The 57,671-nt window shown below is 48.7% G+C and carries 44 protein-coding genes and 2 tRNA genes (1 of these 46 running past the window's edge); 18 read left to right on the plus strand and 28 right to left on the minus strand.

The window, feature by feature from the left end; genetic code table 11:
• Nucleotides 1-179 precede the first annotated feature (179 nt).
• On the minus strand, nt 180-1,145 hold the full coding sequence (locus tag ABFZ84_RS00005) for an alpha/beta hydrolase (RefSeq protein ID WP_369311493.1): 966 nt from the start codon (nt 1,143-1,145) through the stop codon (nt 180-182).
• A 255-nt stretch (nt 1,146-1,400) separates the two neighbouring features.
• Between ABFZ84_RS00005 and argE the strand changes: the two genes are divergently transcribed.
• Both argE and ABFZ84_RS00015 read left to right on the plus strand, forming a co-directional pair.
• Nucleotides 1,401-2,603, plus strand: coding sequence for an acetylornithine deacetylase (gene argE, locus ABFZ84_RS00010; RefSeq protein WP_369311495.1), 1,203 nt, complete (start codon nt 1,401-1,403; stop codon nt 2,601-2,603).
• 8 nt (nt 2,604-2,611) lie between these two features.
• The gene (locus ABFZ84_RS00015; RefSeq protein WP_369311497.1) at nt 2,612-3,358 is read left to right on the plus strand and encodes a GntR family transcriptional regulator; all 747 of its coding nucleotides are present in this window, start codon (nt 2,612-2,614) and stop codon (nt 3,356-3,358) included.
• Here ABFZ84_RS00015 and ABFZ84_RS00020 read toward each other — a convergent pair.
• The 4 genes from ABFZ84_RS00020 to ABFZ84_RS00035 all read right to left on the minus strand — a co-directional run bounded on the left by ABFZ84_RS00020 (nt 3,355) and on the right by ABFZ84_RS00035 (nt 11,239).
• Nucleotides 3,355-4,650, minus strand: a complete 1,296-nt coding sequence (locus ABFZ84_RS00020) for a spinster family MFS transporter (protein ID WP_369311500.1) — start codon at nt 4,648-4,650, stop codon at nt 3,355-3,357. The two genes, ABFZ84_RS00015 and ABFZ84_RS00020, sit on opposite strands and share 4 nt — an antisense overlap.
• Entirely contained in the window at nt 4,634-6,628 is a 1,995-nt protein-coding gene (locus ABFZ84_RS00025; protein WP_369311502.1) for a S9 family peptidase, read from the minus strand. Before ABFZ84_RS00025 ends, ABFZ84_RS00020 begins: the two co-directional genes overlap by 17 nt.
• A 48-nt stretch (nt 6,629-6,676) precedes the next feature.
• Entirely contained in the window at nt 6,677-9,049 is a 2,373-nt protein-coding gene (locus ABFZ84_RS00030; protein ID WP_369311504.1) for a penicillin acylase family protein, read from the minus strand.
• A gap of 84 nt (nt 9,050-9,133) precedes the next feature.
• A complete protein-coding gene (locus tag ABFZ84_RS00035; protein ID WP_369311506.1) occupies nt 9,134-11,239 on the minus strand; it encodes a TonB-dependent receptor in 2,106 nt (701 codons plus the stop codon).
• Between the two features lie 118 nt (nt 11,240-11,357).
• Between ABFZ84_RS00035 and ABFZ84_RS00040 the strand changes: the two genes are divergently transcribed.
• From ABFZ84_RS00040 to ABFZ84_RS00080, 9 genes are all read left to right on the plus strand, one after another.
• Nucleotides 11,358-11,801 carry an acyl-CoA thioesterase gene (locus ABFZ84_RS00040; protein WP_369311508.1) on the plus strand — a complete coding sequence of 148 codons (444 nt, stop codon included), beginning with the start codon at nt 11,358-11,360 and terminating at the stop codon, nt 11,799-11,801.
• Between the two features lie 15 nt (nt 11,802-11,816).
• The gene (locus tag ABFZ84_RS00045; protein WP_369311510.1) at nt 11,817-12,575 is read left to right on the plus strand and encodes an SDR family oxidoreductase; all 759 of its coding nucleotides are present in this window, start codon (nt 11,817-11,819) and stop codon (nt 12,573-12,575) included.
• 2 nt (nt 12,576-12,577) lie between these two features.
• Nucleotides 12,578-13,474, plus strand: coding sequence for a BKACE family enzyme (locus ABFZ84_RS00050; protein WP_369311512.1), 897 nt, complete (start codon nt 12,578-12,580; stop codon nt 13,472-13,474).
• Nucleotides 13,475-13,494: 20 nt separating this feature from the next.
• Entirely contained in the window at nt 13,495-14,445 is a 951-nt protein-coding gene (locus ABFZ84_RS00055) for an ornithine cyclodeaminase family protein (RefSeq protein ID WP_369311514.1), read from the plus strand.
• Nucleotides 14,429-15,661, plus strand: coding sequence for an aconitase X (locus ABFZ84_RS00060; RefSeq protein ID WP_369311516.1), 1,233 nt, complete (start codon nt 14,429-14,431; stop codon nt 15,659-15,661). The genes ABFZ84_RS00055 and ABFZ84_RS00060 overlap by 17 nt, the downstream gene beginning before the upstream one ends.
• On the plus strand, nt 15,655-16,086 hold the full coding sequence (locus ABFZ84_RS00065) for an aconitase X swivel domain-containing protein (protein ID WP_369311518.1): 432 nt from the start codon (nt 15,655-15,657) through the stop codon (nt 16,084-16,086). Before ABFZ84_RS00060 ends, ABFZ84_RS00065 begins: the two co-directional genes overlap by 7 nt.
• Nucleotides 16,087-16,219: 133 nt before the next feature.
• Complete coding sequence (locus tag ABFZ84_RS00070) at nt 16,220-17,284, plus strand: alpha/beta hydrolase (protein WP_369311520.1); 1,065 nt, start codon at nt 16,220-16,222, stop codon at nt 17,282-17,284.
• Nucleotides 17,285-18,667: a peptide MFS transporter gene (locus ABFZ84_RS00075; RefSeq protein ID WP_369311522.1), complete on the plus strand. Its 1,383-nt coding sequence runs from the start codon at nt 17,285-17,287 to the stop codon at nt 18,665-18,667. It begins immediately after the preceding gene.
• Between the two features lie 19 nt (nt 18,668-18,686).
• Nucleotides 18,687-19,226: a GNAT family N-acetyltransferase gene (locus tag ABFZ84_RS00080; RefSeq protein ID WP_369311524.1), complete on the plus strand. Its 540-nt coding sequence runs from the start codon at nt 18,687-18,689 to the stop codon at nt 19,224-19,226.
• Nucleotides 19,227-19,589: 363 nt separating this feature from the next.
• Here the strand turns inward: ABFZ84_RS00080 and ABFZ84_RS00085 are convergent, their stop codons facing one another.
• From ABFZ84_RS00085 to ABFZ84_RS00140, 12 genes are all read right to left on the minus strand, one after another.
• On the minus strand, nt 19,590-21,167 hold the full coding sequence (locus ABFZ84_RS00085) for an N-acyl-D-amino-acid deacylase family protein (protein WP_369311526.1): 1,578 nt from the start codon (nt 21,165-21,167) through the stop codon (nt 19,590-19,592).
• Between the two features lie 6 nt (nt 21,168-21,173).
• A complete protein-coding gene (locus ABFZ84_RS00090; protein ID WP_369311528.1) occupies nt 21,174-22,202 on the minus strand; it encodes a D-cysteine desulfhydrase family protein in 1,029 nt (342 codons plus the stop codon).
• 17 nt (nt 22,203-22,219) lie between these two features.
• The gene (locus ABFZ84_RS00095; protein WP_369311530.1) at nt 22,220-23,653 is read right to left on the minus strand and encodes an alanine/glycine:cation symporter family protein; all 1,434 of its coding nucleotides are present in this window, start codon (nt 23,651-23,653) and stop codon (nt 22,220-22,222) included.
• Nucleotides 23,650-24,849, minus strand: a complete 1,200-nt coding sequence (locus tag ABFZ84_RS00100; RefSeq protein WP_369311532.1) for a serine hydrolase domain-containing protein — start codon at nt 24,847-24,849, stop codon at nt 23,650-23,652. The genes ABFZ84_RS00095 and ABFZ84_RS00100 overlap by 4 nt, the downstream gene beginning before the upstream one ends.
• A gap of 14 nt (nt 24,850-24,863) precedes the next feature.
• Nucleotides 24,864-25,991 (minus strand): membrane dipeptidase, encoded by a 1,128-nt coding sequence (locus ABFZ84_RS00105; RefSeq protein WP_369311534.1) that lies wholly within the window; start codon nt 25,989-25,991, stop codon nt 24,864-24,866.
• An 87-nt stretch (nt 25,992-26,078) separates the two neighbouring features.
• Entirely contained in the window at nt 26,079-29,018 is a 2,940-nt protein-coding gene (locus ABFZ84_RS00110) for a TonB-dependent receptor plug domain-containing protein (protein WP_369311537.1), read from the minus strand.
• A gap of 470 nt (nt 29,019-29,488) precedes the next feature.
• Nucleotides 29,489-30,178: a GntR family transcriptional regulator gene (locus tag ABFZ84_RS00115; protein WP_369311539.1), complete on the minus strand. Its 690-nt coding sequence runs from the start codon at nt 30,176-30,178 to the stop codon at nt 29,489-29,491.
• A gap of 731 nt (nt 30,179-30,909) precedes the next feature.
• Entirely contained in the window at nt 30,910-31,338 is a 429-nt protein-coding gene (locus tag ABFZ84_RS00120; protein WP_369311541.1) for a hypothetical protein, read from the minus strand.
• A complete protein-coding gene (locus ABFZ84_RS00125; protein WP_369311543.1) occupies nt 31,335-33,923 on the minus strand; it encodes an AAA family ATPase in 2,589 nt (862 codons plus the stop codon). The genes ABFZ84_RS00120 and ABFZ84_RS00125 overlap by 4 nt, the downstream gene beginning before the upstream one ends.
• 3 nt (nt 33,924-33,926) lie before the next feature.
• On the minus strand, nt 33,927-35,051 hold the full coding sequence (locus tag ABFZ84_RS00130; protein ID WP_369311545.1) for a metallophosphoesterase family protein: 1,125 nt from the start codon (nt 35,049-35,051) through the stop codon (nt 33,927-33,929).
• A 91-nt stretch (nt 35,052-35,142) separates the two neighbouring features.
• Complete coding sequence (locus ABFZ84_RS00135; RefSeq protein ID WP_369311547.1) at nt 35,143-37,245, minus strand: ATP-dependent nuclease; 2,103 nt, start codon at nt 37,243-37,245, stop codon at nt 35,143-35,145.
• A 289-nt stretch (nt 37,246-37,534) separates the two neighbouring features.
• Nucleotides 37,535-41,626 (minus strand): helix-turn-helix transcriptional regulator, encoded by a 4,092-nt coding sequence (locus ABFZ84_RS00140; protein ID WP_369311549.1) that lies wholly within the window; start codon nt 41,624-41,626, stop codon nt 37,535-37,537.
• 444 nt (nt 41,627-42,070) lie between these two features.
• On the opposite strand from ABFZ84_RS00140, the gene ABFZ84_RS00145 reads away from it, so the two are divergent.
• From ABFZ84_RS00145 to ABFZ84_RS00155, 3 genes are read left to right on the plus strand one after another with little or no spacing between them, the layout of a single operon-like run.
• Entirely contained in the window at nt 42,071-42,331 is a 261-nt protein-coding gene (locus tag ABFZ84_RS00145; RefSeq protein WP_369311551.1) for a DUF3489 domain-containing protein, read from the plus strand.
• Nucleotides 42,328-42,798, plus strand: coding sequence for a DUF2924 domain-containing protein (locus tag ABFZ84_RS00150; protein WP_369311553.1), 471 nt, complete (start codon nt 42,328-42,330; stop codon nt 42,796-42,798). Before ABFZ84_RS00145 ends, ABFZ84_RS00150 begins: the two co-directional genes overlap by 4 nt.
• The gene (locus ABFZ84_RS00155) at nt 42,795-44,438 is read left to right on the plus strand and encodes a recombinase family protein (RefSeq protein WP_369311555.1); all 1,644 of its coding nucleotides are present in this window, start codon (nt 42,795-42,797) and stop codon (nt 44,436-44,438) included. The genes ABFZ84_RS00150 and ABFZ84_RS00155 overlap by 4 nt, the downstream gene beginning before the upstream one ends.
• Before the next feature lie 278 nt (nt 44,439-44,716).
• On the opposite strand, the gene ABFZ84_RS00160 is transcribed toward ABFZ84_RS00155, so the two are convergent.
• The 9 genes from ABFZ84_RS00160 to ABFZ84_RS00200 form a co-directional block, all read right to left on the minus strand.
• Nucleotides 44,717-44,792, minus strand: a tRNA-Val gene (locus ABFZ84_RS00160).
• A 142-nt stretch (nt 44,793-44,934) separates the two neighbouring features.
• A complete protein-coding gene (locus ABFZ84_RS00165) occupies nt 44,935-45,207 on the minus strand; it encodes an HU family DNA-binding protein (RefSeq protein WP_369311557.1) in 273 nt (90 codons plus the stop codon).
• Between the two features lie 165 nt (nt 45,208-45,372).
• Nucleotides 45,373-45,687, minus strand: a complete 315-nt coding sequence (locus ABFZ84_RS00170) for a chorismate mutase (RefSeq protein WP_369311559.1) — start codon at nt 45,685-45,687, stop codon at nt 45,373-45,375.
• Nucleotides 45,688-45,776: 89 nt separating this feature from the next.
• The gene (lon, locus tag ABFZ84_RS00175; RefSeq protein ID WP_407067095.1) at nt 45,777-48,191 is read right to left on the minus strand and encodes an endopeptidase La; all 2,415 of its coding nucleotides are present in this window, start codon (nt 48,189-48,191) and stop codon (nt 45,777-45,779) included.
• Between the two features lie 271 nt (nt 48,192-48,462).
• Nucleotides 48,463-49,746: an ATP-dependent Clp protease ATP-binding subunit ClpX gene (gene clpX, locus ABFZ84_RS00180; RefSeq protein WP_369311563.1), complete on the minus strand. Its 1,284-nt coding sequence runs from the start codon at nt 49,744-49,746 to the stop codon at nt 48,463-48,465.
• A gap of 203 nt (nt 49,747-49,949) precedes the next feature.
• On the minus strand, nt 49,950-50,582 hold the full coding sequence (locus ABFZ84_RS00185) for an ATP-dependent Clp protease proteolytic subunit (protein WP_369311565.1): 633 nt from the start codon (nt 50,580-50,582) through the stop codon (nt 49,950-49,952).
• Nucleotides 50,583-50,875: 293 nt separating this feature from the next.
• A complete protein-coding gene (gene tig, locus ABFZ84_RS00190) occupies nt 50,876-52,243 on the minus strand; it encodes a trigger factor (RefSeq protein ID WP_369311567.1) in 1,368 nt (455 codons plus the stop codon).
• Between the two features lie 101 nt (nt 52,244-52,344).
• Nucleotides 52,345-52,429, minus strand: a tRNA-Leu gene (locus tag ABFZ84_RS00195).
• 218 nt (nt 52,430-52,647) lie between these two features.
• The gene (locus ABFZ84_RS00200; protein ID WP_369311569.1) at nt 52,648-54,180 is read right to left on the minus strand and encodes an NAD(P)H-hydrate dehydratase; all 1,533 of its coding nucleotides are present in this window, start codon (nt 54,178-54,180) and stop codon (nt 52,648-52,650) included.
• An 83-nt stretch (nt 54,181-54,263) separates the two neighbouring features.
• Here ABFZ84_RS00200 and ABFZ84_RS00205 point away from each other — a divergent pair, with 83 nt between their 5' ends.
• Entirely contained in the window at nt 54,264-54,602 is a 339-nt protein-coding gene (locus tag ABFZ84_RS00205) for a P-II family nitrogen regulator (protein WP_369311571.1), read from the plus strand.
• Nucleotides 54,602-55,282, plus strand: a complete 681-nt coding sequence (locus tag ABFZ84_RS00210; protein WP_369311573.1) for a 2OG-Fe(II) oxygenase — start codon at nt 54,602-54,604, stop codon at nt 55,280-55,282. Before ABFZ84_RS00205 ends, ABFZ84_RS00210 begins: the two co-directional genes overlap by 1 nt.
• On the opposite strand, the gene ABFZ84_RS00215 is transcribed toward ABFZ84_RS00210, so the two are convergent.
• A complete protein-coding gene (locus ABFZ84_RS00215) occupies nt 55,279-55,998 on the minus strand; it encodes an SOS response-associated peptidase (protein WP_369311575.1) in 720 nt (239 codons plus the stop codon). The genes ABFZ84_RS00210 and ABFZ84_RS00215 overlap by 4 nt on opposite strands.
• Between ABFZ84_RS00215 and ABFZ84_RS00220 the strand changes: the two genes are divergently transcribed.
• The gene (locus tag ABFZ84_RS00220) at nt 55,997-56,434 is read left to right on the plus strand and encodes an NUDIX hydrolase (RefSeq protein WP_369311577.1); all 438 of its coding nucleotides are present in this window, start codon (nt 55,997-55,999) and stop codon (nt 56,432-56,434) included. The two genes, ABFZ84_RS00215 and ABFZ84_RS00220, sit on opposite strands and share 2 nt — an antisense overlap.
• A gap of 33 nt (nt 56,435-56,467) precedes the next feature.
• Nucleotides 56,468-56,887 carry a TIGR02301 family protein gene (locus ABFZ84_RS00225; protein WP_369311579.1) on the plus strand — a complete coding sequence of 140 codons (420 nt, stop codon included), beginning with the start codon at nt 56,468-56,470 and terminating at the stop codon, nt 56,885-56,887.
• A gap of 31 nt (nt 56,888-56,918) precedes the next feature.
• On the opposite strand, the gene ABFZ84_RS00230 is transcribed toward ABFZ84_RS00225, so the two are convergent.
• Nucleotides 56,919-57,671, minus strand: partial view of a dihydroorotase gene (locus ABFZ84_RS00230; RefSeq protein WP_369311581.1) — the 3' portion only. 594 nt of this gene lie beyond the right edge of the window; the window shows 753 of its 1,347 coding nt (coding positions 595-1,347); its start codon lies beyond the right edge, outside the window; the stop codon is at nt 56,919-56,921.

The following is a 57,671-nucleotide window of genomic DNA, read 5'->3' on the forward strand; positions in this document are numbered from 1 at the left end:
AATCCGGAAGCTGATGAAAGACGATATCCGGCGCGATACAGAGATTGTCGAGAGAATCAGTCGGGTGATTACGGATTAAAGGTCAATGTGCATACAGAGAAAATGTCTTCTATGCACGACACAAATACATACCCCAAGGCAGATTCCCGATTTGAATAGCGTTCGCAACCGGCAGGTTTTTAGTCGTCACGAGGCCATAAAAATCTGTGAAGTGCGTTCTGGCTTACACGGTTAGCCTTTTCTGCGATATGGGCTTCGCGCATTAAGTCGAAACCATGAATCGCCCCAGGCCAAACATGCATCTCCACAGGAACACCTGCATGCATCAAACGCCTCCCATACTCTAAATTTTCTTCCACAAATAGGTCTAACGCCCCAACAGAAAGAAAGGTTGGCGGTAATCCCTCTAGATTGGTAGCCCTTGCAGGCGCAGCGTAACACGAAATATTGGCCTGCCCTGGCTCAGTACCCAGCAACGCTTTCCATGCGAAGTAATTGTTCGGCTTGTGCCAAAGAAATTCGCCTACAAAGGGATTCAAATCATCTCGCAAACATGTTCTATCATCAAGCGCTGGATATATTAGGTGTTGAAAAGAAAGATTGAAAGCGGTTTGATCACGGATCATTAAGGCTAACGCAGCCGCAAGACCACCGCCGGCACTTTCGCCTAGAAGACCGATGCGAGATTTATCAACACCAATTTCATTCGCATTATTAAAAACCCAACAAAGCCCCGAAAAACAGTCTTCGATCGCGCCGGGAAAAATTGTTTCAGGCGCTAACCTATATTCAACTGAAATCAAAATGCAGTTTAGCGTTTCCACTAATTTTCGGTGCAAAGTTTCTAGTTGGGCTGCTGATCCAGCGACAAAACCACCGCCATGAATGTGAAAAATAGTCGGCAGTGACTGACCTGCATTCACAGGAGAATACACATACAATTCGATGGGCGGCTTATCTTTTTTTTCTTGTACAAATTTTTTATGAAGAACTACTGTACCGCTATCTACATCCGCATAAGGAAGACGCCGCGACCTTCTTTCGGCTAGGTTTTCTTTAGTAATAGTTACGGTTGGAAAAATATCCAGCAGCGGCAATAGCTGCGGGTCAATAAGGTGACGACTACGAGATTTTCGAGAGGACATCTTCTTTATCTTATGTTCATAACTCTAACGAACGGATAGCCAGGCTAATTGAGAACATTAGTTCCATAATTACCTCATCTAGAAGCTTCTCGAGATATCAACTGAATAAATTTTCAGTTGATCTTTCATTGCTATAATACAACATGTATACATATATAATTCAAACAACTCAACCCGCGAAGCTATATGCGTGCGAATTCAGCATCAATACTAATTTGGCATTCGGCTTTGTAAGTAACACTGGAGCATCTACTCTTGTTTCCCTCGATACCCACGGACGACACTCATGCCTCAACAGAGACTATAGCGCGCGATGCAATCTCAATTCTCAGAAGGCTGGTCGGGTTTGACACCACATCCTCTGAATCTAATTTGTCTTTGATCGCATATGTTGAGGAATACCTTTCGCACTATGAAGTTGCCGTAAAACGAATAGCCAGTAGCGACGGCACCAAGGCCAATTTGCTAGCAACAATAGGTCCCAGAAATGCAGGTGGGATCATTTTGTCTGGCCATACAGATGTTGTCCCAGTGATCGGTCAAACGTGGAGTTCTAATCCATTCGAACTAACCGAACGAGATGGCAAACTTTTTGGTCGCGGCACGAGTGACATGAAAAGTTTTCTTGCCTTATCACTTGCATGCATACCTCAATTAAAGAAACATACCCTCTCCCGACCAATAACGCTTGCATTTTCCTATGACGAAGAAATCGGCTGTTTTGGTGCACCAGATTTAATTCGGGCATTGGTGGATGACGGGCTTGGAAACTCAACGGTCATTGTCGGTGAACCGACGAATATGACAATCGTGAATAGCCATAAAGGAATGGCAATATTTGAAGTTGTTGTAATCGGAATAGAGGCCCATTCTAGCCTAGCGCACGAAGGTATTTCAGCAAATATGGCAGCAATCGAAATCCTCAGCGTTTTGTCGAAAATTGCGCGCGATGAACGTAGCAATCATAATGACACCCGTTTTAATCCGCCGTGGTCAACATTAACGGTGGGCACGATTTCTGGCGGAACCGCATCGAATATTTTAGCCCGCGAATGCCGGTTTACTTTTGATTTACGCCGCCTTCCTCACCGGGACATTAACGTAGTGCTCAAGCCATTCTGGGAAACCATTGATAACGTTCGAAATAGGCTAAAATCCATAAATGAGCAGGCCGATGTCATTGTAAAGGAAATTGCTTCCATTCCGCCACTGCGACAAGAACCCGAAGGGGGTGCCGAGTCATTAGCAACGATGATAAGCGGTGCTAACAGCTATGGCCTTGCCGTATCATATGGCGCCGAGGCAGGACAATTTCAGAACGCGGGTCTATCTACGGTCATTTGCGGGCCCGGCTCAATATCGCAAGCGCACAAGCCAGACGAATTCATCGAAATTAATCAGATTGAGGAAGGGGCCCGATTCATGGCACGTATGATTGAATATGTGGTCAAACATTGAAAGCGGTCATGGCGAAACAAGCTAGAAAACGAGTAAAACAAGCCCCTAAACCTAAAAAAATCGAGGATGGGGTAAGGCAATCAAGTGGACAAAAAGTCTATATGATTTTGCGTGAGCGTATTCTGAGTTTGGAATTATCGCCAAGTGCAGAGTTAGATGAAGTACAACTCAGCCAACATTTTGGCGTCTCCAGAACGCCCGTTCGAGAAGCCTTGATCCGTCTCGCGGCAGATGGTCTTGTAGTCCTTGCGCAAAATCGTGGTGCACGAGTCGCACCAATTGACCTTGATCAAGTACCGCAAATTCTCGAAGCGCTTGAGCTATTCCAACGAATCACAACGCGTTGGGCCGCGCTGAGACATCGCCCCGAACACCTTATCGCCTTAGAAAGTGCCAACCAGGAATTCGCAGACGCTTGCGCCACAGAAGACCCCCGCGCAATCGTTGAAGCTAATTGGAAGTTCCATGACGCAATAAACCAGGCATGCGGAAATCGTTATTTTGCGGATGATTGCTCAAAAATGTTGCGTAGTGTGATGCGTTTATCATTGCTCGCGTTTCTCCAAGAAGATGCAAAGTTAGCGAGCTACGATGAACTCGCAGGACAGCATGACGATATGATTGAGGCCATTCGAGAAAAAAATGTCGATCTGTCTGAGCAGCTAATTTATCAACACTCCGATGAGTTTCGCCAACGAATTCAAACCTATGTCTCTGGCGTGTCTACCAAAGACATTTCCCTCGCGCCACGCTAATCTTCCATGTCCTTACGAATTGTCTGCCCTGCACTATAAAACAATCCAGCCGCTACGGAAGTCAGTAACATGATAATCAAGAGGGCATAGCGCAGCCCTTCTTGTCCATACGTTTTGCTAAACATATCGCTAAGCGCTCCGGTCACAACCGGCCCCAAACCAAACCCAATCAAATTACCGAAAAACAACACCAACGCGATCGAAGTCGCACGTCTTTTTGTTCCGCAAACAGCATGAACCGCAGAAAAGGCCGCAGGCAAAGACGCGTACAACAGCAGCCCACCAAAAAAACTGACGATTAAAAAGACAAAAAGATCATTGACCAGAAACATGAGTGCGTTGGGTAAAGTGGCCAAAGCAAATCCTGCCGCAGGAAACCACGCAACCCACCGAGCATCGCGTTTTGAAAGAACATCACATATCGATCCCCCTGCAAGACTTCCAATTAAAACAGCGATCCCAGATGTAATTCCAAAATAAAACCCTGATTGTTCAATTGGACTACCAATAACCCGAACAAGATATGACGGAACAAACAAAAGCGACCCATAAGCTGCAAAGGCATAGACCGTATGGGCGACTAAGAGTTTAATGTATGCTGGTTTCGCCATTAAACACCGAATAGAGATTCTAAACGATTCTGACTTTTGTGCGATATTTTGATTTCCACCCGCTTTGCGGGGTTCTTTCAAAATTAAAAACACCGCCGCCGCAATTAGCAAACCGGGCAAGCCAAAAGCGATAAGCGTCCCCCGCCAACCATAAGCAACAACAATTTGTGATCCGACGGAGAGCCCAATCAAATATCCCGCCGTCCCTGAAGTCGTAAAGATACCAATAGCGCGCGCCCGGCTGGCCCGAGGAAAATAATCGACAATCAAGGATTGGGCTGGCGGCGTTCCCCCCGCCTCCCCGATACTCACACCGATTCGGGCAAGCAGAAGGTGCCAATACCCCGCCGCCGCTGCGCAGAGCATCGTCATGCCGCTCCATATGGTAATTGATATACTGATCAACAAAGGCCGATCCCCATGATCCGCCAATCGTGCAATCGGAATGCCCAGAATTGAATAGAATATCGCAAAAGATAGTCCGCTAAGCAAACCAAGCTGAGTGTCAGTGACATCAAATTCCTGCTTAATTGGTTCTAGGAGAATGGAAATAACCACTCTATCCATTGAACTCGATGTTCCCACGAGAAATAAGATGAAGAGGAATGTCCATCGCTGCGTTGACGAATAAAAACGCCACCGTTCGCTTGCGGGGACAGGTGCATTAAGCGTTTTCTCCATGTCGTCCCTCCCATCGCTGGAACCATTTCAACACTCGGATTGCCTGGTCCATTTGCGCTTCTAAACGCGCCGCCGCATGGCCTTCTTCTGGGTAGGTCGCAAGCTCTGAAGGGATATCGTTAAGAACAAGAGCACGGTGAAACTGATACGCTTGACTAGCCGGCGTGGTATTATCCTGCCCACCTGCGATAAGCAACGTAGGTGTTGCTGTCTTGTTTGCATAGCGCAGAGGGCTCCTTTGATCGAAAGCGCCGTCGATTTCATAAGGATCCCCATGCGTGTAGATTGGTAAAAACTCTGGGTGATGTGCGGTAAAATAAAAAGAACGCATATCCGTTAGGGGTGCCATAGCACACGCCGCAGTAAAGCAGTTGGTTTGCGTAACCAGCCAGCTCGTCATATATCCACCGTAACTGCTGCCCAAAACAAACAGTTTTTTTCCGTCTACATCATAGTTGGAAGTGACATAATCAACTCCAGCAAGTATGTCCTTATGATCTAAGCCACCCCAGTCACCGATAACATGAGAGGCAAAGCTCAACCCCCGGCCAGAACTTCCCCGTGGATTAGGAAACAACACGGCATACCCCGCTCTAACGAGGCATGCCGCTAATGGATTATCAAAGGTCCAACTATCGCGGAATAAATGCGATGGCCCCCCATGAATAAAAGTAACAAGCGGTGCTTTCTTTACGTTTTTTGGCAAAACCAGAAAGCCCTGAATGTCTAGCCCATCGACGCCGCGCCACCATACTGACTTTGCGGGTGCAATGTCGTTGAGAAGTGCCCTGCTACCATCATGAGCGAGATCAATGATGGTCTCCTTTCCGCCCTCATGATCCATACGTAATAGTTTGGCGTAAGTATCAAAAGAATGTGCAGGAATTAAAAAATTACCATTAATGCCGGGCCATGCGGCGGGCACTTTTCGTCCTGCGGTTCCCGTTGACGACCAAATGATTGATGTTTTTTCGGTCAATCGATTAAATGTTCCGATCACGGTTTCAGGCATACGCATACCGGCAAAGAATACCTGGTCATTTGACAGCCAGCAAACGCTTGATACTTCGGTATCAATTTTCGGCGTGTGGACTTGGCCTGTATCACGGCTAAAAATGACGAGCGATCCCAAAGCCACAGTTCGGTGAAAACGGCCTTGAATAATAGCTATATGTTTACCATCTGGTGAAGCGCTGATTTGCGCCAACTCTAGATCTGGCATTGCTATTCGTGCGAAGGGTCCGCCCGTAACCGGCCCAATTCCAATTTCCGAATCATACCAGCCGCCCTCGGTCGGACGAGATGACATAATAGCAGCGATTTCATTTTCGCCACACCATGTCGCCTCCCAAATATTCTGCCCATCGGTACCAAGCTTAACAACCACATCTTCATCAATGCGCCAAATTCGTGCGCGGCGCCACATGCCATCGTATGATCCTGTTTCGACGTCTGGCATCCAAGATTCACGTTCAGTGCTATCCCGCGCGCCGACCCGCGCTGTCGCAGCTGAACCGGCAGCATCCGCGCCAGCATCAGCAGTTAAAATTAAAATACTTTTTCCATCCCTCGACCATTCAAAATCCTCGACAACCTCTCCGTCAAAGATCGGTCCTGCGATTGGCTCGGCTACTCTATCGGTCACACTAACAAAAAGTTGGAAGTTACCGCTAACTCGCCCCCTGTCGGAAAGAAAGGCCAGTCTGCTACCATTGGGTGCCCATTGTGGATCCGCGTCACTAAACGTATCATTGCTTAGCATACGGAGGGTACCACCCTTTTCGACAAAACCAATGCGGGATATGGGGAACCCACCATGGGCTTCGTAAACTGGCCCCGAAAATGCAACAATACCGTTTCTAGGGTTTTCAGTGGCCGAAACAACCGCAGAAATGCGCCCCTCACCCGGACGGTATAAATCAGCAAAATATTGCGCCACCATTTTTTTAATGGTATCGCTTGATTTTTTTGCCATCATCAGGACTTTCCTTCAAACTTTGTTTTTTCAATCGACGCAATAAGGATATTATTGTTCTGGCCGGTATATTATTTTTTTCTCAGCGACGTTCTCAACCGCTTCACGAGAAAAAGCGAGTTGTCCATATTCCCCATTGGCCCACAGATGAAATAAATCAGCATAATGCGCATTATTGGGATCACCCGACTGACCAGGCATATTGATAAATTTCGACTTATCCCAATCGCCAACATCAATAACGAGCCGCACCGACGGACCATGAACGGCATCAAAACTATCGCCGCGATATAGGGCCATTGCCGGAGTTGAGGCTGATCCTCCAAATGGAATCCGATCAATATTCATTCTCTTTGCTAAGGACGGATCGGCTAAACCTGACAAACGATGCTTGAGATTAACACCGTGTAAACGCCCCCACTGCCACTCAGACATATCATCGCCAAACCTCGCACGCAGATCCCTGAGCGTTTTTGTTAAGCTCTCATGGAGGACCTCAGCTATTAACTCTTGGGGGGCGGATCCCAACAACGGATCCTCCTTCTCCAACATATGAAGCACCGCATCCGGCGAACCCGCGCCGAGATACTTATGCGTTCCTTCTGGAACCACGCGCTTTATGAGCGTGGGCCCTAAATGTCGGTTCAACCAAACTTCATAAATTGTGGCGGAAACACTATTCACAGTTAAGTTTAGGTCCCAATCTCGTAATAACCGAAGAGCTTCGCGTTCCCGTGTGTCATCTGGCTCCAACCTGTTGGTCAATGCAATCAACCGGCGCGCCATTAAGCTATGTGTATCCACCTGTAGATGCATTGAATCTTCAATAGAAGACTTAGGATTATTGCTAATAACGGAATTGATACGATCCACGCGACTACGATCAAACCATTCAGATGCGATTGCACTGTCTACTTCAAAATCTTCAGAAACATTTCGTTCGTTGGCGTTGGCAAACCAACCGGAAGCCGGATTCCGCGCGTGAGGAAGGTTCGTTTGTTTTCTAAAACCTTGCCACTCATAACGACCATCGCCCGGGACCGGCAAAAGACCATTCCAGTTCTTTCGCAAGGGGATAAGTCCGGCCGCTGTCCAGCCAATCTCCCCCTCTTTGTTTGCCCATATAAGATTAAGAGGCGGCGTTCCCCAATGCTTAGCTGCAACAATGAAATCTTGCCAATGATCGGCCGCTGTCAACCAAGACGCCGCCGCATAACCGGCCGCACCCGGTTCAAACCAAACACTGCGTAAAGCATATGCACGGTTATTCTGTTTATCAAAATAAAGCACCGGGCCGTGCCGAGTAAAGGCAAGCTCCACAACGACAGGCGCGCTATTTTTGACGGGAATTTCTTCACGCACGATCCGCAGGTCGTCCCATCCCCCTTTATAGCGATAACGTGTCGGATTATCCGGATCTAATTTGTAATAATATATGTCTTCTTGATCAGCGTTGAAAATCGTCAATCCAAATGCCGATTTTCCATTATGGCCAAGCGAAATTCCGGGCAATGCTGGCTCACCAGCTCCGATAAACGAAACATCTGGCGCATTTACATGAACAAGGTACCTTAAACTCGGCACACTGAAGGCACGATGAGGATCATTCGCGAGAATTGGTCGGCCCGTTTTCGTTCTTGACGGAGCAATAACCCACTGATTTGAGCCGTCTGGTGCTACTTCCGGCTCGTCCATCGCTGTATGTGAGAATTTAGGATAACTTGTTGCAAGTTGATAATCTTCCAATACCCCTTGCGGAATAGTACAAGGGTTAAAACCATCAGGAAGGATATAGGCGCGATCCGGGTATAGACGACGACGCAATCTCTCAGCCACTTCCCCGTCTTCACAAAGGGTTCGCGCTCTTTTAATTTCATTACTTGCGTTCGAAATCAAAGTGTTGCTTCGAATACGAACCACTTCGTTCGCGCGCCAGTATTCGGGCTGCGTTCCAGTCAACTGAAACTCGATCGGCAAAGGTTCTTTGTTTGCTTGTATATTTTCAATATATGCATTTATGCCGGCGACAAAAGCATCAAAACGTTGACGCGTGCCTGGCGCGTAACGTTTCCATTCTGCGTCCAAATCACCGCGATACAAAAATAAACGCGCTGCTCGATCTCGCTTCACGTAATCGGGACCGAAACTTGCAGAAAGCCGCCCCAATCCGCGCTTTCGCCATAAATCAATCTGCCACAACCGATCCCGTGCAGCATTGTAGCCCTGCATAAAATATGCGTCACGCTCATTTTGAGCGTAAATATGGGCTACCCCCCACTGATCTACAAATAGTTCAGCGGGCTCATCCAAGCCCGCCAACACCTGCTCCTCGGTGGGTAACGGTAGATCTTCCGCTAAAACAGAACCACTGATCGTTGTAAGAAACCAAACAAGAAAAGTGGTGACATAATGATTTATTTGCATGAACGACTTTCTTGCGCATCCCCCCTCTAGGAGCGATGCGCATTCCGCATATTGGCGGGTTACCCTCCCCGAACACTTTCCACTCTAGAGATGGAACTCAAATTGCACACCGATAGTACGCGGTCGCAAACGGAAATGCCTACTTCCATCTGTTGGAGGCTGGATGACACCATTCCAATCTGAAATATTTTCAGCATACAAGGACAATGTCCAATTATCGGGCGAAATTATTGAAGCACGTGCACGAGCAATAAGCGGATCATCACTCACAAAAAGCGCCGAAGCACCACCAGCCAAAAGTCGAGAGGTGATCTCCGAACGATAATTCACAGATCCTGATAGTTGGGCTTCGTACCCCCCTCCAATCGAAGTTGTGTAGTCTAAAAATCCGCCGACCGTATATTCGGGTGAGAACGCCAAACGAGAACCTTCATCATAAATGGTAACCGGGCCACTCGCGGTTTGGGTAATGATGGAATCTTGTAGCGTTAGGTCATTCCAACTAAATGTCCCACCAATATTAAACCCTTCCGCCGGATGTGCTGTGAGGCCGAGGTCAACACCAAAACCAGATGCAGACGGACCATTGACAGTTGCTGCGAATATTACACCGCTTAAATCCACATTCAAATTCTGATGAATGTCTTTCCAGTCGATATAATAGGCCGCCATATTGAAACTAAGCGCGCCATCAAGAAGCGAACCCTTCGTCCCGATCTCATAATTCGATAGTCGATCTGCCTCAACAGGCGCAATGCCTGGCGCACTACGAATTATGGACGGGCTTTGATTGAATCCACTTCGGAAACCTTGCGAATATGACGCATAGAGTGTGAGATCGTCGTTAGGCAACCAATTAACTACCACACGTGGTGTCAACGCATCAAACTTCTCCGTACGCATTGCTAATATTTGAGTTGGGTCTCCGGAAGAAGGTGTGCGTTCTATTTGCGATACCTTATCATGAAAATACCGTAGACCGCCCGTCAACTCCACCTGACCATCAAACATAACCCTCGTAAGCTCTCCGAAGACCGCATAAGATCGCGAGGCATCACGATTATTGATTGGTGCCGGAATGAATGCAGGCAGTGTTTGATATAATACATCGCTAGCGTCCCTATAGAACGCCCCTGCCGACCACCGCCAATTACTTTCATTAGTTGAATTAACAAGAAGTTCTTCAGTAAAAACGGACGATCCGAAATCTGAATACAACGTAATACCGTCACCAAAAGCGGTGTAATCGCGTTGACTGGAATTGGAAAATTCCAAATAGCTCGTCGCACTACTGATCGAAACTCCTGGAAGTTCGTAACCAATATTCATGCTATATGCATCATAGTCTAGGCTTTGCGGGAGTGGTATCGGGCTACTCTGATTACGATCATCATCGCCATAACTCGCAGTATCCTGATCTATTCTTGAAACCCACGCCGACAAACCAATACTAAGCTCATCAGTCGGATGCGCATTCAGTTTAACGCGGATGTTGCGCGAGCGAGAATCGTTCACATCTTCCGCAGGTCGATTTGGTTGGTCGATCCATCCGCCAGCATTTTCGAATCCCGCCACTACGCGAATCGCGACTTTATCTTCGATGAGTGGGATGTTAACCGCTACGTCACCGCGGTAGCTTTCTTGACCATCCTTCGTAGTGGCAAGCCCAGTACGCATCTTCAGGTCAAAGGCTTCAGGGTCAGCATCATTGGTGATTAACCGCACCACACCATTTAGTGCATTTGCGCCATATAAAGTGCCTTGCGGACCACGCAACACCTCAATACGCTGCATATCGTAAGCATTTGTATCTGGCAGAATTGCTGACTTAACCAGACCAAACGGAACTGAATCGATATAATATGCAGCAGTGCTTGCACCGTTTAGCGTCGCTTCTCCGGACGCAACCCCTCGTATGGTCAATTGCGTAGCACCACCCTGTGGCGTACTTGAAATCGAGACTCCCGGCACCACGCGTAACGCATCACTCACGCCACCAACCGGCTGCCCATCCAACTCTTCACCGCTAAGCGCTGTTATGGATATAGGAACATCCTGCAGACGCTCCTCACGCTTTTGAGCCGTTACAACAATCTCGTCCGCCGCAGAGGCCTGCCCCAAGCCTCCGACCAATCCTGCAAAACCATAAACCCCCGCTAACGTAACCCCAGATAATAGTTTCTTTTTCATTTTATCCCTCTTGCCGCCCTCTGCTTTTCAGAGTATCGCAAAGAACATATTGTATAATCTATGTAGACAAGTCAACCGCACCCCGATATGAGAGAGCTCGATACGAATGGAAGGTATTATGCAAAACGGTATCGAAACTTTTAGAGGGGTCGTCTTTCCATGGCATTGTGATGCAATGGGCCATATGTCCGTACAGCATCAAATGCCATTACTTGATAGCGCCGTTTACCACTTACTCGGTGAATTCGGCGCTTCAGTGACCGAGGAGAATAATCGCCGTCTTGGTTGGGCCGATGTAAAACAGGAAATCAGTTACCTACATGAACTCGTTGTTGGCGACCTCCTCATCCTGCGCACAGGGATAATCGCCATCGGGTCTTCGTCTATAAGGCACAGAACGGTTCTTTCGCGGCGCAGTGACGAATTGGCCTGCACTGTCATGGACAGCGTAACTGTTCGGTTTGACCTTGATCGAAGAAAATCGACCACCCTGTCTGATGATATCCGTGCTTTGGCAGCACGCTTAATCACCTCGGACGTATCTAACAAAATTGATGAGTAAAGGAACGACATAACCATGGAACGGGTTTTGGTAACCGGTGCAGGCGACAGTGTCGGCCGAGCAATAGCCGAGCGATTTTTCAACAATGGTGCAAAGGTTCATATCTGCGATATTCGTGGCGCAGCAGTTGAAGAAACACTTGCTCAAAACGCGGGCATGTCAGGCAGCGTCATTGATGTTGGGATACGGACCGATGTGGACAAGCTCTTTAAGGACGTGATGAATTCTCTTACGGGCCTAACAATTCTCGTGAATGTTGTAGGTATGGCCGGTCCACGTGCCGCTATCGAGGACATCGACGAAGACGAATGGGATAAAACGATCGCCGTCAATCTAAGCGGTATGTTCTACTGCATGAAACGGGCTATCCCGATGTTAAAAAGCAATGGTGGCGGTTCCATTGTCAATTTCTCCACTTGCTCCACACGCACGGGCAATCCATATCGCGCACCCTACATTGCTTCCAAAGCGGGTGTTGAGGGACTTACAAAAAATGCAGCACGAGAGCTTGGCCCCTTTGGTATACGATGCAATGCAATTTTGCCGGGCATTATAAATAACGAACGCTTTCATTTTATCGTTCAGCGCAACGCCGAAGCTACGGGCCGCAGTTTTGAAGAAATCGAAAATGACTACCTCAAATATGTTTCTCTACGGTGCAAAATCGAACTCAGCGAATTCGCGGATCTCGTTGAATTTATCACATCCGATGCGGGAAAAAAGATCACCGGAGAATTGATGGCATTAAGCGGCAATATGGAATGGGAAGAATAGACATGAGCCTTAAAAAGACGATTTTGACATGCGCAGTTACCGGCGGTGCTCCGTTCAATCCAAAACACCCATCCATGCCGATTACGCCAAAAGAGATTGCTGATGCGTGTATCGAAGCCGCCTCGGCTGGCGCGAGCATTGTTCACATTCACGTCCGCGATCCAGAAACAGGCCAGGGAAGCCGTGACCGCCAACATTTCAAAGAAGTCGTCGACCGCGTGCGTCAAACTGGCGTTGATATTGTTTTGAATTTGACCTGTGGCATGGGTGCATATTTTTTACCCGACCCCCACCGTGAAGGCCATATGCTGCCTGAGAGCGATGTCGTTGGCGTCGATGAACGCGTGGCACATGTGGAGGAATTATTACCTGAAATTGCAACATTGGACATAGTCACCAATAATCAGGTTGAGGGCAGTACGGAGTATATTTACTTCAGCCCATTGCATACACTTCGCGCAATGGCAAAACGGTTTCAGAATGCTGGTGTCAAACCCGAACTTGAAGTATTTGGCCCGGGTGACATTTTGTTCGGCAATAAACTTGTCGAAGAAGGCCTAGTGGACGGACCTGCCATGATGCAAATGGTCCTTGGCGTCCAATGGGCTGCGCCTCATGGCGTAGAAACAATACTGTATCAAAAGAATTTAATGGCACCTGATACACATTGGGGCGCTTTCGGAATTGGGCGCGAACAAATGCCAATGCTAGCTCATACCTTACTTTTAGGCGGTAATATCCGCGTTGGATTGGAAGATAACCTTTACCTCTCCCGTGGACGCTGGGCGACCAACGGGCAATTGGTAGAACGCGCGTATAACATTGTTGAAATGCTCGGCGGATATAGCGTAGCCACGCCCGCCGAAACCCGTGAAATCCTAAACTTACGCCAGCCATAGCAAATCATCATATCAATCACATGCAAAGTTCCATTCCCTATTTTAATGCTGATGATGTTGCTCGTGCTACACCAATGCCAGCGCTTATAAACGCGCTACGCGATGCATTCATACGCGATAGCCATCATTACCCAAAACGGCTGGCAGCTGACATTTCCACAACTCAATCTCTGCTCGTAATGCCAGCATGGGATGAAGCGCAAACGCTTGGCACTAAAATCACGCTGATTGATCAGCAGCGTCGCCCATCTATACAGGCTACTTACCTTTTGATGGATCAAAAGACAGGGATGCCTTGCGCGCTTTTCGATGGCACCACCCTAACCAAACGACGGACAGCCGCCGCCTCGGCGTTAGCCGCCAGTATACTTGCGCAAAAGCATCAATCCTTACTCCTGATTGGAACCGGTGCCCTCATCCCGCCTTTAATAGAGGCCTATACCAGCATTTTTCCTTTTGAACAGATTCACATCTGGGGGCGTAATCGCGAAAAAGCAAATGCAGTTGTTGAGGCCATGCAAAAAATTGGTACCTCAATTAACCGCGTGGATGATTTCGATCACGCAATCAGTGAGGCCGATATCATCTCGTCTGCAACCATGGCGACAAGCCCGATCATAAAAGGGAGCATGCTGCACTCCACGATGCATGTCGATTTAATCGGTGCCTTTAAACCCGATATGTGCGAGGCCGACACCGAAACTTTTGCCAAGGCCGATGTATATGTAGATACCTTGGAAGGTGCCCTAAGCGAAGCCGGAGACCTTATACAAGCCATGGCAGCTGGAGCGCTAACCGAAGATTCTATAAAAGGTGATATGCGGGATTTGTGCCGGCTGAGTAAACATCGCAATGATTCGAATAGAAACCGTATCACGCTATTTAAGTCTGTCGGCGCTGCTATCGAAGATCTCGTCGCCGCCAAATTAGCGTATCGACAATTAGAAAGCACCAATGTTAACGCTCACTGAAGAAGACAGATCAATTCTTGGTGGCGAATTCGGCCCAATGGCGGCGCGCGCCATGAAGATTTTAGTTCGTTATGGCGAAGCAACTGGCGCGACGGAGTTTGTTTCCATTCGCTCTGCTCATATTGATGGATGCTTATATCACGGCCCCTCCAGTATTGATTTTGCGCAGAGTTTTGTGAAGCTGGGCGGGCTCGTTCGTGTACCAACCACATTAAATGTTGCTGCTGCGGATGTTACCCACCCTGAATGGCATTGCGGCGATCCTTCGACCCTTAATGAACAAAAAAAACTAACCGATTTCTATACACAAATTGGGTGCATACCCAGCCTAACCTGCGCACCGTATCAACGCCTCGTCCGGCCTCAATTCGGTGACCATATTGCCTGGGCGGAATCGAATGCGATTGTTTTTGCAAACTCAATCCTTGGGGCGCGCACAGATCGATATGGGGATTTTGCTGATCTTTGCGCCGCACTGACCGGTCGTGTGCCTTTAGTTGGATTACATCGTGACGAAAACCGCCACCCGGAACTGCTGGTCACGGTACCCAAAGTATCCGAAACGAAACTGCCACGCGATCTTTATTTCGGTGCGACGGGGTATCTCTTGGGCTTATGCGCAAAAGGAAAAATCCCATACGTCCGTGGCTTACCCGAGGACGCAAGCGAAGATGAGTTAAAAGCTTTAGGTGCAGCAGGCGCATCTTCTGGATCGCTCGCCCTCTTCCATGCAGAACACCTGACGCCAGAAACCCACGACATCAATGCCAGCCACCTCCCCCATTTAGAATTTTCTTCAGACGAATTAGGTGCTGTCATTGACGATCATTGTTCCGCAAAAACCGGAGACCCGGTTGCAGCTATCTGTTTGGGCACCCCTCATTATTCAAAAGACGAATTCATACGCCTATCCGACACAATTATCGGACGGAAAAAAGCACCGTCTGTGGACTTCTACGTTTCAACGTCAAGAGAAATTGCAGAGCACATAAACACCCATTCGCGCTTCGCGCCACTGCGTGAATTTGGCGTAAGACTTATCGTTGATACTTGTACCTATTTAGCGCCGGTTGTTGACCGACGTGATGGATATATCCTTACCACTTCAGCAAAATATGCTCATTATGGCCCCGGCAACCTCAATCGTCGAATTGCGTTAATGACATTGGAAAGGTGCATTAACGCAGCTGTCGCTGGAAAAGTTGCACCATGTTAATCCGTGCCCAGAATTTTACGCACGGTAACGCTGTTGGTTCGTTAATCGCGCTTAGTGCTCCATTGAGCTTATGGGGTGGTTTTGATACGAAAAGTGGGAAAATTATTGACCAACACCACCCACAACATGGTATATCTATCGCTCAAAAAATCGTGGCCATGCCCTATGCCAGAGGATCATCGTCATCGTCTAGCGCCCTCCTCGAAGCCGCACGATTAGGAAACGCCCCCGCCGCTTTCATCATGACCCGGGCTGACCCCATTCTTACAATCGGCGCATTACTTGCCGATGAAATCTATCAAAAGAAAATTTGCATTCTTGTTATCCCACAAGCTGATTGGTGTCATCTCGGCCACGCGAAGTGGGCTAATATTCTGCCCACAGGCTCACCCAAGACTGTCGATATTCGAGTTAGTAGAATTTAGACATAGCGGCGATTTCGTAACGATGATTTTGAGCAAAAGGATAGCGTAAACCGGTACCGCCCTCCTATTCGTATCGAACAACGAAATACAATACTTTGTGTACGGCGTGATCCGATTTTAGCCACTGAACTAATTGCCAAATACAGACCATCCACAATTGACTTGTCGACATACATTATGCAATTATATTTTCTCTATATTAAATAGGGTGTTATTGAATTATAGAGGGGCGATGCAGGTGCGCTGTTTCAACTATCGCCATTTGTTTAAATGGTTGACTATTCTATTGCTGACTTTTGCATCGCTATCGACGAATGCCAGTGGGGAACCCCCACTCAGTGATGGTAAAAAGCCATCAAATAACATCACGCCATTTACGCCTTATGTCATGCCGCGCTCCGACGTGCGTACAATTAAATCTGATCAGGGTGCTGAATACCGAATATACATTGCTTGGCCAGAAGAACCCGCTCCACCTGAGGGATATCCAGTCTTATACCGCTTGGACGGAACAACTAGTTTCGCGATTGCGGCGGAATACGCTAATCGTTTAGGGCGATACACCGGTATGTCGCCCGGAATAATTGTTGGAATAGGATATGCCGGTCCTTCACGACGGCGGCTCGATTATACACCCGACGTAGCCCCCGGAATTGAATTCTTATCGAATCCAGATCCGACTGGCGGTGCAGACGAATTCCTTACCTTCATTGCCGATTCGCTCATCCCGGCAATTGAAAATGACTTTCCCATTAATTCCAATCGCCGTTCAATATCAGGATACAGTTTAGGCGGCTTATTTGTTACTCAAGCGTTATTAAAAAGACCGGAACTTTTTCGAACATATATTGCGTCCAGCCCCTCTCTTTGGTGGGGGGACAGACATGTTTTTAATCTCATCCCAAAGTTTCAAAACCGCCTTTCTAAAGACGGACATGCTCGACGATTATTTTTAACTATTGGCCAATATGAGCAGTCTCCACCGCCGGGAATGGAAAACGACCCGTCATGGCAGAAAAATGCTGAATTAAATGCGCTTGCTCGCATGAATGATAACGCTTCAGAATTAGTCGAAGCGCTGAGTTCGACAGCTGGTCTTAGTGTCCATCTCGAAGAGTTTCCTAACGAGACCCACGCCTCCGGCAGCCTTCCCGCAATACGAGCGTCGTTGCGACATGCCTTTGCAGACGAATACTAAATGACACAACATATTTCTCCGTCTACGTCTCAATCTAAAAGAGACGACACTGTCTTTTTTGGACACCCCAAAGGTCTTGGTTATCTTGCTTTCACCGAAGTTTGGGAAGGGTTTTCCTATTATGGAATGCAGGCGTTATTAACATTATACATGGTCCGGCATCTATTGACCGACAAAGTTGGCCGTGAGGTTATCGGGCTCGAAACTCTACGCATGACCCTCGAAACCCTCTCCGGTCCATCGACGACGATTTCATTTGCGGCTCAGATTTTTGGCCTTTACGCCGGCCTCATCAACATGACCCCCCTCTTAGGCGGATGGTTGGGTGACCGTATACTAGGTCAAACCCGAGCTGTTACCTTAGGTGCCACACTGATGACATTAGGGCATTTGGCGATGACTTCTGAACAGTTTTTTCTATTCGCGTTAGCCCTACTCGTATCCGGTGCTGGTCTTATTAAAGGCAATATGGCCATTCAGATCGGAAAACTTTATGCAGAAGACGATCCACGTCGGACGCGAGCATTTGGAATTTATATGTTTGTCCGAAATTTAGGTGCGTTTTCTGCGCCCTTGATTTGCGGAACGCTCGGAGAGATTTACGGATGGCATTACGGCTTTGGTGTAGCGGCCATCGCCATGGCCTTAGCGCTTGTAATATATCTACGCGGACGTAAATACCTTCCTTCGGAAATCTCGCCAAAACAACGTCACCACCAAAAGTCTAAGTTGACCCATTCAGAATGGCGATCCGTCATTGGTCTTCTGTTGGCATTCATCCCCTATATTCTTATGTTCAGCGCGGTGTTCCAAGCCTATAATCTATTGCCAATCTGGGTTTCGGACAGTGTTGATCGTGACGTATTTGATTTAACCATACCGGTTACTTGGTTATTCACTTTTGATGGAATTGCCACAATGGTCGGCATCACCATTACAGTTCGGTTCTGGCAATGGCTCGAAAAACGAAACAAAGAACCTTGGAACCTGACAAAAATGGCTGTTGGATGCGCAATGACGTGTGCGGCTTTTTTAATTTTATCCTGGGGTGCCGCGAGTGCGGACGAGACAGTTTCGCTTTTGTGGGTGCTTTTGTTTTTTCTATTTTTAGACTTTAGTTTTATTTGGGGCGAACCCCCGCTGCGATCTCTGGTATCACAGCATGCCCCAACCTCCCATGCCACGACATTAATGAGCCTTTCGATTATGTCGATCGCAATCTCGAATTTCGTCGTTGGCTGGCTAGGACGCTTTTACGAAACAATGCCAACTTCGCAATTCTGGTTACTACACGCTGCCATTGCTGGCGCCGGTTTTTGCTTCGCTATTTTATTGAACCCATTGATCCGCAGCTTACTCGGTAGAAAGCCTCGCACCGAATAATTTTTATGGCGCATATCTAATGAAAATAATTCAATCCGACCCGCCAAATAATGATATCTGCACGGAACGCTTAACCCTTCGGCAACCGGAAAAAAGCCACTTTGTTGCATTGCAGAATATTTGGGCCGATACCAAACTTCTCCAGTTTATTGGACCGCCCAGTACACCAGAAGAGGTTTGGGCACGTTTGCTTAAATATATTGGGCATTGGTCAACATTTGGCTTCGGTTATTGGATGGTTCACGAAACAAAAACCGATCATTTTCTTGGAGAGGTTGGCGTTGCCTGGCAACAAAGAACCACCCTCCCCGCACACGGCGACCTACCTGAGGCAGGATGGATATTTTCTCCTGCGGCACAAGGTCAAGGATTTGCGAGTGAAGCCCTCTCCGCTGTACTAGAATATAGCGGTTCACGTATTAACTCGCCCGGCATCACTTGTTTGATTGACCCGTCAAACAAGGCTTCTATTTTATTAGCAGAGAGAAAAGGTTTCAAAAAATTCGGTACCACTTTAATCGGTACTAATCGGATCAATGCCTATTTGCGTCTTATTTAGCATCGATGAAGTGCCATTTGATCTTCATACCTAATAATTTTCATTGCATCACGCAGCTAAATTGCGGGATTTTTAGGTAATAGCTTCCCATAAAAAATCTCGGAAGCAGCGCATCATTGAAGGTCATATGATGGGTGCCAGACACACCTATCTGTTAACAAAAGCTTGGGACGGTTGAGTGTAATCAGTAACGGAGTCTCTGGCTCACTTTCGCTCCTCCAAAAAGCTATACTGAACCAGAGTTCTCCGTTAGAGAATTACCTTAAAAAGTCTCATGATCGCTGACGGGTTACAATACAATCCCGCAACAACTAATAAACATTTTCGGGAGTAAATTTAAAACTAATTTCAAAACATATACCGTTACCTTCGCAGAATTGAGCCGTGACGTCCCGAATGAAGCTGTCCGTTTTCCCAGGCGACTTTCCCATTTACTAGTACGAGATCAAAACCTTCTGCCAAGGAAAATGGATTTGTATAATCTGACATTTGTTTGACGTTTTCCGGATTGAACAAAATTATATCCGCCTTCGCACCTTCTTTTATAACGCCCCGGTCTTCCAGTTTCATGATTGATGCCGGTAACCCCGTCGCCTTGTACACCGCTTCTTCCAAACTGAGCACTTCGCTCTCTTGGACATAATAATCAATCAACTTTGCATAGGTTCCAGTGCCGCGCGGGTGCCGAATTCCCGGCCCACCATCGGTTGAGATGGCCGTTGAAAGGCTAGCCACAAGCGTATCATGTGTAGAGCGGTCTTGGGTGAAGTGTGCACCAGAACCACCATCAGGACCTATATCAATCAAAAATTCGGAGAATGATTTTCCGGCCTTAGAGGCCGCCTCCTCAAGCGTTAACCCCACATAAGGTTCAGAACCAAAAAGCAACGCTTGCGGTCCATTGCGTCTAATAACGCGCGCGGTCAGATATGCTTCCAGTTCGTCACGTCTTTCGGCAATAACATTTTTATAGTCATTAGGTGGCAATGCCCATTCAGGAAATAATATTGCAACGCCAGTATACCCCGCAGCATACGGATATATATCCGACGATATTTCCACACCATTACCTTGCAACCCGTCAATGAACGTAAGCAAGCGTTTGGCGCGCGCTTCGCCTTTTCCATAAACTATTTTCAGATGCGAAATATGAATGCGCGCATGTTCCCCTTGGGCAACCAGTTCTCCAATGCCTTCCTCGATTTTGTCATCGTCTTCAGTACGCATATGGCTCATTATAACGCCGTCATATTCCCCGACAACTTTTGCGAGGGAAACCATTTCTTTTTCAGTTGAGTATAGGCCGGGCACATACTCCAACCCTGAAGTCATACCAAAAGCACCGGCCTCCATATCTTTTCTTAGACGTTCCTGCATCAACGCTATTTCCTGATCCGTTAACGGATCGCTTTTTTCACCAACGCCAACCTGGTATCTGATAGTTCCATGCCCAGACATAGAGGCCACATTTACCTGCACCCCTTCCCTCTCGGCATCTATCATCCATGAGGCGAGGTCATTTTCATGTGTCTGGACATCACTGTCCCACTTGACACCAGCCGTACGCCCATCCTGCCCAAGCACAATTGTCGTCACACCCATCGCAAGAAAGCCTTCATATGACTGACTAATCGGATCTCCATGCGCATGGGAATCGATGAATCCTGGAGCGAGAACTCTGCCCCCTGCATCAATCAATTTACCCGCCCTGATATTTTCAGGGTTGATAGAACCTATACGCTGGATAACGCCTGCATCTACTAAAACGTCTGCTGTATATGAAGGCCCGCCAGTCCCATCAACGATGAGTGCGTTTTGAATCAACATATCGCTATCGACGACCCTACCTTCTTCTCCATCACCATTTACTTGCTGGCAACCGCCCGCAACCAAGATGGCCGTCATAGAAAGCATGAAGGATCGATAAGAAAATACACTCATGATGATTTATTCCTCTTTAACTTCTAGCAGTTCCGGATAAGCAAAAAATGCTGGCGCGCCACCAGTATGTAAAAATACTATGTCGCGCCCATTCGCGAGCTCGCCATCTTTAAGTAAAGCCAGAAATCCAGCCATCGCCTTTCCGGTATAAACCGGATCAAGCAATATTCCTTCTGTCTTGGCTAATAACCTCATTGCATCAGTACCTAACCGAGACGGAATAGCGTAACCATCGCCCACAAAATCATCCATAACGACAATATCTGCGTCCGTAATTTTAGGTGGATTTCCTTTCCAGTATTCTTCTAACTGGAAAATAATACGTCTAACTTTTTCACGTTTAATGTGCGATGGCTCACTGACCGAAATACCAATCACTTTCGTATCCAGTCCTATCGCCCTCAACCCAACCAGTAGCCCTGCCTGCGTTCCAGCACTACCAGTTCCCAAAACAATATGGCTGGGTCGAATATTCAATTCCGCCCACTGCACAACAAGCTCACGCGCACACTCTGCATACGCCATAGATCCAATACCGTCCGATGCACCAAGGGGGATACAATAGGGATTGCGACCTGAAGAGCGCAGGACCTCTTCTAAGGCTAAAATCTTGGCTTCAGCCGCATCCTCGTCATCACGTTCTCGATAAATTTTTGCATTCAACAACCCATTTAACAGAGCATTACCGGTCGCCGTATAAACCTCAGACGGTGTGTAATTGGTTTCCGCAAGCGGATCGCCTAAAACAGCGTGAAACTCTAACCCCAACTTTGCTGAAGCCGCAGCGGCCTGCCGTACATGATTAGACTGCACCGCACCTGATGTTATGATTACATCAGCGCCCTTTGACAGTGCGTCCGCCATAGAGAACTCAAGCTTTCGGGTTTTGTTCCCCCCCAGCATCAGTCCCGTACAATCATCTCTTTTAATAAACAGCCGTGGTCGAACATTTATCGCCTTACCCAATGCGCTCATTTCTTCGAGCGGCGTCGGCAAATGGGCAAGCGGAACCCTCGGTAAAGATGAAAAGCCCATTTTTTTTGCCTCGATTGTTATACGCCAGCCGTAACTGATGATTTTTTTTGAAATTTTCTTTCGGCGAAATAACGTTTGGATTCACTGACAACTTTAGGAGAAAGCAACAGTGCCGAAATCAATGTGGGACCCGCCATAAGTGCAAACATCAAGTCAATAAAATTTATAATAGCCGTCATGGAAGAAACGGCACCGACAATGATGCTCAAGATGTAAAATATGAGATAGGTTTTTATTCTTTTCACGCCAAACAGGAACGAAAAACATTTCGCGCCAAAGTATGAATATGAAAACAAAGAAGATAAACCAAAAGAAAGAATACAGCCCAGCAAAATAAATTTTCCAACACCGGGGTAAGCAACTTGAAATGCTGCTGCCGTTAATGAAACACCACTTACATCAGTTGAGCGCCATACATCGGTCATGAGTATAGCCATCGCCGTCAATGTACAGACTATTAGCGTGTCAATGATTGGCCCCAACATCGCAACTAATCCTTCGTGGACCGGTTCCGATGTTTTCGCAGCACCATGCGCCATTGGGGCAGTGCCTATACCAGCTTCGTTAGAAAAAGCCGCACGACGCACACCAAGAACAATTAACGCCCCCAGCGCACCACCGAGCATAGCATCGCCATTATAGTATTCTGCACGGAAAGCATCTGTTAGAATAAGACTGAAGTAATACGGTATCTTTTCCGCATTCAAGATCACGATACCTACTACCGCAACAAAATATACGCCGACCATAAACGGCACTATCATCGCCGCAGCATTCGCAATCCGCTTCAACCCACCAAGAATGACAAACGCTGTCAAACCCGCTAGGCCAGCACCAATGGCAAGGTTAGAGTATCCACCGCTTACCGCCGAGGTATCTAGTGCTAATATTTCTCGAAAAGCTTGTGTGAGTTGGTTAGCATTAAATACCGGCAAGCATCCAAACATGCCGGCCACACAAAAGAACACCGCTAATGGTTTCCAATTTCGACCTAGACCTTCTGTAATAACATACATCGGGCCACCCTGTAGTTCGCCGGCAGAATCCCGACCTCTATACATCACTGCCAATGAGCACGTAAAATATTTTGTAGCGACACCGATAATTGCTGAAATCCACATCCAGAAAACAACGCCCGGACCACCCCATCGAACAGCAATCGCAACGCCTGCGATATTTCCCATACCTATTGTCGCTGCCAACGCAATCGACAGGGCTTGGAAATGACTAACTTGCCCAGGATCACCTGCCTTATCGTAACGCCCAGAAAGAACGCCTAGCGCATGAAAAAAATGTCGGAACGGTAGAAAATTAGAGGAAACTAAAAAATACAGCCCACTGATGGTTATAAGAACTAAAAGGGGTGCGCCCCATATCCAGGCCGCAGCCACTTCAAGTATGTGGTCGATCGCAGACACTTCCACCCCCAGATACGAGTCTTCAATGCTCACTCATTTGCCGCAGCAGGGAACACCGTTTCAAACAAGTCTTTTCTGGTTAAACGTAATAGCTGCTCAGAACGAGGTCGGTTCATGACATTCGTGTTACTCGTGAATAAAGCAGCACTCTCGCCTTTAGGGTCAACATAGACAAAAGAGACAAATCCCTTTTGACCTCCTGTATGGCCTATATAACGGCGTACCTTTCCTGACTTTGCTTCGGGGTGATCAATTACAAAGAAACCCATCCCCATACGTTCACTGACCGTATCGTCACTCGTGGGGAAACCTGGTTTCCACATTTTTTCCAATGTGTCATGAGAAAGAATGTCTTGATAATTTCCGTTGTCCTTCACCGATAGCCAAAAATTCAGCAATTTTATCATGTCAGAAAAAGGGGCATTTAATCCGCCATTTCCAACCGTTTCACCAGTATCAAAGTCTAAACCCTGTTCTAAAATGACATTTTCATCGCGAACATAATTATTAGATCTATTTTTCAAGAGGTAATACGGTGTGTGATCGAAATAACTATTCGACATGCCAAGGGGCATTAAAATATTCTTCGTTAGATAGACCTCAATATCATCACCGGTTACCTCTTCAATAACCCGACCCAACATTGATATTCCTGGATTAGAGTATGAAAACTTTGATCCGGGTTCAAACTTTATTTCAGTATACGGCATCATCGCTTTTATTTGACTCCACTCGGTTGGTTCATGAGGATGCCATTCTTCACCCCCTCCCCACGGGAAGGTTGAGCCACGGAAACCAGACGTATGCGTAATCAAATGCCTTAAGGTAATATCATCCATATCACCGTATGGGTTATGAACTTTCCGTACCTCTGGAAGATACTGAGTTATTGGATCATCGAGCGATATCACTCCCCGATCGACAAGCTGCATTACAGCAACAACCGTCAGCGTTTTTGTAATAGAGGCCCAATGAAAAATTGTGTCGCTATCTACAGCGCGGCGCTCTTCTGCATCGGCCATGCCATAATGCTCAGAAAACACAAGCTCCCCATCGTGAACAAAATATAGCCCCGAGCCGACAATACCTTGCTCTTCCGCTCGCTCAACATACTTTTCAACGGCCATGTTCCAAGCGTCATCAAGGTTGGTGTTTTCTTGCGCATATGCGCTTGAAACGAGACAGATACATAACCCTGACAGTGCAGAAAACAATTTTCTATGCTTCATCAGTATCTCCATTTTCAACCAAGTTCGCTTGTTAGTACACGACGCCAATTTTCCCCCATGATTTTATCAATCATACTTGACTTCACCCCTCTCTTCTCAAGGGCAGTGCGTATAAGGAACATTCTATTGACGTTATTAAGCTCTGGAATCACCACATGCTCTGGCAAAGTATCATAGCCCGGGACGCCCCGCTCACTGATCGAATTCCACCAACTATGATAACCTTTAACGCCCTCGGCATTGTTATTATCAATCTCAGTCAACACTTCTAATCCACTCACAGAATAGTCGTTCGCAATGGCGGTAGCGTCGATGCCGCCAACATTCGCCACATGCATAAGTTGGTCGATATAATGGTCGATTGTTGGCACTTTTTCTGTAGTAAGCCAAAAGCTCATCATGAACACGCCCATGACACCACCGGTGTCGGAAACGGCTTTAATCATAGCGTCAGTGGCGCATCTCGGATTATCAACAATCGCACGGCACGCTCCATGAGAAAGGATAATTGGTCTCGTAGAAGCCGAGGCTACTTCAATCGCCGTGGGCTGGGATGAATGGGAAACATCAGGGATAATCCCCAACCTATTCATTTCTGCTATGCCGTCCCGACCTAGCTTTGTCAAACCGCTTTGATTTTCTTGCAACGCACCGCCAGCAAGAGCGTTATCGTGATGGTGCGTAAGCTGAAGAACTCTTAGACCTTTATCGTAAAAATAAGAAATTCTATCAAGATTATCTTCAATAGGTTCACATGATTGGAACTGAAATATGATGCCCGTTCCATCACGTTTGCCTATATCACTGGCCTTAGTCGTCACATAGGCATCAGGAAAGTCTGTTTCAATTTTCTGATGGGCCTCATCTATGCCGCGGTCACACGACGCGAATGTACGCAAATACCGAACAAGCCCCTGTTCATCATGCGTTTCTTCAACTTTTGATACATCAAGAATAAACCCATCCAATCCCGATCGACCGAGGTCTGCTGGATCAGAGGGTAAGAAACTCAACCCGTCGATAACCAATCCTTGGCCCCCCGCAGGCTGATGGACACATGATGTCGCAAGGGCAGCCCCACCTGCGGCGAGAACCATTCGCCGAGTCCATCCTTCATCTCCATCCGTCGAGGAGGCGGACACTTTTGTTTTTTTTCTTGAGTAATCCATTTATTTTAGCCTCAATCTTAAATTGCCCGCTTGCTCATTTTCTGCGGTTTTAGCTAACGCCTAAAAGCGTTTTGTCACACCAAATTGGTAGACACGGCCAAAAGGATCATAAACGCTGCAAGGACGGTTACACCCCGTATCTGCGGAACTCGTTCCCGATGGCAAATTTGGCGGATCATTATCGAAGATGTTATTGACCCCTGCAAAAACCGATAAGCTCTCGCCGAACCCGTAGCGCACCTGAATATCGTGATACGTTTCAGGATCAGCATAGTTAAATGCATCGTCGATAGGGCGGCTATTATTATCAACTGCGGCTCCTATGAAGCGTACGGAGTAAGTCGCTTGTAATGGGCCTGTGTTATATTGGACTGTACCGTTCCAACGGTGACGCGAAGCACCGACTTCTCCGTCCAGCACATCAATTGAAACAGCATCCGGAAGGATTGTTAACTGCTCCAACTCAATAAGCCACGTGTAATTGAACCCAAAATTTATAACCCCGGGTAATTTGAAAGTATTACCAAGATCAATCTGATAGTTCGCCGCGATATCAATTCCCGATGTATTAACACCGCCAATATTCAATGCCTGCAACGCAATAAGGTCAATTTGTCCGGTATTAAACTCAGCATTTCCGTTTGGGTTACTTGAGTACCGATCAATTGCAGTACAGAACTGATCGCGTACACCCGCAGGCTGATTATAACAAAGCTGCAATAGCGTTTCACCAGCAACACTTTGAATGGCTTGGTCAATCTCAATACGGTAGTAATCCGCTGTTACCGCAAAGCCAGGGATAAATCGTGGCGTAAGAATGACACCAACCGTCAACGTATCCGCAGTTTCTTCTTGAAGCGCAGGATTACCAGACGAAGTCACGCTGATGAATTGTTGGTTCAAATCCCCCTGAACAAAGACACCATCCTCAGAAACGCGCTGAGCAACCCCAGCTTCCATCAAACAGTTGGCTGTTAGAATACCACCTGTATTATCAACAAATCCCGCACCACCAACACCGCTGCAAGGATCATCAAGGCTCGACCCAAAACTCGGTGCTCCAACGGTAAACAACTCACTGATATTTGGTGCTCTTACTGACCTACCGTATGTTCCGCGGAAGCGTATATCCTCGACCGGCTGCCATACCGCCCCTGCTTTCCATGAAAATGCGCTTCCAACAGTAGAATAGTCCGCGAACCGCGCCGCGCCATTAATGCCAAAATATTCAGCAAACGGTGCACCCGCTATAATCGGAACATCTATTTCTGCATATCCTTCAGTCACATCAAAGCTGCCGAAAGATGCCGGCCTAGGCTCCCCAGAGGTCTGCCCCGTCTGAGTAAGCACATCCGGCACCTCACGACTACTTTCGCGACGATGCTCGATACCGACAGCAACGCCAAGCGCCCCCGCAGGCAATTCAAATAGCGTGCCTTGCAAATTAGCGGCAGCAACCTGTTGTCGTATAGTCGCTTGAAAGGAGCCCGGTGCCTCAATGAAATTTGCAGCCTCAGGCGTAACAGAACCCTCTCCGAACAAGTTCAGCGGAACACATCCCTGATCACGCGCAACGCGACTTGCACATTGAAATGTACCCGGAACATCTGGGTTTTCCTCTACGTCTAACGCAGAGATGATATTCGTGGTATTTATTTGCCCCTCTCCCGTCTGGGATTGAAGCGTTTGGCCATAGGAATAGTATGCGTCCCACGTCCAACTGCTACCGATCTGTCCCTTCAAACCGACAACTGTGCGTAATGTCTGGCGTGAATTTTCAAATGTACGTACACCAACCTCCCCGAGCCTACGGGCGTATTCAATACTCAAAATATCGTCGCCCAAATCAGCGTTCGAGTTTCTTGCTTGAATAAAATCCCGTAAACCCTGGGGGATGTATGGATTATCAAGAGGAATACCACCAGCAGGGCCATCCGCGACATTCGCAGAGGTAAATGCACGCGGCTCCTCAATAATTATTGTATCAACTTGAGCGAACGAAATATCACTAAACATCGTAACGTTTTCAAGAATGTCGTAATTTGCCTTCGCCGCAACTAACAGCCGCTCACTTGGAGATGAAATAGTTCTAAACGCTGCCCGATTGAATCCATGCACAGTCCGGTCAAAGCCTTGGACCAAGTCCCCATTGTCATCAAATGTAAAATGGTCTGCAAATGTGGACAAATTTGTCAGAAACCGTCCCTGAGGAGAAAATGTACTATAAGAACTAGGCCCGACACTGCCCAAGAACTGATCTTGCGCCGCAAAATCTCGTTTGGAAGCCATCAGTCCTTTATCTTCATAATAGTTTACACTCAGTACCGCATTACCTTTTTGGTCTGCGCCAAAGTTTCCGCCAATCGTTCCTGAAACGCTATAGGTTTCGCCGCCGCCTTCATCCGTGAACCCTCCACGGCCTGTAATAGAAACACCTTCAAAATCATCCTTTTGAATAATGTTAACAACGCCGGCAATAGCATCTGATCCGTATACTGCGGATGCACCGTCGGTTACGACCTCAACGCGATCAATAAAATCAACTGGTATTGTATTGAAATCGACAGCGGAAGTTCCCGAAACCCCCGAAACGGCCCTACGTCCGTCAATCAGAACCAACGTTCGGCCTGCCCCAAGGTTCCTCAAATTTACGGTATTAACACCTGAGTTAAATGAATCGAACGTCCCTGCGGTCGAAGAAAGATCCGATCTCCCAAATTGCGGAAGCTCGTATAATACAGACGCTAGGTTGTCTAACCCTGTTTCCTCGAGCTTTTCTGAACTCAAAACTTCAACAGGTGCCGGTGAAGTCAGATTCGAACGCGCAATACGCGAACCCGTAACAATAATCTCGTCACCCGTTCTATATTCGTCTTCCCCGCTAACGCCTTGCGCAAAGCTAGGCCCCACACTCGTCATTAACGCCAGAAACGATGCCCCGTACAAACATTGAATACGGCTCCGATTTTTCGTTACGCCATTTTCTTCTAAAACTGCCATGATGATATACCCCTCTTAAGTATTGTCGCACGCGACATTTCCCTCAGGCGACGCTCGGAGGCACACGCTCCAGACTTCGCTCTAACAAGAACCAGTACCGACCTCACGAAAACCAGCGCCCCGCCTCCGCCTATCGCCAGCCAATCCAACGATCTTGGAACGCTCCCGGCACTTAGGCATTATTAGGATCCTGGATCCAATTTAAGATTCTTAAGATATTCGAACGTCAAGTGTCAAGCCCAATCAAAAGCCGTCACAGTAGGAAACCGGAAACTGGCTCTCCGATGACCAAAATAAAGCGTTTTATAAGATTTGGTGACCAGGATTGGACGTGCACACTTTGCTACGTTTCCGTACTACAAGTTGTGCGGTTTTGAAGACTGCCAAAAATTCTCTTAGTCGAAACGTGATAGCCGAACTTAAAGATCGGTACTCTCGACTTAGCCACTAATGCTTGGAAAGCCGCGCAACTAAGTAGATTCACTTGCCCCAAGGCTCTCGCAATGCTTGTTTCTTTCCTCAATCGACGCGGCAATCGAGACACCACTACCCGCCACATGAGGCTGAATGATACGCACTGCCGCAGCAGCATTTTTTGCTCGTGCCGCCTGCACTAACGCGTAATGTTCCTTATCATCGTCATCTGACACCACCATATCCCCCCTCCCGAAGCGGAGATGGTAACGCTGGGCAGCATCAAGTTGTTCAGCAATCATCTTCTGCAAACGCATACCAGCCGCCCGGTACAATGTGAGATGAAAGTAACGATGCAGTACTAATATCTCTTTCTGCTTTGCATTTTTTAAGTCAAAATATGCTTTTTCGATGACCTCAATATCGTCATTAGTCAGTGCAGGGAATGACCTCGTAATTCCGACTGTTTCCAAGGCAGACCGAATTTCAAACAATTCGCGCGCATCATCAGCATTCAATGCTGCAACAACCACACCCTTGTGTGGCACCTGATTCACCAATCCTTCCGCCTCCAAAAGACGCATAGCCTCGCGAACCGGCATCCTGCTAACATCATACTCTGCAGCGATGGCATCTTGGCGAATGGGCGACCCTTCCACGAAATCACCACGAATAATCGCATCCCTAAGCTTTTGAAAAAGCCATTGGCTTACTGTCTTGGGGCGATTAGCTGTGGTTGTCGACATTGCCTATGCACCTTAACTGTAACGCTGACCAGCGGTACGTTCACAAAGTATACCCCTAAACCTTGTTACGAAAAAAGTACAATACCGCAACGTCCGTTACAATTTCGACCATTAAAACAAATAGTGTTTTCGCCAATGACTAACCGGCGGAGAAAAAACTCCGGCAGGGTAAAATAGTCTCTAAGCATTGCTGGAAAAACAAACATTGGAAAGTGTCTCCACTATTTTTTAATTAGATATTATAGCAAAAAGCACTGAGTGGCATTTCCGTCGAAAATCTGCCTGAGCCTATTCCCTACAAAGATCTTTACAGCATTGCCCACTGGCTACTGCGCAAAAAAACCCGTGATATTCTACGAAAGCGTGGTAGTGACCCCGCGTTTAAATGCCGTCATTTTTAAGCTTTAGGTAGCTGAATTCAAACTGGTAGCATCAACAACATAGAACGTAACTTTCATGAACTGGGCTGAGTTCAAATAGCACTCGTCCGCTTAATCCTCAAACCAGACATAAAGATTTGCAATTTACTGCTTACAAGCTGACGCAGAAGCGGACCTCATGTTTTCTCATTAGCGAACCTTCACATTTTCACAAAAAGTACCCAGCATTTTGGCCGTTATGGCTGCGGACCAATCACGACGCTGTTCAGTCCCCAGAATCGAAATGTGGACAAAAAGCGGGTCCTGTCCCGTGAGCGGCCACAGGTGAAAAATGAAAACAAACCGTTAGGCTTAGGACAGGCGTGCTACGATCCGTTGAAGCTTCGGGCTCAACCAATGCTTCGCGGATCGACCGTCCCAATTCTCCTCGGCATTCCTGCACCATTCAGCAACGTAACGGCAGATTGCCTGCTCTTCCTCTAATCTCTTGGCTTTTCGAAGCAGAATGACGGCGCGCTCGAAAGGAAACGGTAAGACGTCGCCTTCGGCCATAAGCCGCTGGCACAGCGCATACTGATACTCGAGGTCGTGTTTTCGATCGACCATTTCGCTGATGCCAGCTTGTGTCAGCTGTCGAACGCCTCCAATCGACTGTTCAACATCGGCAATACGAATGGTCGTGGCATCACCTTCGCTAATCTCGAATTGAATGCCTCTATTGGAGATCGAGCGTTTAGCCGAAGTGCTTTTCTGACGCTTGAAGAAGTTGAACGGGTTCATCGCAGCACCGGAAAGTCTACTGGGTGAATAGTTTTGCCACCGAGTGCTTCGAAGGTCTTTTGCCGACAGGAAAAGGCGATAATCTGGACGTGTGCGGCGACGACATTAATGACGTCGAAAAGCTTCTGAATACGTTCATCGTCTGAATAGACGAGGGCGTCGTCCAGAACGATGGGAATGTGCCGATCTTTAGCTGCCATAACCTGCGCGAAGCCGAGGCGGGTCAGAACCGCGATCTGCTCGCGCGTGCCACCAGATAGACGGGTCAGCTTTTCGCGCATGCCATTGCGTTCGAGTTCGTCCGGCCCAAGACGATCATCATAGGCGAGCGATGCACTGCCAAGGACCATGGATAGTAATGGATCGACTGCCTGTCGCACGGGAGCAAAGAATTTTGTGCGCCGGCTCGCGCGCACCTTGGAAAGTTCGCCGACTAGAAGGATGAGTGCGTCCCGTTCTTCTTCAAAGGCCGAAATTCGCTCCTGCCATCTGGTGAGTTTCGCTTCCACGGCAGCGAGTTTGTCCGCGGCCCCTTCTTGACCGGCCTGCGCCAGCCGACCACGCAATTCGCCTTCCGCCTTCGATAAGCGCAAGCGATCCTCCGATCTATTTTGTGCAGCGGCTTCGAGTCGTTTTACTCGCGCTTTCGCCCCGTCAAGCGATGGGCGATCACGCTCAGCAGTTTCAAGGCGATCTTCCGCCTCTCGCCATCGACGCCTCGCCTCCACGACAGCGTCGCTCAACTCAGTCTTGCGCTCCTCGCGTTTGTCATCAGCGCCTAATACGGCGTCCAAGTCGCTCAGCTGACTTTCGAGTCCTTCAATCTGAGTTTCGAGGATCGTCACCTGATTTCGAAGCTTTTGAATTCCTTCAGCAGCCATATCGCGTTCAGCGACGACGCGCGTCAGTTCTTCTTCCGCAAGTTCGCTCGCACGGGCGAGCGCATCAAGATCGTCAGGCTCGTCATCCTCTTCTTCGTCGTCCGGCAGGGCCGCGAGTTCATTTTCGAGCGTTGCGATGCCATTCGGCGCAACCGTACTCAGATCGTTCTTCAGCCGTTCAACGGATTGTTGTGCTGAATTGCGTTCTTCATGCAGGCGCCGTGCGTCAGAAATTTCTTTGACGCCGCAAGACTCCAACAAGCTCTCAAGTCGTTCTGTCGCCTTAGCAAGTTTTTCTTCCGCACCTTGAACATCTGGGGTGTCGATCAAAAGCTCAAGGTCCTGATAACTGAGCTTCGTTTTCCCCGAGAGCCTAACAGAGCCCGTATCGCCGATCGCCTCGCCGTTTAGCAGAACGGGTGCGTTCGATTTTTCCACTGTCAGCTCAGGCCTCGCCACGCGCGCCTGTGCTTCAAATGTGAGAATGTCCTGGTTGGCGTCGTCAAGGTTGGACAGATCGGGTAGCGAAACACCAGCCTCTTTTTCAGCAGCGTTCAATTGCGAAGCGAGATCTTTGGCGCGCTCTAATGCTTTCGTTAGCGAGCGTCGCTGCACAATCTCGCGGCGACGCTTGTCCCGCGACAGGGCGTCCTGTTGGTCTTTTCTGGCTTGCTTAAGGGCTGTCTCAGCTGACGCAGCTTGTTGCCGAAGATCGTCCAGGGGCGCTTCCCCCTCCTCGATCGTCTCCGTGATGCTTTCGATCGCGGATTGTTTGTCCTGAATTGATGCCCGCACTTTCTCTGCGGACGCCAAATCCGAGCTATACCGCTCTAGTGCATTTTCCGCCGCTTTCAACGTCGTTTCGCAGGCACTGACTTCAGACTGAAGACCGCGAATTTTCTCTGAAGCGCCTTCTGCGGCTTCCAGCTCTTTTCGGGCCTCGGCAAGGTCTTTAGCAAACTTTTCATCGTCTTCGCTTGTGAGGGCGTCGCGTTCTTTCAAGACACTGAGCAATTTCTCTCTATCAGCCTCGGACTGCTGGACGGCGACCGCAAGATCGGACCTCTCTCCTTCTAGTTCATCCAGGCGGCCAATAGCGTCCTTGAAAGCGCCCTTTGGACTCATCTGTTTTGTACTGACGATTTCGGCGAGACGTTTTTCAGCACGCTCCAGAACCCTTGCGGCGCGCTGGCCGCCCATAACCGTATCGACCTGGCCTTCGAGCACAGAAAACAGGGCTTCGCCTGCGCTGCCTTCCGGATTTGGCTGCAAGTAGGGATCGCCTTGCCGTATCCAAAGCATGCCTGAGGGGCCGTCATCTGGCTTGTCGCCTCCGATCAGCTGAGCGATCCAGTCTTCAGCATCCCGTTTTTCCGACAAGCGTTCATTTGTCAGAGCGTCAGTTACCACAGCTGACGCTGCAGAAAGGTACTGCTTTGAGATGCGATAGATTCTGGTATCGACTTCGAGGTCAATTTCTATAAACGGAGCGCCGCCGCCCCGGTCATGTCTAAATTCTTTGAGCGCCGATTTTGTGCTTGAGTGCTTTTCGAACAGCACAGTCTGCAACGCGGTGAAGAGCGTGGATTTGCCCGCTTCATTTCGTTCGCGAATGACGTTCAGGCCGTCTGAGAGGCCTTCCAGCGCGCAGCCTTGCTCTCCGAAGGGGCCGACATTCCGAACACGAAGCGCGCGAAGTTTCATGGTTCACGCTGATCCGGCTGCGAACGCTGCGAGATAATCCAGCGCGCGGCGTGCGGTTGCTCTTTCGTCGTCGGGTCGATCCTCGTCATTCATCACTGCGACGATGTTTGTCGCAGTATCTCTCAGCGTGCCTTCTCTATCGATTTCATCGAGCGCATCGGGGTCGGCCAAGCTGAGAAGGCCCGAACTCTTTAGTCGGAGATGGGCGAGGCTCTGCCGCTCTTGTTCTAAAAAGCTCAGGAAGCGCATTCTCGTATCGAGGCGCAACGCGCCATGCAGCTCAAGCCGGCTCAGGCGGCGATGTCGAGGACCATGCGTATCAAAGAGCGCTGTCGCCTCCGCGCATGGATCAACGCCGTCTTGGCAATCCAGACGATCCCGCGTCCAAGTATAGAAGGCAGTTTTAACCGGCTTCACGATCGGCAGTTCGCCTTTGGCAGGCTCCACCACAAGTATCGAGCCGGGCTGGTTGTTAGGAAAGCGATCCGGTTCAGGGGTTCCAGCATACCAAGTCCGCTCATCGACTTGTTGTACCCCGTGCCAATCACCCAAAGCGAGGTAGTCAAGCCCCGCAGCGGCTGCTCGGTTTTCTGCGATGGCCGCTGACTGCGGCGACTGATCGAAAAAGCTGCAGGTCCCGCCATGGGCGAGGCCGATTCTCAGCGTGTCTGGCGGCGTACTGACAGAACCGAATTCGGCTGTCAGATCTCTTCCGGGCGCTTTTGACATCCAGGGTGCTGGCAGAACGGTGACATTGTCCGACAGCGAGACAGGCGTCGCCTGCGTTAGCGGGCGAACATTATCCGGCAGACCAATGGCATGTAGTCGATCCCAAAGACCATGCGGTTCTGCGGGGTCATGGTTTCCCGGTAGGAGCCACCAGGTCGCAGCATCTGCGGTGCGCATCCGGTCCAGAGGCTGGCGCAGGAGCTTGTCGGACGGTGAGGCTATGTCCCAAACATCACCGGCGACCAAGACATGTTTGACATCCTCATCTTGGGCGACCTTTGCAATCCGTTCTATGACGCCTAGCCTGGCGTCAGCCAGCTGTGCGGCCAATTCAGATTCGAATTGAGCGAACGGTCGACCCAACTGCCAGTCAGCAGTATGAATGAAACGGAAATTCATTGCGCTATTTTAGCTAGTTTCGACGTTTGGCGAAACAATAAGTTATAAATTCGCCTTAACCGTTGCGATGGTTTGGGCGCTGAAATATTATTCATCTGTCAGCAAACAATTCGGCGCAAATTTCCGCGAGTTCCGGTTCTCGGCCTTCGACTAGAGGGGCGCTCAACGCTCGAGCTACTTCGGCAGTAGTAACTAGTTGAATAGCTGCGAGTGCACGTTCAGGTTTTGGGCCATTACGCGGCGCCTCATCGGGGTAATAATCCTCAATTGCTCCTTTAGATAACACGCAAACGCCTTGCGCACGCAACACATCTATACAAGGAGTCAGCGCCGCCCGTGCCGCATCGTCAATCAAGCAAGCTTCACCACGTGCAATGTCATCTTCCCAAACGAATAGGCTATCTATAGTTTCGAGTGCCTCAGGCGGAACATTTCCATTTTCTTGAGCTAATCGGATAGCTGCCTTGGCGTCTGCATAACGCGTTTGCCACGATTCATTTTTCACTTTCGCCTTGATTTGCCTCGCTTTTGGCTCCGCAGGAATATTCAGGGCGGCCACACGGTCGTCAATGGTTTGGATTGCCGTATTGCGAATATCTTCCACCCCATCTGCACCCAAATGCTGGAAGCCTTCAAAAAAGGCATCCAGATCCGCAACGATTTTGACTTGTATACCGAACGCTTCGAAAAAGCGGCGAAATTTTGCAAAGTTCCCTTTTCCGGATACCTGAACCATAGCGATATTTTGTGAGTCAAAATCCCATTCCTCATCGATTGTCTTTGAAACGTGCTTGAAGAATGCGTCATCGGATTCCCCCTCGAACAGCACAACGCGACGGCTGAAAAAAGCAGCATCAGCATTTTCGAATTTAGCAAGCCTGAAGGCTTCTGCACTTGCTGGGTCGAGATCAAAATTTACATCATGAATTACACCAATTGGTTTGGGGTCCGCGTGCTCCTTCGAGATACGCACAAATGAAGCTGTGATGCCAGGAGCGAAGAAAAGCGGAGAATGCGTAGTCACCACAACCTGAAAACGGCGAGAAATTTTTTCCAAAGTTGCGAAGAGAATACGTTGCGATTTGGGATGGAGGTAGAGCTCTGGTTCTTCAAACAAGAATAAGTTTGGACGCGGCGCCACACCGTCACCTGCTGCCTCTGGCCCGCCAAACAAGCGATTTACATAGCATTGAAGTAACGCGAAGGTCAGTGAGCGTTTAATCCCATCACCCTTATTCTCTATAGAGTCTTTTGAACCGTCATCGACGAATATCTGCGCTGAGTTTAGAATAGCTTTGAGCTCTGGCGGCGGCACTTCGAGTTCGACTTTGACTGCTGGAAAATTCTCCGCAAGCCGCGCTTCAATATCAGATTCAAGGTCCTTTACCTTCTGATGGCGATTGTCCTCAATCTCACCCTCAACCTCAACGCGATTAAAAAACGCCCTCAAATCACTTAACGCGTTATTGATGTTATCTAGATCCGGAGCCATATCTTCCAGCAACAGACCAAGTAGACGCCCAAAAGAAGTCGATTGCGATGTCTTAAGGTCATCATTGATGTTCTTTACGGCAGGAATATATATCGGATCAGGCAGTAATTTGGTGATGGACGAAGCTATACCCGTTGGCAAAGGTCCTTCTCGCATTTCGAACAAATCGGCTGGGAGTTCCGTGATGCGCTCAGCGATATACTCCTTTGCCTGAGTTATGTTTGATGATTCAGGTGAACCATCGGCAAATTCAGGAAAGTGCTCATCGATTGCGGCCCGTACGGCGGCACCACGTTTTCCTTTGAAAATTTCATCAATCGTCGCCTGCTGGTACCGATCGTCGATTGGCCTCAAACTTTCGATGGCTATATCGATTTTCTGACCAAGCGCGTATCGAATAATCAACACAAGCCTTTCGTCGTTGATAAGCGGTGTAATTCTATCCCTGTGCGTATCCTCCAAGCGTGCGAGGTGGGGTACCGTGACGTTGTCAAATGCTAGACGAAATACAATAGGCGCTGATAGGTCGTAGTATAAACTCTCATCTAGTTGGGGTGGACGATTCAAAGCGTATGTAATCGCTTGAAGAATTGTCGATTTGCCGGAATTATTCTCCCCGACGATGCATCCAAATCGTGATGGCTTATATTCAGCATCCCGAAGGCCTTTGAAGTTCGATATTCGAATGCTTGAAATTTGCAAAGCGGTATTCCCATTTATCGCAGGCTCGGAACGGGCTTAAAACGTCAGGACTGCAAGAATCGACAATACGCAATCGCGACTGACAAAACACTATGTACATAAATTCGGCGTTATTAATCAAAATGTTGCTACAACATATATTCAAATCGCCCGTGAGCTGGCGGTCGGTGTGGGCCAAAATCACCCGACGAATCGTTCCGAGTCTTACGTCCGGTTTTGCGCGCTTTCCAGTACTGGTAATTGAAAATTTTGCACTGGTAGCGGGCGGGTCCGAGAGATGGCGTCTACCCTAGTAACGAAGCCTCTTTCGGATACCTGCCTCAGTATCTTGCCAATGGGCATCTTTGTCATATTGCTGCGCTATATGCTCAAATATTCTCTCTACAAATGGAAACTTAAATGCAACGCGCTCAGCAATTGAGCGATATTTTTCTGCAAGGTCACGCTCTTGTTGTCCACCTTCACCACGCCAATGGACGCCTCTCGAATTGAATAAACCAATAGAGAAACCCACCATCACATCTTCGGTTGCAACGAATTCTAAAGCTTCGCAAACTGCATTATTTGGCCAGTTACCATTTTCATCTGCTAAAGACTTTGCCAGTAGCTCGCCGATTTTTTGGTCGCCAATTTTGACACGAGCATATTGTTTACAAAGCTGGCGAACTTCTCTGATCCATTCAATTAATATTGCAACTTTGCCTTCATCGGTTGCCTCATCAGAACCTGGTGTCTTCTTAAAACGATCAAGCACGCGATGCATATGAGTTGCATGACTCTGCTTAAGTTCATCATCTGCTATGATCCATTCTGGTGGATCGAGTTGATCATCATTCCGCCGATAAACTTGCGCCAGGACCTGCATGAATAAAGCCGGACTTTTAGAGATTTGTGATTCTAAGTTTGGAATGCCATACTCAGAATCATTCAATGCACTAATATACCTAAACTCAAGAGATGCGAGCTCATCTTCTGTATAGATGTCGCGCGACTGAACAATTTCAAATGCTTTTGAAACATCGTATGGCCTAATAGCGTAACCATAAGTCTCCTCACTTGAGGATGTCATGTTGTTCAACATTTCATAAATGAGGTGTGTAGAGAGCTTTTCTAACACAAAGTGCATCGTCCTAAATGCAGCAATAGGTCGCCCCACTCGAAGCATATTCTCTGCAATTAAATCAAAATAGGCTTCTAGATCCGCAAAAATGCGTGGTTCGAGGGTCCTCCAGTAAGCATCATAGGATTCCGCTTCGAGTTCTGAGACTAAGTCAAAAGTGCTTTGGCGTATTGGCGCCAGCGTTAGTGCTCTTACATATTCTTCATTATTGATTTTTGCCTTTAAAGATTCGAAAAATTTTCGTTGGTCTTTTTCGTTGATAGAAAACAAAAAGCCTGAACAAAAACTCCGAAACTCACCTACCTTTTCATCCATCGAGCCTTCAAGTGCGGATGACAGTAATTGAATTTTTTTTGATGCGGCGGTTATAGTCATTCCAGACGCATAACCGATCGAATACCCAGCCCCAGATTGTTTGATGAGTTCTACGACGCCCGCGATGCCTTTTTCATTATAAATTTCTGAAATAGCGTTTTGTCGCAGATTTCTTATTCTCTCATCCCGCTTTTTATAATCATAGTCGTCACTATCGAGTTCTTCACCCGATTCTTCGACCCATTCAGTCTCGAATAACCACTGATGTTTTTGTATTAAGTCATTTGGCTCGAGAAAGTCGTATGCTTTTCGAGCATCATCAATTATTGGCCGTTTTTTGTCTATGCGTTTACCACGTCTTGTAAATGCAAAGCGTCGAATCGTTTCCCTTAACTTCGCCTTTTGATCATCGTTGGCGTCTTTGGATTTTGACCAAACTTCAATTGTACTCCAAACTCTTGAGCGAAAGTCATTTCCAAGCCCATTTAGTTTCTCGACTAAATCTCCCAGAGTGTCAGCTGTGTGCGGTTTGTAACTCAAGCACAATTCTATGGCAGCACATTGAAAGTCATTAACATCTTTATTGGTTACCGTAGAAAATTCAGCGTCGAGATGATGTTGCCGCCATTTCGGTTTATAATTAGGGCTTGCTGAATCATGATGGTTTCCGAACTGAGAAACTGCGAGCCTCCAACCAACACCTGGGTATTTCTTGAAGACCAACTGCAATAATTTTATGCGTTCATCCAATGTCGCGGTTGTTTGGGGCATCCATGACTTGAGAATTGATTCCAAAGTATTTTCTGGTTTGTTTGACCAATTATCATCAATCTGATGATCTGCTAGTTTTGCCAAAACCTCGATAGCCCGGGTGAGGTGTTTTTTGTTCCACGCGATACCTTCCAGTGCCCAAAGCAAGCCTGAGCGTGGACATCCCCCAAAGAAAGCATTCTGGGAAGGTTCTAAAAGCGTTAGAATTTGAGGGTTCTCCGAATTGAGATCGGATTCGAGCGTGCTTAAAAACACTTCCGGTGAAGCTTCGGCATAGAATTGCATCTCATCTTTAAGTGAGTAGAGCTTTTCACGCGTCAGAGGTGTCATCAATCGACGAACAATCTGGTCAATTTTCACTTCTAAATTCATCCCAAATTTATCTTGGAACAAATCGTTACCGTGAACAGCTAAGAGAATAATCGTTTCGCAGATGCTCTCTCTGAGCAAAGAAGAATGGTCTCGTGTTTTTCCGTAGATATCGGCAATCCACCTCTTATCCTCATCTAATTCTATAGACGGGTCGGTTTCCGAAAGAACATATTCTCCGATCTCTAAAAAATCGGAGATATCTTTTTCAGTGACATACGGATGAATGGAGAACAACATGTCCATTTTTGAAACCGCACCGCGATAAGCACCCAACGACCATACGGGGGCTTCATTAAACGCCAGCAAGTCGACAAGTTCGCTATCTAGTTGGTCGGCTGTTTTTTCAGTCAACAACTCGACAACCGTGCGATCCGACATTTGCTCCCTACTCCACGCACCAATCAGAGCATAGGGGATTAACTTCCGCCCAACGTCAGCGTTTTGCGCCCACTCAGGAATTTTGATGAGTGGGTTTGTAGAAATCTGACGCCTCAAAACCGTTATTGAACGGCCCGTCTTCCTTTCCAGACTGGTCACTTGATCATCGGAAAAATTGAGATCAACTAGGGCTGACCTGAACTCTTCGTACCCAAGCTGACCAAGTTCGATTTCTGCGCTTTCGTGGCTTTTGTTTCTCGGTGTGATAACAATCGTGTGGAATTTCTTGAAGAAATTTCCGATTTCCTTCGCCATTTCAGCGTGACGCAATATAGCAATAAATGGCGTTACCGAACTCTCAAACTTCCTTAGGCTTGACAGGTCATCGAATATTAACGCTCGATCACCGAACTTCACTGTCGAAGCATCGTCACTTAAAAAGAAAGCAGAAACAAATGCCAACGCTTCATCTGTAGAATCTGCAGATACTGACAAAATTCGAGACGGTGCTGTTTCAAGCCACCGACCAATTTCGCTTTTACTGCGATTTACCGAGTTTTGGAAAAGTGGCAGAGGTAATACAGGATCAGTTACTTCTGACCAATTTTGCCAAGCGTTCTCAGGGGTTATAATTCCGTCACGAGGCACTCCAATTATTTCGCCAAACCACCTTTGAGCAGGAATTGATTGTTCGAACCATTGCTCTAGATCGCTTGCATCGTAAGCTCTCACGGATTTCCAAACCCCCTCTTTGTTTTTCAAGATTGCCCACTCATCTTTTTCCTTCCAATTGCGCGGAGTTACAAAGACAAATGTTGTGTCGGATTTTTCGTCATTGCATAGGTTCGAATTGTGGGTGCGTGCTTTGTAGTCACTATTTGCTTTATCCTGTGGCTCTTTAGTGCAGCCGAACTCCCAACCAGATATGCCTGCGGGTATCCACGGTGTGGTCTCTGACGAGGTTAAATATCCGTCCCACCCGTGCCTCTGGGAATTGTCATAGGCTGGAAAGTCAATTTCACTAATACTATCACTTGTTGACAGAATGAGTTTTCTTAACATCACTGCAAGTGTTGCGCGCGCCTCAAGATTATCATCAGACCATGCTTCTATCTGACGAGCCTTGATGCTCAAAAAGTCTGGGACGAAAGCTTTAACGGCAATCGATTTTTGTTGTTGCTCTATTTGCCATGAATCAAATTCAGCTTGGCGGCTAAGAAGGTCGTTCTTATCCAATCCGAACGCCTTGGAGACTTTTACCGCCATATCTGGTGACAAGTCGGTTTTTTCATTCAGAAAAGAAGATAAAGCGACACGCGAAACGCCCAACATTTTGGCCGCATCTGTCACGCTGGTCTTTTTTACGGCAATCAGATCCTTCACGTATTTGCCGGGATGATCGGGAATGCTGGTCGTTTTGGGCATATTTGACTCGAACATGATAACCGTTAAGTGACACTTATCATATTCACTATTTGTTCACAAGTGTTTTGTGATTATGTGTCTAAGCGGCTGTTTTTGTTTGCTTTTAAGTAACGTCGCCCGAAGAACAGGTTGTAAAATAGGACACGTAAAACGACCGTATGGAGCCAGAATGCTTGGTCAGCATCCTAATCCCAATGTCGGCTTATGCGCGCACAGCTGACTTTACATCAGATTGAAACCTCAATCCCCAGCTTGAACGGCCACACGGTAATTCGCAATCTTTGGGTTCGAACCCACCCCAACGCGACCGCTATTCCCAGACAATTCACTGGACTTTCTCCTGATAAAGAGCGTTGCTGTGGCTGTCGCGAATGCCTTGTTTCGCCCCCTGCCCGACCGTATCCGACGCCGGGCTTGTGGCGGTGCAACAACGAGGAGGCAATCATGGGCCAAAATGGAAAGACTAGTGCTAAGCGCCGGACCCAAAGCAACAAACCTGGAAAATCAAAGAAGAATCAAATTCTAGCGCATCTACGGCGTAAAAGCGGGGCAAGCCTTGAGGATTTAGCGGCGATATCTGGGTGGCAAGACCATTCTATTCGCGGGTTTTTATCGGGCACCGTGAAGAAAAAACTCGGCTATACGCTGGTGGCGGAAAAACCAAATAAGGGCGCGCAGCGCTATTACATCCGAGACGCTAAATGAAGCCGTATCGTGATAGCGCTGCGTTGGAACAGGAGCTCTTCCAACTCGAGCATCATTCCTTTGGTGAACTGCAACAACTTTATAAAAAGCTGCATCGCCAAAAGCCACCCAAGCGCATTGGTCGTAAATTGTTGATCCTTGCCATTGCTTATGAGATGCAGCGCAAATTCCATCGCGTGCGTGTTGATCGTCTGCACAAGCGCGTGCTGGCGCAGAGTTCGAGTAGCAAGGGGCGTCAGGGCACCTCCAAAGTAAAGATTGCCCCTCGCCAATCCCTGCGGCCGGGCGGGCGACTGGTCCGGGAATGGCGCGGCAAGCAATATGAGGTCTATGTCGCCGATGATGGCTGCTATTTAGGCGGTAAGCGCTTTCGATCACTGTCGGCGGCCGCGGAAGCCATTACCGGGGTCAAACGCAATGGCCCAGCGTTCTTTGGGCTACGGTCCACACGCGTGCGTGCACAATGAAACGCTGCGCCATTTATACGCGTAAATCGACCGAAGAAGGGCTTGATCAAGCCTTTAACTCTCTCGATGCCCAGCGAGAAGCTTGTGAAGCCTATATCGCGTCCCAGCGACATGAGGGCTGGAAACTGGTCAAGACCCGCTTTGATGATGGTGGCCTCTCCGGCGGCAATATGGACCGTCCTGCACTCAAGGCGCTGCTGGCAGAGATTGACGCTGGGCGCATTGATCTCATCGTCGTCTACAAGGTGGACCGCCTCACCCGATCGCTTGCCGACTTCGCTAAACTGGTGGAACGCTTTGATGCACAAGAGGTCTCCTTCGTCTCTGTAACCCAGCAGTTCAATACGTCGTCCTCCATGGGACGGTTGACGCTAAACGTCCTCTTATCCTTCGCCCAGTTCGAACGGGAGGTCACGGCCGAACGGATCAAGGACAAGATTGCAGCTTCTCGCCGCAAAGGTATGTGGACAGGCGGCAACCCACCCCTCGGCTATGACAATATCGATAAGAAGCTTGTGGTGAATGAGGTCGAAGCGGTCATTGTACGGTCCATCTTCGATCTTTATCTCAAAACGGGCCATGTTCGTGCAATCATCAATATTGGAATGGACCAGGGATGGGTCACCAAACGGCGAGCTAATGGCAAAGGCGGCAAGCCACTTTCTCGGGGACCGCTTTATCACATCCTCGCCAATCCGATCTATGCGGGGCTGATGCGTCAGGGCAAAGATCTTCATCCCGGCGAACATGACGCGATCATTGCGCGTGATCTATGGGAAAAGGTTCAGGAGAAACGCAAAGCGAGCACGAGGTGGACCGGACCAAAGGGAATGTTCCGGAGTTCTCTTACCGGAAAACTCTACGCGAACGATCGTCGCCTCACACCAAGCCACGCCAAAAAAGGCAGAAGGCGTTACCGCTATTATATCAGTCACGCGAATGCATCCCCGACGGATAGTGCACGGATAACGTTGAGAGCGGATGATGTCGAACAATCGGTCGCGACAGCGCTGGATCGTTGGATTGTAAACCCAAAATCGGCAACGCTTGATCTTGTAAAAGCCGGCACGTCGCTGGCGGTGATAGAGCGCGTTCGACATGCGCTTGAACAGCATGTTACCGGTCCATCGAATCTACCAGCCTCCGACCTCGCGCGATGGGCACCGATCATCGAGCGCATCGATATCACTGACAATGCGGTTTCGATCTCCCTTGACGTCGCCCGCCTTCTTCAAACATCGGATTTGCAAATTCACCTGTGCTCAAAGTGCACGATCACCGCCCCTGCAGCCATTCGTCATTGCGGACAGGAGCGCCGCTTCCTACTCGGAGATGTCGACCATCAGCGTGGTCCCGATCCGGCCATATCTGGATTGCTCTCCCGCGCCCACCATTGGAAGAAGACGTGGTTTGAAAACCCTGAAAGAGAGCTTGCAACCATCGCTGAAGCTACAGGCGCGGATCAAAGTACAGTCAGCAAAACCATCCGCCTGGCGTTTCTTGCACCCGACATTATCGAAGCTTTTCTCAGTGGCTCGGCCCCAATCGAAATTAATGCGGAAACACTGAAGCGCCTTCCTCGGATTCCAGCCAGTTGGGCGGAACAACGCAAACTGCTTGGATTCGACGAACGTCGATAAGTCAACGCTGATGAGTTCGAACGACTTGGCCTGCCCCCGCGCTCGTTCCTCCGCCGGTCTCCAAAAACACTCTGTATAATGATGGTCGTTGTGCAATAAATATGTGCATCGCTCACATCTTCAGGTGGTCGTCGAAAATTGGCTTTAGAGACTTTCAGCGAATTCGGCCCTGCTTTACGCAAATGGAGATCGGGGAGACAACGCCATCTCGCGAAATCCCGCGGACATGCGGGCTTTGAGGCTTGTTCCAGTTGGTCGGCGTGAAATGGAGGACTGAATGGTGGGCGGTGACGGGTTCGAACCGCCGACCCTCTCGGTGTAAACGAGATGCTCTACCAGCTGAGCTAACCGCCCTAAACCATGAAGAAAACTCTTAAACTTTCCTCAGGGGCGCAGTCCATAGCGCGTGCTCGTCGCGCTTGCAATGCCTTATGTGAAAAAGAAAACGTCGGCCACGAGATTACTCGGGCCGACGCTTTTATAGCCGGAGCTAGCTCTAGTTAAGAGCTTCTTTTAGGCCTTTACCAGCCGAAAACTTAGGCTGTGTAGATGCCGGGATCTGGATTGTCTCACCAGTGCGTGGATTACGACCCTCACGCGCTTTGCGTGCAGCAGCAGAGAACGTACCGAAGCCAACGAGGCGTACATCGTCGCCTGCTTTGAGCGCCTGGGTAATAGAATCAAAGACCGCATCAACGGCCTTTGCCGCGTCCGCTTTACTCATGTCCGCTGTATCGGCAACTTTATCGATAAACTCGTTTTTATTCATTCCTCCGGCCTTTCATTTTGGTGCTTGGAGTTGAGAAATCGTGTTCTGGGCCTGATTTTACGCGGGCTCTGGGGCCCTTGGCTAAGGAAAAATGGCTTAAAATAAGGGTTTGCTTTCCCCAACCACCTTAATCCATTGAAAATATTGAATATTTTTTTCTATCGCCTAGTGCTCTTTGTCCCAGATTTCATGCTCATGATCGATACATCGGTCGATCATTATACGCCAAACTGGTTCAGCGATTCGTTTAGAGAGCCCCTGCTTCTCCGCTTCGGCCAATATTTTGGTGACAACATCCTCGATCCGCCATGGTAAACGGACCTCATCCTTGTTGGGTTTGATACGACCTGCGGCCTCGATATAGCGTTGTCTGACCGCCAACATCGCGACCAATTCCCTGTCGAGGGTGTCGATACCTAACCGGACATCCTCCATAGATTGACAGGCTTCTGGCGGGACAATTTGAGGGGCTGTTTTCATGCCTAAGATTTAACCCTTAACTAGGTACGAAAAAAGGTGCGACGGCGTATCACGGCGTCGCACCTTCATATCATTCAAGCTTTCAACGGCTAATGAGTAATCACATTACCGCCATCATCGCCCGTTTCACTAGCCGCAGCTCTATCCACAGGTTCATTCCATTCAATCGGAGTTAGTTTTTGCGTGAGGGCATGGCCCAGCACCTCATCAACCGTCCCAACAGGAATGATTTTTAGCTCGCTTTTCACGTTATCCGGTATATCCGCGAGATCTTTTTCGTTTTCCTCAGGGATAAGGACAGTCTTAACACCTGCCCGTAGCGCTCCAAGCAATTTTTCCTTAAGGCCACCAATCGCCAGCACTCGCCCACGCAAAGATATCTCACCTGTCATGGCAATGTCTTTGTGGATCGGAATACCCGTCAGGACCGACACAATCGCTGTTGCCATCGCAACACCAGCCGATGGACCATCTTTAGGGGTCGCCCCTTCGGGAACGTGAAGGTGAATATCCGTCTTTTCAAAGACCGGTGGCTCAATACCGAATTCAATTGCACGACTGCGAACATAAGACGACGCGGCAGAAACCGATTCCCGCATGACATCTTTCAGGTTCCCTGTCGGTGTCATCTTGCCTTTACCTGGCATCTTGACTGCTTCGATAGTCAAAATCTCTCCGCCTACGGATGTCCAAGCAAGTCCCGTAACAACACCCACCTGATCACGACCGTCGATTTCGCCATGGCGGAATTTTGGGACACCCGCATATTCAGAGAGATTGTCCGCCGTCACAACGACCTTCTTGGTTTTACCCATTTCAAGATCACGAACAGCTTTGCGCGCCAAGCGAGAAAGCTCTCGCTCAAGGTTACGTACCCCAGCCTCACGTGTGTATTGCCGGACTAATGCCATCAGGCCGTCATCATCCAATGACCATTCACCGTCTTTCAGCCCATGATTTTCCAACAATTTTGGAATCAGGTGGCGACGAGAAATTTCAACCTTTTCATCTTCCGTATACCCAGGAATTCGAATGATCTCCATTCGGTCAAGCAAAGGTTGTGGCATGTTCAGGCTGTTTGCCGTTGTGATGAACATTACATCTGACAAATCATAATCTACCTCTAGGTAGTGATCCGCAAAAGTAGAGTTTTGTTCAGGGTCCAATACCTCCAACAATGCCGAGGCCGGGTCACCACGGAAATCCTGACCCATCTTGTCGATTTCATCGAGCAAGAATAACGGGTTGGACTTCTTAGCTTTCTTCATCGATTGGATAATTTTGCCAGGCATCGAACCGATATATGTCCGGCGATGACCACGAATTTCGGCTTCATCACGCACGCCCCCCAAGGAAACGCGCACGAACTCCCGGCCCGTTGCGGCAGCGATCGACTTACCCAACGAAGTTTTACCAACACCAGGAGGACCGACAAGGCAAAGAATCGGGCCTTTAAGCTTGTTCATACGTTTTTGAACAGCAAGATATTCGATAATGCGTTCTTTAACTTTTTCCAAACCGTAGTGATCTGTATCAAGAACGTCTTCAGCCTTTTTCAAATCGCTTTTCACTTTGGAACGATTGTTCCACGGTATCGCAGTCATCCAGTCCAGATAATTGCGGACTACTGTGGATTCAGCCGACATCGGCGACATCTGGCGTAGCTTCTTCAACTCTGTCTCAGCTTTTACTTTAGCCTCTTTTGACAGCTTTGTTTTTTGAATTTTGTCTTCAATTTCAGAAAGCTCATCGCGACCATCGTCGGATTCACCCAACTCTTTTTGAATCGCTTTCATCTGTTCGTTCAGATAATATTCGCGCTGAGTTTTTTCCATCTGGCGTTTTACACGGTTGCGAATTTTTTTCTCAACCTGCAAAACACTCATCTCGCCTTCCATCAACGCGTAAACCCGTTCAAGACGTTCTGAAACGCTCGTGATTTCAAGAAGCTCCTGCTTTTCGTTGATCTTTATGTTAAGGTGCGAGGCGACGGTATCAGCCAATTTTTGATTATCATCAATTTGCGAAATCGAAACGATAACTTCTGGTGGAACGCGTTTGTTCAATTTTACATAAGCTTCGAACTGCGTCACAACTGAACGTGCCAGTGCCTCTAGTTCCGCTTCTTCGCCTTCAATCTCATCTACATAAAGGGCTTCAGCTTCGAAATATTCATCCGTACGGATATATTTTTCGATTGATGCCCGTGCTTCACCTTCGACAAGCACTTTCACAGTGCCGTCGGGCAACTTTAAGAGCTGCAGGACAGAGGCAATTACGCCAATTTCATAGATATCATCTACCAGCGGATCATCATCGCCAGCATCTTTTTGTGCGACGAGCAAAATCTTTTTGTCGTTCTGCATCACATTTTCGAGTGCATTTACAGACTTCTCTCGCCCGACAAAAAGCGGCACGATCATGCCCGGAAACACGACGATGTCGCGCAACGGCAATACGGGATAGGTGACGGTCTCACTCATCGAAAACTCCTTTTGGCGCACCACAACTGGCTACGCCCGGCTATTTTTCACGGCCATGCTCTATTGGGCAGCGGTTCGACCGGATGCGCAACATTGGATTGAGGCTGCAACGTCACTGATTATACCCAACCCAGATGACAGGTCGGTTAAAGGTCGAACCGCCGCTGTTATACAGCGGCGGTGATTATAGAACCAATGTGGTTTTCAGAAACGTAATTTCAAGCCGCAAAATCAGTGCTCACGGGCAAAGTGAAAACTGCGAATACAATAAAGCTTCGCAGTTTTCCCCAATTTACGCGCTGGCGTCAGCTTCCACCGCGCCTTTATCCCGCTCAGCGTAAATATTCAGCGGTGTGGCATTGCCTTCAACGACTTCGCCATTCACGACGACTTCAACAACCCCCTCGAGTGTTGGCAATTCAAACATGGAATCGAGCAAAATGCCCTCCATAATTGAGCGCAACCCACGAGCACCTGTTTTACGTTTAATGGCCTTCCGGGCGATCGCGGAACGCGCATCGTCAGTGAAGGTAAGCTTCACGTCTTCCATCTCGAAAAGGCGCTGATATTGCTTAATCAGAGCATTTTTCGGCGATGTCAAAATTTGTACGAGTGCCGGCTCATCAAGATCTTCGAGTGTGGCGATAACCGGAAGTCGACCAACAAATTCAGGGATCAATCCGAATTTAAGCAGATCTTCTGGCTCAACCTCTTGCAAAATTGTACCAATCCGGCGGTCATCGAGGCTTTTCACCTCAGCGCCAAAGCCGATTGAAGAACCTTCACCACGCTGACCAATCACCTTTTCAAGGCCAGCGAATGCACCGCCGACGATGAACAGGATATTTGTCGTATCAACCTGCAAGAATTCCTGCTGCGGATGTTTCCGACCACCTTGCGGCGGAACTGATGCAACAGTGCCTTCCATTATTTTTAGAAGCGCCTGCTGAACTCCCTCGCCCGACACATCGCGGGTAATCGACGGATTGTCAGATTTCCGTGAAATTTTGTCGACCTCGTCGATATAGACGATGCCGCGCTGCGCACGCTCGACATTATAATCGGCAGACTGAAGAAGCTTAAGGATAATATTTTCAACGTCCTCGCCAACATAACCGGCTTCGGTCAACGTTGTTGCATCGGCCATTGTAAATGGAACATCGAGAATCCGCGCCAAAGTCTGAGCCAGAAGCGTCTTACCCGAACCTGTTGGGCCGATCAGCAAAATGTTGGATTTCGCTAACTCGACATCATTGTTTTTTGCCGCATGATTCAATCGTTTATAATGATTATGCACCGCAACTGCGAGCACACGCTTTGCCTGCGACTGTCCAATGACATAGTCGTCAAGAACTTTATGAATATGCTGCGGGTCTGGCACGCCATCCGTAGCTTTCACCAATGAGGATTTTGACTCCTCACGAATGATATCCATACACAGCTCAACACACTCATCACAAATGAAGACTGTCGGGCCGGCGATAAGTTTCCTGACCTCATGTTGGCTCTTGCCACAGAATGAACAGTAAAGGGTGTTTTTCCCGTCGCCGCTACTTTTCCCGCCGATCTTGCTCACTAACTGCACTCCTTCGTCAACGCCGCCACTGACCGCGCCATGCCTGCTTTATTTCGCACCCAAATCCGGGAGCGGCCATGCCGCGCCCCTCAAAGGGTGCATGAACGGCGCCACGGAACTCCGGAAGCAGCGCCATAGGACCATATTCCGGCCAAACCAATCAAGGAACCATTTCCTATTTGGCTTAACGAATACGGTAAATCTTAGGCGTCATCTTCCGCAGCAGCGCCACGCTCTGCCAAAACTTTATCGATCAGGCCAAAACTGACCGCCTCTTCCGGGTCCATAAAGTGGTCCCGATCGAGGGTTTTCTCAATAGTTTCATAGGACTGACCCGTATGGTCCACGTAAATTTCATTCAACCGGCGCTTGATTTTGATTATATCCTGCGCATGGCGCTCAATATCAGATGCTTGGCCTTGAAAGCCGCCAGATGGCTGATGAACCATAATTCGTGAGTTAGGAAGCGAGAAACGCATCCCTTTTTCACCAGCGGTCAATAACAAAGACCCCATAGACGCCGCCATACCGACACACATGGTCGAAACCGCTGGGCGAATATATTTCATGGTGTCGTACATTGCGAGACCCGCAGAAACCGAGCCCCCCGGGGAATTGATATAAATTGCGATTTCTTTCTTCGGATTATCAGCCTCTAGGAACAAAAGCTGAGCGATCACCAAGGTAGAAACCTGATCGTGGACCGGCCCGGAAAGAAAGATGATTCGCTCTTTTAGCAGTCGTGAATAGATGTCGAAGGCGCGCTCGCCGCGGCTAGATTGCTCGACAACCATCGGCACGAGCGTATTCATATAGATATCCAAGGGGTCTTTCATCGACATTCTCTTTCTTATGCGACCTGTACTTACGTAGGAATATGACCGGCTAGTTAATTTTCGTCCTTAACATGGGGACTGAATCCGTTGGCGCCAGCCCCAATTTTCACAACCCTAACGCGTCTGACTTAAGCGAGGGTTATTCTTTTGAAAAGGCAAGCCATGTTTCACAACGGGTCGTTCTTTGATTTTCACCAGTTGCCCCACACAACAATCCACATATCTTTGTCTCGAAACGGAAACGGGCCGCTAAAATAGCGGCCCGCCCCCTCAAAATAGTGAAAAACCAGCGTTTACGCGAATGCGCCTTCGCCCTCTGGCTCTTCCATCAATTTTTCTTTGGTAACGGTTTTATCTTCGACTTCCGCCCGCTCAATAATGTAATCCACCACTTTTTCCTCGAATAGTGGTGCTCGGATCTGTTGGATAGCCGCCGGATTTTCCTGATAGAATTTCAGAACTTCCTGCGGCGATACATTTTGACCTTGCGCTTGCATCATCTGCGCTTCGCGCATTGCCTGCTGTTGGATCGCCTGTTGAAGCTCATTCGAAGGAACTTGAACTTCTGAGCGCTTCCCTACTTCAGCGAGCACTAAGCCCAAACGAACACGGCGTTCGGCAATTTTACGGTATTCTTCTTTAAGCTCATCTTCTGACTTGTCTTTGTCTTCGTCGTCACGCTCAGACGATTCGACCTGACGCCAGATCTGCTCGAATTCCGCATCGACCATGCCTTTTGGCAATTCAAAATCATGGGCCTCGTCAAGTTTGTCGAGAAGTGCACGCTTTAGGTGGCCGCGAGACAAGTTTTTGTAATCTGACTCAAGACGTTCTTTGAGACGCGATTTAAGATCATCAAGGCTTTCAAGGCCAAGTTTTGTGGCAAGCTCGTCGTTGATTTCAACTTTCTCAGGTGCTTTGACCTCGGTGACTTTCACATCAAAGACTGCATCTTTACCGGCGAGGTCTTTTGAACCGTAATCTTCTGGGAAGGTCACTTTGACTTCGACATCGTCACCGGTCTTCGCGCCTAGGAGCTGTTCTTCGAAACCAGGAATGAAAGTGTTGGAGCCGAGAACCAATTCAATGCCCTCGCCCTTACCGCCAGCGAACTCTTCGCCATCAACCCGGCCAACAAAATCAATGACCAGCATATCTTTATCTTTAGATTTGGCTGTCTTGCCGCGCGCCGCATAGCTCTGTTGCTGTTCGGCAATGTTGTTCAGCGCTTCTTCGACATCAGCCTCAGGCACATCACATACCGGGCGTGTCAATTTTAGCGTTGCCACATCCATCGGATCAAATTTCGGCAGAATTTCTGCGTGGACGTCAAATTCGAGATCGGCTTTGCCTTCGATGACGTCTTCGATTTTATTTGCAAAATGCGGGTGCGGAGAAGTCGCCGGCTGTAGATCACGTTCGGTGAAAGCCTTCTGAGAGGTCTCATTGACAACCTCTTGAATAATCTCACTCATCATGCCTTTACCGTACATTTTCTTCAAGAAAGAAACCGGCGCTTTGCCTTTACGGAAGCCCTTGAGATTTACCTGACCTTTGACCTCTTTAAGTTTCGCCACCAGCTTTTCGTCTAGTTCAGCGGCAGAGACTTTCACCAGAAACCGGCGATCGAGACCTTCGGCGCTTTTTTCAATGACTTCCATTTGTGCTCTCGTATTTATTCAGGCCGAATGGCCATTATTTGATTCTTTATCGTATGTTCGCCATCGCTGAACGCTGGCCAGGCCAGTTCAGGAAAGCCTATTGGTGCGGATGAGAGGACTTGAACCTCCACGCCTCTCGGCGCCAGAACCTAAATCTGGTGCGTCTACCAATTCCGCCACATCCGCATTGCCAACAGGGGCAAACGTAAAACGGGCCGCGGCGTTCGCAGCGACCCCTTACTTAAGCCCGCGCTTCTATAACAGACAAAACGCCCCTGTCGAGCAGTTTAGCGCCTTTTCTCGACCTAGAATGTGACAAATCTGTTTCGTAGGTTTGCAAGCCGCCATCTGAACCTTTCCACACATATAACTGTGAGCAGAAATCGCCGGTATTTTCCGCGAGATCAATTAGCCTCTGGTGCCGCCGCTTGATTCTTTTCTGGTTGATCTTTTTGGAAAAGTATCCGCATCACCGCCGGCACTGCATCCGGCAAATCTTCGGCAATGAGGCCATCTCCGATTGTCTGTCCTGCTGCGCCATGGAACCACACTCCCGCCGCCGCGGCACCGAAACCGTCCATCCCCTGAGCCCTTAAACCCGCGATAAACCCCGCCAAAACGTCGCCGGACCCCGCAGTCGCCAATGTCGGGGGTGCGTTGGTATTAATAAGCGCACGACCATCGGGCGCAGCGATGACCGTATCTGCACCTTTTAAGACGACAACAGCATTTGCTTCCTTACTCGCCCTTCTCGCTGCCTCCAACTTGCCGTCAAGCTTGGCCGCCTCAGGAAACAGTCGGGCAAATTCGCCGCCGTGTGGCGTCAAAACATCGGTAGGCCGAAGCGCAGAGAAAAGAGTTTGTGGTTGATCGGCAAAACTGGTTATCGCATCAGCATCGAGAATGACCGCCGCCTTCGACTTTAAACCCGCCATGACTTTCGCGCGGGTCCCTTCGCCCACACCTGCTGCAGGACCAATAACCAAAGCCATCGGCATATGCTCTGACGCAGCCATGGCTTTGGCGACATCTTCGTCATTATTCGCAATGCGCAGCATTACCGCCGTTAGGTGTGCTGCATGAACAGGCGCGGCCTCGGCTGGCGTCAGCATAGTGACCGCACCTGCGCCGATTCTAAGCGCCCCACGAGCCGCCAATCGCGCAGCCCCGGTATTCAGTGGCCCGCCAGACACAACCATGACCGAGCCACGACTATATTTATGGCCGCCCCAGTGGGGTTGAGGTAACAAACCACCCCACAACCCCGGATGGTTGGTGTAAGTCTGTGCGCCGGTGGCCGCAGTGATTTGATCAGAGATACCAATATCAACCACATCCACCGCGCCAGAAAGCGCGCGTCCCGGAAACAATAAATGACCCGGCTTCTTCGCATGAAATGTAACTGAACGCCTGGCATGCACGACCGCACCAGAACCTTCGCCCAATACCGCCCCCGTATCCGCATCGAGACCAGAAGGAAGGTCAATTGCCAGAACAGGTGCTGGGTTATCGTTAATTGCGCCAATCGCAGATTTTATTTCACCTTCGGTCGCGCGCGAAAGGCCCGTTCCAAAAATGGCATCGATAATGAGCCCGCAATTATTGAGAACCGCTTTTTCAAATGGCACCACATCGCCATCGAATAGGTCAGCCATCAACTTTGCATTGCCCGTCAATGATTCGCGCTTGCCCAACAGCGCCACACGAATCGGCCATCCCGCTGATTTCATGACCCGTGCAGCGACAAATCCGTCTCCGCCATTATTGCCCGGCCCACAAATTACAACCGTAGGGCGCTTACTCCAAAACCGCATCGCGTGGTGCGCAACGCCCTCTCCGGCCTTTTCCATTAGCGCTGCAGAGGCTATTCCTCCGTCAATTGCTAACTTTTCCGCCGCACGCATTTCATTTGCTGATAAGATAATAAATGGGTTCACGCTTGACACTTCCTATGACCCGCTCTCTTTTTGGCCTGAATTTGTAATCTGGCCCCGTTCTAAACGAAACAAGGCATGAAGCCATGAAGAAAATAGAAGCTATAATCAAACCTTTTAAACTCGATGATGTGAAGGAGGCACTTCAAGAAGTCGGCCTTCAAGGCATGACGGTCACCGATGTTCGCGGTTTTGGCCGCCAAAAGGGGCACACGGAACTTTATCGTGGAGCCGAATATGTTGTCGATTTCCTGCCCAAAGTGAAATTAGAATTGGTCGTCAGTGACAATCTGGTCTCAACTGCCGTCGATGCTATTAAAACAGCCGCCCATTCTGGCCGCATCGGCGACGGAAAGATCTTCATTTCAAATGTTGAAGATGCAATTCGTATCCGTACAGGAGAGACCGGTCGCGACGCGATTTGATGGGAAACACATCCATTTTAGATAAAGATCGGATATTTGCCAGTTTCAAAAAAGCATTGGCGACAGCCGAACGCTTTTCGGACCCCTATGTCCATTGGCATTTGTCGGGGCTTTTTCCTGAAGATCTCGCGCTGGCATATAATAAATTAAACTTCCCGGTTGCCAGTGTCGGTGATCTTTCGGGCAAGCGCGAATATCACAATGATACCCGACACTACTTTGATGCAGAGAACATCAAAAAATTTCCATCGGTCGCGGCGGCGGCAAACGCATTTCAAGCACCGCAAATGATCGCGGCGATCGAAGATTTTTTTGAAACCGATTTAGAAGGCACGTTTCTGCGCATCGAATATGCGCAGGACACAACAGGTTTTTGGCTAGAGCCACACACAGATCTCGGCGTCAAGCGCCTTACATTGCTGATCTACATCTCGGACGACCCGGCCCACGCCACCCTCGGAACTGATATTTTCGATGCAGATAAAACGTGGGCCAAACGCTCACCGTTCGCGGCCAATACGGCGATGGCATTTGTGCCGAATGATCATACCTTCCATGGTTTTCAAAACCGCGAGATCAAAGGCACGCGAAAATCCTTGATTCTAAATTACGTCACTACGGATTGGCGGGATCGGGAACAACTATGCTTCCCCGACAAAACAGTATCGCGTTCAAGCTAGAACAAGGATCTTTCGATCGGCTCTGGCAAGGACGGTCCATCATTGCGCGGGGAATTTACATCTGTTGAAACCGCGTGCATCGACCAAGTGCCGGTGGGGGCTGCGCTCAGCATTGACATTACCTGTTTGAGGTCCCGCTCATCAGCCTCTAGCCATAGTGTAAAATGATCCGGCGAAATAACGACTGGTTCCCTGCTATGGATCGATTTTAAGTCGCGCCCGGCAGCAGCCGTTAAAATGGCGAGTGTGTCGATCTCCCCGCCATCGGGGTCTTGGGCCGTCTCCCAAATGGCTGCGAATGCAAAAAGCCCGGTGCCATCACGTTGAATCGCATAGGGTTGTTTCATACCGCCCTTGCTGCCTCGCCATTCATAAAACCCATCAGCAGGCACCAGACATCTACGTCGCTTGAATGCTGATTGAAAACTAGCTTTTTCAAGGACAGTCTCACTTCGCGCATTGATCAGCGGGCGGCTAACGAGCTTTTCAAGGAATTCGCCTTTTGCCCAGCTCGGGATAAAGCCCCACCGCATCAAGCTATACTGACGTGCGCGTCGTTCGTTCTGGTAGACGACAGACACAGGTTGAGTTGGACAGATATTATAGCGCGGCGGAAAATTATCGCGCACATCGACGTCAAAAAGAGTAGCGACTTCTGACGGCGGAGATTTCAAAGTATAGCGTCCACACATAAGCGTAAGGTAGCAGCAATTCATGAACACGAGCGAGAGAATATTGGTGGGCGTCGGTGCGGTAGTTTTTCGCGGCGATCATGTTTTAGTCATCAAACGCAAAAAGCCGCCATTCCTTGGGCATTGGTCTATTCCCGGTGGTGGGTTGGAATATGGAGAACGACTCGTTGATGCGGCCCACCGCGAAGTGCGCGAGGAGACAAGCATTGAGATAAAAATTCTCGGACTTCTTGATGCTTTCGAGGCGCTACCGCGTGAAGCTGACCAATTTGTAAGTCATACCATCATGATCGATTATGTGGCCGAATGGGTATCCGGAGAACCAATCGCCGGCGACGACGCGGCTGAAGCTGAGTTTGTATCTATTGATGAAGCTATGTCTCGCCTTTCTTGGGATCAAACGCGAATGGCACTGAGCCGTGCCATCAAATTTCGCGAGGAATTCGCCAAAACGCCATAATCGCGTTATAATCTCCGTTAGAAAGAAACGTGTATGAAAAATGGTTGGATTATTGGTGGCCTTTTGAGCCTTTTCGCTTCCCTCGCGAATGCGCAGGGGCTTGAGCAATACCAATCTCGTCAAACCGATCTGACCACGTTAGCAGGCGTCTTCGGTGAGTTGCACCATCTGCGGCGCACCTGCGAGCCGCGGTTTGAAGCCGACGTTTGGCGAGATCGAATGAAAAAGCTTATTGATCTGGAAGAACCGCAGGCAACAGATCGTGAAAAGATGATTGCGGCTTTCAATACGGGCTACCGTGATGCGCAGCGGCGGCATCCCGGCTGTGACAGGCGTGCACGCGATTACGCTGCCAGCCGCGCCAGTCAGGGTGATCAAATCATCAGACGGTTGACCGCACAACTTCGCGATGATGAAGGCCCTGAATTGGTTGTAGGCCCCACCCGACACTAAGATCGAAATACTAAGATCGAACGTCAATTGATCAGCCTAAAGTCTCCTGAAAACGAACCGGCGCACCCGCGGCATCGTCAATTAATTCGTCATTCCACATGACTTTCCGGCCACGAATAAATGTTCCCATGGGCCACCCTGTTACACCCATGCCGTCAAAAGGCGTCCAGCCTGATTTTGTCGCGGACCAATCATTTGTAATCGTCCGTTTCGCCTTAAGATCGACGACTGTAAAGTCAGCGTCATAACCAATCGCCAAGCGCCCCTTGCCCGCGATGCCAAAAACACGGTTTGCACCGTGGCAGGCCAGATCAACAAACCGTGCAAGGCTTAGCCGGCCTTCTGCGACATGGTTGAGCATAATTGGCACATAGGTCTGTACGCCCGGCATACCCGACGGAGATTGCGGATAGGGTTTGGACTTTTCTTCAATCGTATGCGGCGCGTGATCAGACCCAATTACGTCGAACAATCCTTGCTGTAGGCCATACCACAGCCCTTCGCGATGGCGCGCATCACGGATTGGCGGGTTCATTTGCGCAAACGCCTTTAAACGTTCGTAACAGTCCGGCGCTTCCAATGTGAGGTGTTGTGGCGTGACTTCGCAGGTTGCTACATCTTTTGCCGCCGCGAGCATTTGAATTTCGTCAGCGGTGGAAATATGCAACACGTGGATGCGGCGACCGGTTTCACGCGCGAGCTTTAACAATCGCTCAGTACACCGAACGGCGGCTTCTGCGCTGCGCGCTTCTGGATGCGACGTCCAGTCCCCTTCGCGGGCTTT

The organism is Hyphococcus lacteus, assembly GCF_041058985.1.
GTDB lineage: Bacteria > Pseudomonadota > Alphaproteobacteria > Caulobacterales > Parvularculaceae > Hyphococcus > Hyphococcus lacteus.

Excerpts from the sequence above, each read along its gene's own strand:
- ABFZ84_RS00140 (WP_369311549.1), bottom strand. The coding sequence starts at position 41,626 with ATGCCCAAAACGACCAGCATTCCCGATCATCCCGGCAAATACGTGAAG.
- ABFZ84_RS00145 (WP_369311551.1), top strand. The coding sequence starts at position 42,071 with ATGGGCCAAAATGGAAAGACTAGTGCTAAGCGCCGGACCCAAAGCAAC.
- ABFZ84_RS00015 (WP_369311497.1), top strand. The coding sequence starts at position 2,612 with ATGGCGAAACAAGCTAGAAAACGAGTAAAACAAGCCCCTAAACCTAAA.
- ABFZ84_RS00110 (WP_369311537.1), bottom strand. The coding sequence starts at position 29,018 with ATGGCAGTTTTAGAAGAAAATGGCGTAACGAAAAATCGGAGCCGTATT.
- ABFZ84_RS00035 (WP_369311506.1), bottom strand. The coding sequence starts at position 11,239 with ATGAAAAAGAAACTATTATCTGGGGTTACGTTAGCGGGGGTTTATGGT.
- ABFZ84_RS00115 (WP_369311539.1), bottom strand. The coding sequence starts at position 30,178 with ATGTCGACAACCACAGCTAATCGCCCCAAGACAGTAAGCCAATGGCTT.
- ABFZ84_RS00055 (WP_369311514.1), top strand. The coding sequence starts at position 13,495 with ATGCAAAGTTCCATTCCCTATTTTAATGCTGATGATGTTGCTCGTGCT.
- ABFZ84_RS00025 (WP_369311502.1), bottom strand. The coding sequence starts at position 6,628 with ATGATGGCAAAAAAATCAAGCGATACCATTAAAAAAATGGTGGCGCAA.
- ABFZ84_RS00065 (WP_369311518.1), top strand. The coding sequence starts at position 15,655 with ATGTTAATCCGTGCCCAGAATTTTACGCACGGTAACGCTGTTGGTTCG.
- ABFZ84_RS00205 (WP_369311571.1), top strand. The coding sequence starts at position 54,264 with ATGAAGAAAATAGAAGCTATAATCAAACCTTTTAAACTCGATGATGTG.
- ABFZ84_RS00100 (WP_369311532.1), bottom strand. The coding sequence starts at position 24,849 with ATGAAGCATAGAAAATTGTTTTCTGCACTGTCAGGGTTATGTATCTGT.
- ABFZ84_RS00215 (WP_369311575.1), bottom strand. The coding sequence starts at position 55,998 with ATGAATTGCTGCTACCTTACGCTTATGTGTGGACGCTATACTTTGAAA.
- ABFZ84_RS00220 (WP_369311577.1), top strand. The coding sequence starts at position 55,997 with ATGAACACGAGCGAGAGAATATTGGTGGGCGTCGGTGCGGTAGTTTTT.
- ABFZ84_RS00185 (WP_369311565.1), bottom strand. The coding sequence starts at position 50,582 with ATGAAAGACCCCTTGGATATCTATATGAATACGCTCGTGCCGATGGTT.
- ABFZ84_RS00080 (WP_369311524.1), top strand. The coding sequence starts at position 18,687 with ATGAAAATAATTCAATCCGACCCGCCAAATAATGATATCTGCACGGAA.
- ABFZ84_RS00030 (WP_369311504.1), bottom strand. The coding sequence starts at position 9,049 with ATGCAAATAAATCATTATGTCACCACTTTTCTTGTTTGGTTTCTTACA.
- ABFZ84_RS00210 (WP_369311573.1), top strand. The coding sequence starts at position 54,602 with ATGGGAAACACATCCATTTTAGATAAAGATCGGATATTTGCCAGTTTC.
- ABFZ84_RS00125 (WP_369311543.1), bottom strand. The coding sequence starts at position 33,923 with ATGAAACTTCGCGCGCTTCGTGTTCGGAATGTCGGCCCCTTCGGAGAG.
- ABFZ84_RS00090 (WP_369311528.1), bottom strand. The coding sequence starts at position 22,202 with ATGGGCTTTTCATCTTTACCGAGGGTTCCGCTTGCCCATTTGCCGACG.
- ABFZ84_RS00150 (WP_369311553.1), top strand. The coding sequence starts at position 42,328 with ATGAAGCCGTATCGTGATAGCGCTGCGTTGGAACAGGAGCTCTTCCAA.
- ABFZ84_RS00165 (WP_369311557.1), bottom strand. The coding sequence starts at position 45,207 with ATGAATAAAAACGAGTTTATCGATAAAGTTGCCGATACAGCGGACATG.
- ABFZ84_RS00225 (WP_369311579.1), top strand. The coding sequence starts at position 56,468 with ATGAAAAATGGTTGGATTATTGGTGGCCTTTTGAGCCTTTTCGCTTCC.
- ABFZ84_RS00020 (WP_369311500.1), bottom strand. The coding sequence starts at position 4,650 with ATGGAGAAAACGCTTAATGCACCTGTCCCCGCAAGCGAACGGTGGCGT.
- ABFZ84_RS00045 (WP_369311510.1), top strand. The coding sequence starts at position 11,817 with ATGGAACGGGTTTTGGTAACCGGTGCAGGCGACAGTGTCGGCCGAGCA.
- ABFZ84_RS00170 (WP_369311559.1), bottom strand. The coding sequence starts at position 45,687 with ATGAAAACAGCCCCTCAAATTGTCCCGCCAGAAGCCTGTCAATCTATG.
- ABFZ84_RS00130 (WP_369311545.1), bottom strand. The coding sequence starts at position 35,051 with ATGAATTTCCGTTTCATTCATACTGCTGACTGGCAGTTGGGTCGACCG.
- ABFZ84_RS00120 (WP_369311541.1), bottom strand. The coding sequence starts at position 31,338 with ATGAACCCGTTCAACTTCTTCAAGCGTCAGAAAAGCACTTCGGCTAAA.
- ABFZ84_RS00040 (WP_369311508.1), top strand. The coding sequence starts at position 11,358 with ATGCAAAACGGTATCGAAACTTTTAGAGGGGTCGTCTTTCCATGGCAT.
- ABFZ84_RS00060 (WP_369311516.1), top strand. The coding sequence starts at position 14,429 with ATGTTAACGCTCACTGAAGAAGACAGATCAATTCTTGGTGGCGAATTC.
- tig (WP_369311567.1), bottom strand. The coding sequence starts at position 52,243 with ATGGAAGTCATTGAAAAAAGCGCCGAAGGTCTCGATCGCCGGTTTCTG.
- ABFZ84_RS00085 (WP_369311526.1), bottom strand. The coding sequence starts at position 21,167 with ATGAGTGTATTTTCTTATCGATCCTTCATGCTTTCTATGACGGCCATC.
- ABFZ84_RS00005 (WP_369311493.1), bottom strand. The coding sequence starts at position 1,145 with ATGTCCTCTCGAAAATCTCGTAGTCGTCACCTTATTGACCCGCAGCTA.
- ABFZ84_RS00075 (WP_369311522.1), top strand. The coding sequence starts at position 17,285 with ATGACACAACATATTTCTCCGTCTACGTCTCAATCTAAAAGAGACGAC.
- ABFZ84_RS00050 (WP_369311512.1), top strand. The coding sequence starts at position 12,578 with ATGAGCCTTAAAAAGACGATTTTGACATGCGCAGTTACCGGCGGTGCT.
- ABFZ84_RS00155 (WP_369311555.1), top strand. The coding sequence starts at position 42,795 with ATGAAACGCTGCGCCATTTATACGCGTAAATCGACCGAAGAAGGGCTT.